52 protein-coding genes (2 of these 52 running past the window's edge) are annotated in these 56137 nt (G+C 68.9%); 19 read left to right on the top strand and 33 right to left on the bottom strand.

What is annotated here, in order from left to right; translation table 11 throughout:
• From ACEXHE_RS11655 to ACEXHE_RS11620, 8 genes are all read right to left on the bottom strand, one after another.
• Window positions 1–307 carry the start of a thymidine phosphorylase gene (locus tag ACEXHE_RS11655; RefSeq protein ID WP_277245703.1) on the bottom strand. It extends 1025 nt beyond the left edge of the window, so the window shows 307 of its 1332 coding nt (coding positions 1–307); it begins with the start codon at window positions 305–307; its stop codon lies off the left edge, out of view.
• A gap of 35 nt (window positions 308–342) precedes the next feature.
• A complete protein-coding gene (locus ACEXHE_RS11650; protein WP_356968565.1) occupies window positions 343–771 on the bottom strand; it encodes a cytidine deaminase in 429 nt (142 codons plus the stop codon).
• A gap of 79 nt (window positions 772–850) precedes the next feature.
• The gene (locus ACEXHE_RS11645; protein ID WP_091697174.1) at window positions 851–2164 is read right to left on the bottom strand and encodes an ABC transporter permease; all 1314 of its coding nucleotides are present in this window, start codon (window positions 2162–2164) and stop codon (window positions 851–853) included.
• Window positions 2161–3669, bottom strand: a complete 1509-nt coding sequence (locus ACEXHE_RS11640; RefSeq protein ID WP_374785900.1) for an ABC transporter permease — start codon at window positions 3667–3669, stop codon at window positions 2161–2163. The genes ACEXHE_RS11645 and ACEXHE_RS11640 overlap by 4 nt, the downstream gene beginning before the upstream one ends.
• Window positions 3666–5210, bottom strand: coding sequence for an ABC transporter ATP-binding protein (locus ACEXHE_RS11635; protein ID WP_091697178.1), 1545 nt, complete (start codon window positions 5208–5210; stop codon window positions 3666–3668). The genes ACEXHE_RS11640 and ACEXHE_RS11635 overlap by 4 nt, the downstream gene beginning before the upstream one ends.
• Before the next feature lie 174 nt (window positions 5211–5384).
• The gene (locus tag ACEXHE_RS11630) at window positions 5385–6506 is read right to left on the bottom strand and encodes a BMP family protein (RefSeq protein ID WP_374785899.1); all 1122 of its coding nucleotides are present in this window, start codon (window positions 6504–6506) and stop codon (window positions 5385–5387) included.
• A 135-nt stretch (window positions 6507–6641) separates the two neighbouring features.
• Window positions 6642–7901 carry an amidohydrolase gene (locus tag ACEXHE_RS11625; protein ID WP_374785898.1) on the bottom strand — a complete coding sequence of 420 codons (1260 nt, stop codon included), beginning with the start codon at window positions 7899–7901 and terminating at the stop codon, window positions 6642–6644.
• Window positions 7902–7949: 48 nt separating this feature from the next.
• Complete coding sequence (locus ACEXHE_RS11620) at window positions 7950–9092, bottom strand: mannose-1-phosphate guanylyltransferase (RefSeq protein WP_374785897.1); 1143 nt, start codon at window positions 9090–9092, stop codon at window positions 7950–7952.
• Window positions 9093–9301: 209 nt separating this feature from the next.
• Here ACEXHE_RS11620 and sdhC point away from each other — a divergent pair, with 209 nt between their 5' ends.
• From sdhC to ACEXHE_RS11600, 4 genes are all read left to right on the top strand, one after another.
• A complete protein-coding gene (gene sdhC, locus ACEXHE_RS11615) occupies window positions 9302–9709 on the top strand; it encodes a succinate dehydrogenase, cytochrome b556 subunit (protein ID WP_374785896.1) in 408 nt (135 codons plus the stop codon).
• Window positions 9710–9712: 3 nt separating this feature from the next.
• A complete protein-coding gene (locus ACEXHE_RS11610) occupies window positions 9713–10198 on the top strand; it encodes a succinate dehydrogenase hydrophobic membrane anchor subunit (RefSeq protein WP_285178924.1) in 486 nt (161 codons plus the stop codon).
• A 64-nt stretch (window positions 10199–10262) separates the two neighbouring features.
• On the top strand, window positions 10263–12050 hold the full coding sequence (sdhA, locus tag ACEXHE_RS11605) for a succinate dehydrogenase flavoprotein subunit (protein WP_091697196.1): 1788 nt from the start codon (window positions 10263–10265) through the stop codon (window positions 12048–12050).
• Entirely contained in the window at window positions 12050–12838 is a 789-nt protein-coding gene (locus tag ACEXHE_RS11600; RefSeq protein WP_091697198.1) for a succinate dehydrogenase iron-sulfur subunit, read from the top strand. The genes sdhA and ACEXHE_RS11600 overlap by 1 nt, the downstream gene beginning before the upstream one ends.
• A 90-nt stretch (window positions 12839–12928) precedes the next feature.
• Here ACEXHE_RS11600 and ACEXHE_RS11595 read toward each other — a convergent pair whose 3' ends face one another.
• The 6 genes from ACEXHE_RS11595 to ACEXHE_RS11570 all read right to left on the bottom strand — a co-directional run bounded on the left by ACEXHE_RS11595 (window position 12929) and on the right by ACEXHE_RS11570 (window position 18568).
• Entirely contained in the window at window positions 12929–13618 is a 690-nt protein-coding gene (locus tag ACEXHE_RS11595; protein WP_356968224.1) for a hypothetical protein, read from the bottom strand.
• A 56-nt stretch (window positions 13619–13674) separates the two neighbouring features.
• Complete coding sequence (locus ACEXHE_RS11590) at window positions 13675–14958, bottom strand: ABC transporter permease (protein WP_374785895.1); 1284 nt, start codon at window positions 14956–14958, stop codon at window positions 13675–13677.
• Window positions 14955–15737, bottom strand: a complete 783-nt coding sequence (locus tag ACEXHE_RS11585) for an ABC transporter ATP-binding protein (RefSeq protein ID WP_091697202.1) — start codon at window positions 15735–15737, stop codon at window positions 14955–14957. Before ACEXHE_RS11585 ends, ACEXHE_RS11590 begins: the two co-directional genes overlap by 4 nt.
• 142 nt (window positions 15738–15879) lie before the next feature.
• Window positions 15880–16998 (bottom strand): tryptophan--tRNA ligase, encoded by a 1119-nt coding sequence (trpS, locus tag ACEXHE_RS11580; protein ID WP_374785894.1) that lies wholly within the window; start codon window positions 16996–16998, stop codon window positions 15880–15882.
• Between the two features lie 27 nt (window positions 16999–17025).
• Window positions 17026–17871, bottom strand: a complete 846-nt coding sequence (locus ACEXHE_RS11575; RefSeq protein ID WP_277245799.1) for an exodeoxyribonuclease III — start codon at window positions 17869–17871, stop codon at window positions 17026–17028.
• A gap of 82 nt (window positions 17872–17953) precedes the next feature.
• A complete protein-coding gene (locus tag ACEXHE_RS11570; RefSeq protein WP_277245797.1) occupies window positions 17954–18568 on the bottom strand; it encodes a hypothetical protein in 615 nt (204 codons plus the stop codon).
• Window positions 18569–18642: 74 nt separating this feature from the next.
• On the opposite strand from ACEXHE_RS11570, the gene ACEXHE_RS11565 reads away from it, so the two are divergent.
• Window positions 18643–19896 (top strand): MFS transporter, encoded by a 1254-nt coding sequence (locus ACEXHE_RS11565; RefSeq protein WP_374785893.1) that lies wholly within the window; start codon window positions 18643–18645, stop codon window positions 19894–19896.
• Window positions 19896–21422 carry an MFS transporter gene (locus ACEXHE_RS11560; protein ID WP_374785892.1) on the top strand — a complete coding sequence of 509 codons (1527 nt, stop codon included), beginning with the start codon at window positions 19896–19898 and terminating at the stop codon, window positions 21420–21422. The genes ACEXHE_RS11565 and ACEXHE_RS11560 overlap by 1 nt, the downstream gene beginning before the upstream one ends.
• Before the next feature lies 1 nt (window position 21423).
• Here the strand turns inward: ACEXHE_RS11560 and ACEXHE_RS11555 are convergent, their stop codons facing one another.
• Window positions 21424–21999 (bottom strand): LysR substrate-binding domain-containing protein, encoded by a 576-nt coding sequence (locus ACEXHE_RS11555; protein ID WP_374785891.1) that lies wholly within the window; start codon window positions 21997–21999, stop codon window positions 21424–21426.
• On the opposite strand from ACEXHE_RS11555, the gene ACEXHE_RS11550 reads away from it, so the two are divergent.
• Window positions 21998–22750 (top strand): MFS transporter, encoded by a 753-nt coding sequence (locus tag ACEXHE_RS11550; protein WP_260062190.1) that lies wholly within the window; start codon window positions 21998–22000, stop codon window positions 22748–22750. The two genes, ACEXHE_RS11555 and ACEXHE_RS11550, sit on opposite strands and share 2 nt — an antisense overlap.
• A 111-nt stretch (window positions 22751–22861) precedes the next feature.
• Here ACEXHE_RS11550 and ACEXHE_RS11545 read toward each other — a convergent pair whose 3' ends face one another.
• The 8 genes from ACEXHE_RS11545 to glyA all read right to left on the bottom strand — a co-directional run bounded on the left by ACEXHE_RS11545 (window position 22862) and on the right by glyA (window position 29573).
• Window positions 22862–23668, bottom strand: a complete 807-nt coding sequence (locus tag ACEXHE_RS11545; RefSeq protein ID WP_374785890.1) for an ABC transporter permease — start codon at window positions 23666–23668, stop codon at window positions 22862–22864.
• 52 nt (window positions 23669–23720) lie between these two features.
• Window positions 23721–24644, bottom strand: coding sequence for an ABC transporter permease (locus tag ACEXHE_RS11540; protein ID WP_374785889.1), 924 nt, complete (start codon window positions 24642–24644; stop codon window positions 23721–23723).
• Entirely contained in the window at window positions 24637–25638 is a 1002-nt protein-coding gene (locus ACEXHE_RS11535) for an ABC transporter ATP-binding protein (RefSeq protein ID WP_091697217.1), read from the bottom strand. The genes ACEXHE_RS11540 and ACEXHE_RS11535 overlap by 8 nt, the downstream gene beginning before the upstream one ends.
• Before the next feature lie 40 nt (window positions 25639–25678).
• Entirely contained in the window at window positions 25679–25972 is a 294-nt protein-coding gene (locus ACEXHE_RS11530; protein ID WP_260062203.1) for a type II toxin-antitoxin system PemK/MazF family toxin, read from the bottom strand.
• Between the two features lie 28 nt (window positions 25973–26000).
• A complete protein-coding gene (locus tag ACEXHE_RS11525; RefSeq protein ID WP_260062189.1) occupies window positions 26001–26198 on the bottom strand; it encodes a hypothetical protein in 198 nt (65 codons plus the stop codon).
• Window positions 26199–26287: 89 nt separating this feature from the next.
• Window positions 26288–27151, bottom strand: a complete 864-nt coding sequence (locus ACEXHE_RS11520; RefSeq protein ID WP_356968243.1) for an endonuclease/exonuclease/phosphatase family protein — start codon at window positions 27149–27151, stop codon at window positions 26288–26290.
• 185 nt (window positions 27152–27336) lie between these two features.
• Window positions 27337–28308, bottom strand: coding sequence for a bifunctional methylenetetrahydrofolate dehydrogenase/methenyltetrahydrofolate cyclohydrolase (locus ACEXHE_RS11515; RefSeq protein WP_091697502.1), 972 nt, complete (start codon window positions 28306–28308; stop codon window positions 27337–27339).
• A 5-nt stretch (window positions 28309–28313) separates the two neighbouring features.
• Window positions 28314–29573 (bottom strand): serine hydroxymethyltransferase, encoded by a 1260-nt coding sequence (glyA, locus tag ACEXHE_RS11510; RefSeq protein WP_356968571.1) that lies wholly within the window; start codon window positions 29571–29573, stop codon window positions 28314–28316.
• A 294-nt stretch (window positions 29574–29867) separates the two neighbouring features.
• Here glyA and ACEXHE_RS11505 point away from each other — a divergent pair, with 294 nt between their 5' ends.
• On the top strand, window positions 29868–30377 hold the full coding sequence (locus tag ACEXHE_RS11505) for a Fur family transcriptional regulator (protein ID WP_091697219.1): 510 nt from the start codon (window positions 29868–29870) through the stop codon (window positions 30375–30377).
• 54 nt (window positions 30378–30431) lie between these two features.
• The gene (locus tag ACEXHE_RS11500) at window positions 30432–31937 is read left to right on the top strand and encodes a catalase (RefSeq protein WP_374785888.1); all 1506 of its coding nucleotides are present in this window, start codon (window positions 30432–30434) and stop codon (window positions 31935–31937) included.
• Between the two features lie 101 nt (window positions 31938–32038).
• On the opposite strand, the gene ACEXHE_RS11495 is transcribed toward ACEXHE_RS11500, so the two are convergent.
• Both ACEXHE_RS11495 and ACEXHE_RS11490 read right to left on the bottom strand, forming a co-directional pair.
• A complete protein-coding gene (locus ACEXHE_RS11495; RefSeq protein ID WP_091697224.1) occupies window positions 32039–32743 on the bottom strand; it encodes a hypothetical protein in 705 nt (234 codons plus the stop codon).
• A gap of 122 nt (window positions 32744–32865) precedes the next feature.
• Window positions 32866–33588 (bottom strand): TetR/AcrR family transcriptional regulator, encoded by a 723-nt coding sequence (locus ACEXHE_RS11490; RefSeq protein WP_374785887.1) that lies wholly within the window; start codon window positions 33586–33588, stop codon window positions 32866–32868.
• A 184-nt stretch (window positions 33589–33772) separates the two neighbouring features.
• On the opposite strand from ACEXHE_RS11490, the gene purU reads away from it, so the two are divergent.
• Entirely contained in the window at window positions 33773–34663 is an 891-nt protein-coding gene (purU, locus tag ACEXHE_RS11485) for a formyltetrahydrofolate deformylase (protein ID WP_356968248.1), read from the top strand.
• Between the two features lie 79 nt (window positions 34664–34742).
• Entirely contained in the window at window positions 34743–35264 is a 522-nt protein-coding gene (locus ACEXHE_RS11480) for a gamma carbonic anhydrase family protein (protein ID WP_091697229.1), read from the top strand.
• Between the two features lie 79 nt (window positions 35265–35343).
• Here ACEXHE_RS11480 and ACEXHE_RS11475 read toward each other — a convergent pair whose 3' ends face one another.
• From ACEXHE_RS11475 to ACEXHE_RS11460, 4 genes are all read right to left on the bottom strand, one after another.
• Window positions 35344–36624, bottom strand: coding sequence for an ABC transporter ATP-binding protein (locus tag ACEXHE_RS11475; RefSeq protein WP_374785886.1), 1281 nt, complete (start codon window positions 36622–36624; stop codon window positions 35344–35346).
• 20 nt (window positions 36625–36644) lie between these two features.
• Window positions 36645–37496, bottom strand: a complete 852-nt coding sequence (locus ACEXHE_RS11470; protein WP_091697510.1) for a carbohydrate ABC transporter permease — start codon at window positions 37494–37496, stop codon at window positions 36645–36647.
• A 98-nt stretch (window positions 37497–37594) separates the two neighbouring features.
• Window positions 37595–38548 carry a carbohydrate ABC transporter permease gene (locus tag ACEXHE_RS11465; protein ID WP_091697235.1) on the bottom strand — a complete coding sequence of 318 codons (954 nt, stop codon included), beginning with the start codon at window positions 38546–38548 and terminating at the stop codon, window positions 37595–37597.
• A complete protein-coding gene (locus ACEXHE_RS11460) occupies window positions 38545–39861 on the bottom strand; it encodes an extracellular solute-binding protein (RefSeq protein ID WP_374785885.1) in 1317 nt (438 codons plus the stop codon). The genes ACEXHE_RS11465 and ACEXHE_RS11460 overlap by 4 nt, the downstream gene beginning before the upstream one ends.
• A gap of 147 nt (window positions 39862–40008) precedes the next feature.
• On the opposite strand from ACEXHE_RS11460, the gene ACEXHE_RS11455 reads away from it, so the two are divergent.
• Window positions 40009–41562 (top strand): glutamate--cysteine ligase, encoded by a 1554-nt coding sequence (locus ACEXHE_RS11455; RefSeq protein ID WP_374785884.1) that lies wholly within the window; start codon window positions 40009–40011, stop codon window positions 41560–41562.
• A gap of 19 nt (window positions 41563–41581) precedes the next feature.
• On the opposite strand, the gene hrpB is transcribed toward ACEXHE_RS11455, so the two are convergent.
• Complete coding sequence (hrpB, locus tag ACEXHE_RS11450) at window positions 41582–44323, bottom strand: ATP-dependent helicase HrpB (RefSeq protein ID WP_374785883.1); 2742 nt, start codon at window positions 44321–44323, stop codon at window positions 41582–41584.
• A gap of 31 nt (window positions 44324–44354) precedes the next feature.
• Entirely contained in the window at window positions 44355–45272 is a 918-nt protein-coding gene (locus ACEXHE_RS11445; protein ID WP_091697241.1) for an SDR family oxidoreductase, read from the bottom strand.
• Between the two features lie 259 nt (window positions 45273–45531).
• Here ACEXHE_RS11445 and ACEXHE_RS11440 point away from each other — a divergent pair, with 259 nt between their 5' ends.
• The 5 genes from ACEXHE_RS11440 (at window position 45532) to ACEXHE_RS11420 (ending at window position 52408) form a co-directional block, all read left to right on the top strand.
• Entirely contained in the window at window positions 45532–46569 is a 1038-nt protein-coding gene (locus tag ACEXHE_RS11440; protein ID WP_374785882.1) for a D-isomer specific 2-hydroxyacid dehydrogenase family protein, read from the top strand.
• 84 nt (window positions 46570–46653) lie between these two features.
• Window positions 46654–48561 carry a glutaminase A gene (glsA, locus tag ACEXHE_RS11435; RefSeq protein ID WP_374785881.1) on the top strand — a complete coding sequence of 636 codons (1908 nt, stop codon included), beginning with the start codon at window positions 46654–46656 and terminating at the stop codon, window positions 48559–48561.
• Window positions 48562–48575: 14 nt separating this feature from the next.
• The gene (locus ACEXHE_RS11430) at window positions 48576–49844 is read left to right on the top strand and encodes a PucR family transcriptional regulator (RefSeq protein WP_374785880.1); all 1269 of its coding nucleotides are present in this window, start codon (window positions 48576–48578) and stop codon (window positions 49842–49844) included.
• Between the two features lie 79 nt (window positions 49845–49923).
• A complete protein-coding gene (locus tag ACEXHE_RS11425) occupies window positions 49924–51111 on the top strand; it encodes a CaiB/BaiF CoA transferase family protein (RefSeq protein WP_374785879.1) in 1188 nt (395 codons plus the stop codon).
• Window positions 51112–51160: 49 nt separating this feature from the next.
• Window positions 51161–52408, top strand: a complete 1248-nt coding sequence (locus tag ACEXHE_RS11420; protein WP_091697254.1) for an acyl-CoA dehydrogenase family protein — start codon at window positions 51161–51163, stop codon at window positions 52406–52408.
• Between the two features lie 130 nt (window positions 52409–52538).
• On the opposite strand, the gene ACEXHE_RS11415 is transcribed toward ACEXHE_RS11420, so the two are convergent.
• Complete coding sequence (locus ACEXHE_RS11415; protein ID WP_374785878.1) at window positions 52539–54113, bottom strand: TIGR01777 family oxidoreductase; 1575 nt, start codon at window positions 54111–54113, stop codon at window positions 52539–52541.
• Window positions 54114–54261: 148 nt separating this feature from the next.
• Window positions 54262–55032, bottom strand: a complete 771-nt coding sequence (locus ACEXHE_RS11410; protein ID WP_374785877.1) for a fructosamine kinase family protein — start codon at window positions 55030–55032, stop codon at window positions 54262–54264.
• A 46-nt stretch (window positions 55033–55078) separates the two neighbouring features.
• Between ACEXHE_RS11410 and ACEXHE_RS11405 the strand changes: the two genes are divergently transcribed.
• Both ACEXHE_RS11405 and ACEXHE_RS11400 read left to right on the top strand, forming a co-directional pair.
• Entirely contained in the window at window positions 55079–55702 is a 624-nt protein-coding gene (locus ACEXHE_RS11405; RefSeq protein WP_374785876.1) for a methylated-DNA--[protein]-cysteine S-methyltransferase, read from the top strand.
• A gap of 95 nt (window positions 55703–55797) precedes the next feature.
• On the top strand, window positions 55798–56137 hold the 5' portion of the coding sequence (locus ACEXHE_RS11400; protein WP_260062167.1) for a hypothetical protein. It continues 74 nt past the right edge of the window; only the first 340 of its 414 coding nucleotides appear in the window; the start codon lies at window positions 55798–55800; its stop codon lies beyond the right edge, outside the window.

Genomic DNA, 56137 nt, shown 5'->3' with positions numbered 1-56137 from the left:
CACCCACGCCGCCGGTGGAGTGCTTGTCCGCTGTGGGGCGAGTGACGCCGTCGGGAGAGCGCAGCCCGGAGAAGTCCAGGCGCTCACCCGAGGCGATCATCGCCTGGGTCCAACGGGCGATCTCCGTCCGCTCCATCCCGTTGAGCAGGATGGCCATGTTCAGCGCGGCCATCTGCTCATCGGCCACCACCCCGCGCGTGTAGGCGTCCACCACCCAGTCGATCTGCTCCGGACTCAGCTGCTGGCGGTCGCGCTTGGTGCGGATGATCTCGATCGCGTCGAAGGGCTCGTGCGTGGGAGCGCTCATGTGGGGGTGGTGTCCTTTCTCGGGGACAGTCAGGGTCAGGTCTGGGTGCGGCCGCGCTGCTCAGCGGCGGCCATGTCCTCAGGTCCGAAGGCCTGGGGCAGGATCTGGTCCATGGTCTTCACGCCCTGGGTGCTCATCAGCTTCATGCCGGGGGCATGGAACTCGTAGAGCAGCTGGCGGCAGCGGCCGCAGGGCATCAGGATCTCCCCGCGTCCGTCCACGCAGTAGAACGCCACCAGGCGCCCTCCCCCGGTGCGGTGCAGCTCGGAGACCAACGAGCACTCGGCGCACAGGGTCAGCCCCAGGGAGGCGTTCTCGATGTTGCAGCCGGCCACGATCCGCCCGTCCTCCACCAGGGCCGCCGCCCCCACCGGGAAGCCGGAGTACGGGACGTAGGCGCGGGTCATGGCCGCCCGAGCGGCGGACTCCAGGCGGCCCCAGTCGATGCTGGACTCGCTGCGCACCAGGGGGATGGAGGCGGTGAACAGCTCGTCCTCGAAGCCCTCGGAGACGTCGTCGGTGAAATCGGGGTCTGAGCTCACGTCACTCCTTGGTGTACGGCGTACCGGCGGCGGCCGGCCCGCGGGAGCGGCCCACCAGTCCGGCCACCGCGAAGACGGTCACCAGGTAGGGCAGCATCGCCATGAACTGGCTGGGCACCGGAGTGCCCAGGATCGCCAGCACGTACTGCAGGTTGGTGGCGAAGCCGAAGAGCAGGGCGGCGAAGAACGCGCCGATCGGGTTCCAGCGTCCGAAGATCACGGCCGCCAGCGCGATGAAGCCCTGACCGGCAGTCATCTCCTTGGAGAAGGACGAGGAGCTGACCAGGGTGAAGAACGCTCCGCCCATGCCGGCGATCGCACCGGCCAGCAGCACGTTGATGTACCGGGTGCGCAGCACCTTGATGCCCACGGTGTCTGCGGCCTTGGGGTGCTCGCCCACGGCGCGCACACGCAGTCCCCACTTGGTGTGGAACAGGCCGATGTAGAGCGCGGCGACGATCAGGTACATGCCGTAGCCCAGCACGGTCTGGTCAAACAGGATCGGGCCGATGATCGGGATGTCCGCCAGCACCGGGATGCGGATGCTGGTGAAGTGCGAGGGCGAGTTCAGCGTGGAGCTGTTCGGTGCCAGCACGGTGGAGAACAGGAAGCTGGTCAGTCCGGCCACCAGCACGTTGAGCACCACGCCGACGATCACCTGGTTGACCAGGTACTTGATGGAGAACACCGCCAGCAGCACGGAGACCAGCACCCCGGCGACGACGGCCGCCAGCAGGCCTGCCCACGGCGAGTCGGTGATGGAGGAGACCACGGCTGCGGTGAAGGCACCGGCCAGCAGCTGGCCTTCGATGGCGATGTTGACCACGCCTGCGCGCTCGGAGAGCACACCGGCCATGGAGCCGAAGATCAGCGGCACGGCCAGCACGAAGGACCCGGCGATCAGCCCGGTCAGGAACACCGAGGTGTTCTGGGCGGAGCCGACCACCCAGACCAGGAACCCGGCCACGAGCAGCAGAGCGAACAGGGCGGCCTGCCAGCCGGCCACGTTGCGTCCCCGCGACACCGAGACGAAGGCCCAGACGGTCAGCGCGGCCATCAGCAGGGTGATCACCCAGCCCACGGGGACGGTGGGGGCCACCAGGTCCGGGATGTGGACGGCGTCGTTGGGGGTGGAGATGCGGAAGGTCGCGCTCTTGCCGGAGGCGTTGAGCGTGAACAGCAGCAGGGAGACCAGAGTGAAGACCGCGAAGACGATCGGCGTGTTCCAGTGGCGGACCACGTCCTGCTCGGGCGTCTGCGCCTGGGGGCGCGGAGTCTCTGACCTGGAGTCAGTGGCGGTGACGGTGTGGCTCACAGCTGCTCCCCTTCCCCGGCGGCCCGGCGACGGACGTCCTCGTCCTGGTGGACCTCCTCTGCCGTGGGGTGTGACCCCAGGGGCGGTCCGCTGTCCGGCGGTGTGGATGACACATCAGCCTCGTCGGCGGTGGCCTCCTCCTCCGCATCAGCCAGACCGGCTCCGTCACCCGTGGCACCGGCAGGTGCATGGGTGGTGCCGTCAGCGGTGGCGGTGGTGGAGGCGGCCACACCGGCGGCCAGCGGCTGGGTCACCGGGTCGGCCGAGGTGCGGGCCTTGAGGGCTCGGGGCTGGGGCAGACGGAAGATGGTGCGGACCAGCGGAGGTGCGGCGATGAACAGCACGATGAAGGACTGGACCACGAGCACGATGTCGATCGGCACACCGGTCTCGACCTGCATGGTCACGCCACCGGCACGCAGCGCACCGAAGAGCAGGCCGGCGAAGAAGACACCGATCGGGTTGGACCGGCCCAGCAGGGCCACGGTGATGGCATCGAAGCCGAAGGATCCGGCCACATCGGTGTTGAGCACCTTCTCGGTGCCGGAAACCTGGGCCATGCCGGCCAGGCCGGCCAGACCACCGGAGATCGCCATGGCGGTGATGTACATGGACCGCACGGAGATGCCGGCGGTGCGGGCGGCCGTGGGATTGGCACCCACGGCGCGCAGCCGGAAGCCGATGGTGGACCGGCTCAACAGCCACCAGGCGAAGACGGTCGCCAGGATGGCCACCACGAACCCCCAGTTCAGCCGGAAGCTGTCACCGATCAGCGGCGGGAACAGGGCTGTCGGCTCGAGGGCGTCCGAGACCGGGTTCGTGGAGCCTTCGGCCTGCAGGACCGGAGTGTAGAGCAGGTAGGTGACCAGGTTGATGGCCACGTAGTTGAGCATGATCGTCAGGATCACCTCATGGGCACCGGTCCAGGCCTTGAGCGCTCCGACCACCGAACCCCACAGGGCACCGCCGAGGATGCCCATGATCAGCACCAGCAGCAGGTGGATCCCGGCGGGCAGCTGCAGGTGGACGCCGAACCAGGTGGCGAACATGGCCCCGAAGATCATCTGGCCCTGGCCACCGATGTTGAACAGGCCCGCCCGGAAGGAGATGGCGATGCCCAGCGAGATGATGATCAGCGGGGTGGCCACCGTCAGGGTCTCGGTGAGCGGGTGGAACATCCCGGTGACACTCGAGGCCTCGTAGTTGAAGATGGAGCCACGGAACAGTGCCGCATAGGCGCTGGTCACAGCAGTCCAGGCGGCGGCCAAGGCGTCCATGGGGCGACTGAAGAAGTAGGCCGCGGCGTCCAGGAAGTCCTGGTTGGTGAAGATGATCAGCAGGGCACTGATGATCAGCGAGAGCAGGATGGCCAGCACGGTCACCATGCCGTTGCCGGACATGATCTCGCGCATCACAGAGCCGGAGGACCCGGCTCCCGAGGTGGTCTGGGCCGATGAGCGGCTGGCACCGCGCTCAGGTCGTTCGGTGGTGGCAGTGGAGCTCATGCCCGGGTTCCCTCCTGGGTCACGGTGTGCTGGTCGTGCTGGACCTCATGCTGGATGCCGGCCATCATCAGGCCCAGCTCGTCACGTGAGGTGTCACCGGGGACGATGCCCATGATCTTGCCGTGGTACATCACAGCGATCCGGTCGGCGAGCTCCAGGACCTCGTCCAGCTCGGTGGAGACGATCAGCACCGGGGTGCCTGCGTCACGCTCCTGGACGATCCGGTCGTGCAGGAACTCGATGGAGCCCACGTCCACGCCGCGGGTCGGCTGAGAGGCGATGAAGAGGCTGAGGCCGTCCACCAGCTCTCGGGCCATGACCACCTTCTGCTGGTTGCCGCCGGAGAGGGTGCTCACGGGAACGTCCACGCCCTGGGTGCGGACGTCGAAGGTCTCCACTCGCTGCGCGGCGAACTCGCGGATCGCGGAGGGGCTCAGCTGGACGGCGTTGCCGGCCGGAGCCTGGTCGAAGCGGTTCAGCACCATGTTCTCGGCCACGGAGAACGAGCCGACCAGACCGTCGGTGGACCGGTCCTCGGGGACGTAGCCGACCCCGGCGCGGATGATCTGGCGGGTGGTGCGGCCGAGCAGCTCCTGACCGTCCAGCCGGATGGAGCCGGAGGCCTTGTGCAGCCCCATGATGGCCTCGGTCAGCTCGGTCTGGCCGTTGCCCTGGACACCGGCCACCGCCAGGATCTCGCCCTGGCGGATGCCGAAGGAGACATGGTCCACGATCCGCTGGCCGGTGGGGCTCAGCACGGTGAGGTCACGGACCACGAAGGTCTCCTCGCCGACCTTCGGTGCGGACTTCTGGCGATTCAGGACCACATCGCGGCCGACCATCAGGGCGGCCAGCTCGGACTGCTCCGCAGAGGGGTCGGCGGTGCCGACCAGTCTGCCGCGTCGAAGCACGCTGATGCGGGTGGAGATGGCCTTGACCTCACGCAGCTTGTGGGAGATGAAGACGATGGCGGTGCCGTTGTCCCGCAGCTGACGGATGATCTCCAGCAGCTCGTCGGTCTCCTGAGGAGTGAGCACGGCGGTGGGCTCGTCCAGGATCAGCACCTTGGCATCGCGCACCAGCGCCTTGATGATCTCCACGCGCTGCTGGACGCCCACGGGCAGGTCCTCGACGATCGCATCGGGGTCCACATGGAAGCCGTAGCGATCGGAGATCTCCCGGATCTTGCGCCTGGTGCTCTCCAGGTCCAGGATGCCGGCGGCGCGGGTGTGCTCGTCTCCCAGGGCGACGTTCTCTGCCACGGTGAACACCGGGATGAGCATGAAGTGCTGGTGCACCATGCCGATGCCGGCCGCCATGGCCTCGCCCGGTCCGGAGAAGGCCACGGGCTGATCATCGACCAGGATCTGTCCCTCGGTCGGCTCGTAGAGGCCGAACAACACGTTCATCAGCGTGGACTTGCCGGCACCGTTCTCACCGAGCAGCGAGTGGACCTCGCCGGACTCGACGACCAGGTCGATCGAGTCGTTCGCCGTGAACTCACCGAATCTCTTGGTGATGCCGCGTAGTTCGAGTTTCACCGTGGGGCAGCCGTTCTGGTCTTCCGGACCGTTGCGGGGATCGTGGGTGGTCCGGCGTCGAGGCGGCGGGACAGCTGGTGCCGTCCCGCCGCCTCGAGCCGGGTGGAGATGCCGCCGGGCACCTCGGTCAAGGTCGGACGCCGGAGCCTGAGGGACCCCGGCGTCAGGACCCTATCAGTGCTCCGGGGAGTACTCCGAGTCGACCTTGATGGAGCCGTCGATGATGCCGGCCTTGATGGCCTCCAGCTCGGACTTCATCTCCTCGGACACCTCGCCGTCGAAGTCGTGGAACGGAGCCAGGTCCACGCCGCCGTTCTCCAGGGTGCCCACGTAGGGCTCGGAGGAGAACTCGCCCTCGAGGTCGTTGGCGATGACCTCCTGGACGGCGTCGCCCATCTTCTTGACCACGGAGGTCAGGATGACCTCGCCCTGCTCGGTGGTCTCGTAGCCGTCGGAGTCCACCCAGATCACCTTGGCCGAGGCGCCACCGTTGTTGGCCTCCACCACGGCGTCCAGAGTGCCCAGGCCCACGGGGCCGGCCACCGGCATGATGATGTCGGCGCCCTCGTTGATGAAGTTGGTGGTGTTGGTCTTGCCAGCGGCCTGGTTCTCGAAGTCACCCGTGAAGGACCCGGTCTTGGCCTCGCGGTCCCAGCCCAGGACCTGGACGTCCGCACCCTTCTCCTGGTTGTAGTGCTCCACGCCCGCGGCGAAGCCGTCCATGAAGATGGTCACGGTGGGGATCTCGGCTCCGCCGTAGGTGGCGACCTTGCCGGACTCCGAGGTGCCGGCGGCCAGGTAGCCGGCCAGGAAGGCGGCCTCAGCCGTGTCATAGATGATGCGCTGGACGTTCTCGGTGAAGTCCGTGTCGGTGACGTCCACACCGATGAAGTGGATGTCCGTCTGCTCCTGGGCGATCGGCTTGATGGTGTTGCCCAGCAGGAAGCCCACACCGATGATCGAGTCGCAGCCGGACTGGACCATCTGGTTCACGTTGGGAGTGAACTCCGAGGGGGAGTTGGACTCGGCCTGGGCCATCTCGATGCCCAGCTCGTCCTTGGCGGCGGTGACGCCCTCGTAGGAGGACTGGTTGAAGGAACGGTCGTCGAAGCCGCCCTGGTCGGAGACGATGCAGGCCTTGTAGTCGCTGTTGTCCTCAGCAGGACCGGAGCCGGCGCCGTTGCCGGACTCCTCGGGAGCAGCACCGCAGCCGGCGAGCAGCAGGCCGGAGACGCCCAGCAGGGCCGCCGGGACGCCGACGGAACGGGAGAGACGGGAGGAGGATGCAGAGCGCATGATGATCCTTTTGGTGCGAGGGATGTGGCAGCAGTGCGTGTTGCAGACTGTTACCCCTGAGTTTACCCAACGTTGTGCGGATCACGCCGACGCTCCCCTGGCCCCGTGATTCCGGGCCGGATGGGCCGTGCTCCGCTACTGGACCCCGGCCATCGCTCGCAGTGCCGCGGCCGTGAAGATGCGCATTCCCACGCCGATCGCCCGCTCGTCCGGGGCGAAGTCGCCCATGTGCAGGTCATAGACCGGGCCACCCGGAGTGCGGGTGCCCAGTCGGAGCATGGAGCCGGGGACCTGCTGCGTCATCCAAGCGAAGTCCTCGCCGCCCATCGACTGAGGCGTGAGCTGGATGGCCCGGGAGCCCAGCTCGGCACGGGCGGAGTCCTCGATCAGGTCGGTCTCGGCCTCGGTGTTGACCACGGGAGGCACCCCGCGCACGTGCTCCAGGCTGACCTTGACCCCATACGGTGCCGCCACCTGCTGGACCACCTCGTCCAGCAGCTCACCTGCAGACTGCCAGGCCTCGGCGTCCAGGCAGCGCAGGGTGCCCGCGAGGTAGCCGGTGGACGGGATGGCGTTCGGGGCCGCGCCGGCGGTGATCTGGCCCCACACCACGGAGACCGCCGAGCGGACGTCGATCCGGCGGTTCAGCACCGCCGGGACATTGACGGCGATCTGGGACAGGGCATAGACCATGTCCTCGGTCAGGTGCGGACGGGAGGTGTGGCCGCCGCGTCCGGTCAGCGTGATCTTCACGGTGTCCGAGGCCGAGGTGATGGCACCGATGCGCGTGCCGATGGTGCCGACGTCGAAACGCGGTTCGCAGTGCGCGGCCAGGATCCGGGGCAGGCCCTCCAGCACACCCTGGCGGATGACGGAGAGGGATCCGCCGGGCAGGCGCTCCTCTGCGGGCTGGAAGATGACCCGGACGCGGCCGGTGAGGGGGACGTCGTCGTAGGCGCCGTTGACCTGACCGGCCTGGCCGGTCACCAGGCGGTGGACCGCGATGGCGGTGCCGGCCATGACCGTGGTGTGCACGTCATGTCCGCAGGCGTGGGCCACGCCCTCGGTGGCGGAGGCGTAGTCCAGACCGGTGCGCTCGGGCAGGGGCAGGGCGTCGATGTCCGCCCGCAGACCCAGCACCAGCGGTCCCTCGCCGATGTCCACGTAGGCACCGGTGTCCTGCAGCTTGACCGGGCTCAGTCCGTGGTCGGTGAGCAGCTCGAGGATCCGCTGGGTGGTGCGGTGCTCCTCATAGGAGAGCTCCGGATGCTGGTGCAGATCCCGGCGGAAGGCCACCAGATCCGACTCCAGTGACTTCACCAGGGGCGTCACTCGAGGCAGCCCGGGGTCATCGGCCACGGGCTGTCCGGCGGTGCGGGGCAGGCTCTCGGTCATCGTCTGGATGCTACCGCTCCGTAGGTGCGGATCACTCAGTGCTACGACTCAGAGGACGTCGTTGCGGCCGCGGGCCTTGAGGGCCTCCACGGCCTGCTTGACGGACTGGGCGTGCTCGGTGGTGGTCACCAGCAGGGCGTCAGGGGTGTCCACCACGACGACGTCCTCCACGCCGATCAGCGCGATCACCCGTTGGGTGTCGGTCACCACCACACCGGTGGCCTTGTCCGCATAGACACGGGGGGTGTCGCCGATGACGGTGATGCCGGAGGCGTCCTTGGCCGGATTGAGGCGGGCGATGGCGGCGAAGTCTCCGACGTCGTCCCAGGTGAAGACGCCGGGGATGACGGCGACGTCGCCTGCATCAGCCGCCGGTTCGGCCACCGCATAGTCGATGGCGGTCTTCTTCAGGGTGGGCCAGATCCGTTGCATGGTCTCCTGCTGGGCATCGGTGCCCCAGGCGCGGGCGATCTCGGTCAGCCCGGCATGCAACTCCGGCTCGCTGGCCTTGAGGTGACGCAGCATCAGCTCCACCGGGGCCACGAACATCCCGGCGTTCCAGAGGTACTCACCCGACTCCACGTACTCCTGGGCCACCTGCTCGGCCGGCTTCTCCACGAAGGCCGCGACGTCGCGCGCGTTCGGGGCGCCGTCCACGTCCAGGGGCTCACCCTGACGGATGTAGCCGAACCCGGTGGAGGCGTAGGTGGGCTTGATGCCGATCGTGACGATCCGACCGGAGGCCGCGGTGGCCACCGCCTCCCGCACGGCCTGCTGGAAGACGTCCACGGGGCCGATCACCTGGTCGGCCGCGAAGGATCCCATGATGGCTTCGGGGTCGCGCTCATGGAGGATGGCCGCGGCCAGCCCGATCGCTGCGGCCGAGTCCTTGGGCTCCGGCTCGAGCACCAGGTCTGAGGTGTCCAGGTCCGGCAGCTGGCCGCAGACAGCCTCCTGGTGCGCCTGGCCGGTCACCACCATGATCGGCCGCGAGGAGAGATCGTCCAGGCGGTCATAGGTGGCACGGATCAGCGTCTGGCCGGAACCGGTCAGGTCATGGAGGAACTTGGGCGCGGCGGCGCGAGAGAGCGGCCAGAGTCGAGTCCCCACTCCCCCGGCCGGAATCACCGCCACGAAGCGCTCCAGTCCTGGTCCGGACACGGCTGTGGTTGAAGTGGTCTGGTCGGTCACAGGGGTCAGCATAGGCCAGCCGCCCTCCCGGACCAGGGAGGAAGGACCGGCGTCCGGCATGGGGGTGAGCGAATACACACTGGCCGCGAGTGAGGCGCAGAGGCTGAATCGGGACTACTCTGTCATGAAGGAATGCACTCGCACCGGCGTTCTCCTCAGTGCGCGCTCCCCGCGTCACAGCGCCCTTGCAAACCTTGGGAGGTTTAACAGTGTCAACTGCGACGACAGCGCAGGCCCCGGCGAAGTCCGGCCGAGGGACCCTCTATCGCGGCAATGAGGGCATGTGGTCCTGGGTGGGCCACCGCATCACCGGTGTGGTGATTTTCTTCTTCCTGCTGGTCCACGTGTTGGACACAGCACTGGTGAGGGTCTCGCCGGAGGCCTACGACGCCGTGATCGGCACCTATCAGAACCCGGTGATGGCCGTGGGCGAGGTCGGCCTCGTCGCCGCCATCGTCTACCACGCCTTCAACGGTCTGCGCATCATCCTGGTGGACTTCTGGAAGGGCGGCACCAAGTACCACAAGCAGATGCTGTGGGCCGTGCTGATCCTGTGGGTCGTGACCATCGCCGCCTTCTCCATCCGTCACCTGTCCCTCGCCTTCGGAGGTCACTGATCCATGAGTGTCACCACTGAACCCACCATCGCGGCCCCCCGCACCGGCCGGATCGATCCCAAGTACCTCCGCTCGAAGGGCTCCAGCGGCAGCTTCGAGATGCTGACCTGGCTGTTCATGCGCCTGTCCGGCGTCCTGCTGGTCGTGCTGATCTTCGTGCACCTGTTCTCCAACCTGATGGTCGGGGACGGCATCAACGGCATCGACTTCGGCTTCGTGGCCGGCAAGTGGGCCGATCCGTTCTGGCAGTTCTGGGACCTGGCCCTGCTCTGGCTGGCCATGCTGCACGGCACCAACGGCGTGCGCACCATCATCAACGACTACGCCGAACGGGACGGTGTCCGGTTCTGGCTGAAGATGATCCTCTACGTGGCCACCGTCGTGATCATCGTCCTGGGCACCCTGGTGATCTTCACCTTCGAGCCCTGCCTGGTGGACGGCGCCGGCAACCTCCTCGAGGCCTCCCCCGCCTTCTGCGAGACCCGCTGAGCCCCGGGCCCACACGGCCTTCCAGACTGACTTCAGACGTTCTCATAGCTAAGGAACACCACGAATGCAGGTACACAAGTACGACGTCGTGATCGTCGGCGCCGGTGGCGCCGGGATGCGCGCCGCCATCGAGTCCGGCCAGCGCGCGCGCACCGCCGTCCTCACCAAGATCTACCCCACCCGCTCCCACACCGGTGCGGCTCAGGGCGGCATGTGCGCCGCTCTGGCCAACGTCGAGGAGGACAACTGGGAGTGGCACACCTTCGACACCGTCAAGGGCGGTGACTACCTGGTGGACCAGGACGCCGCCGAGGTGATGGCCAAGGAGGCCATCGACGCGGTGCTGGACCTGGAGAAGATGGGTCTGCCCTTCAACCGCACCCCCGAGGGCAAGATCGACCAGCGTCGCTTCGGCGGCCACACCCGTGACCACGGCAAGGCCCCGGTCCGCCGCGCCTGCTACGCCGCAGACCGCACCGGTCACATGATCCTGCAGACCCTCTATCAGAACTGCGTCAAGCACAACGTCGAGTTCTACAACGAGTTCTACGTGCTGGACCTGCTGATGGTGGACGAGGAGGCGACCCGCGAGGACGGGACCCCCTACACCCAGAAGCGCGTGGCCGGCGTCGTGTCCTACGAGCTGGCCACCGGCGAGCTGCACATCTTCCAGGCCAAGTCCGTGGTCTTCGCCACCGGCGGCGCCGGCAAGGTGTACAAGACCACCTCCAACGCCCACACCCTCACCGGTGACGGCATGGCCATCGCCTACCGTGCGGGCCTGCCCCTGGAGGACATGGAGTTCGTCCAGTTCCACCCCACCGGCCTGGCCGGTCTGGGCATCCTGCTCTCCGAGGCCGCTCGCGGCGAGGGCGGCATCCTGCGCAACGCGGACGGTGAGCGCTTCATGGAGCGCTACGCCCCGACGATCAAGGACCTGGCCCCGCGTGACATCGTGGCCCGCTCCATGGCCGAGGAGGTCCGTCAGGGCCGTGGCGCCGGTCCGAACAAGGACTACGTGCTGCTGGACCTGACCCACCTGGAGCCCTCGCACATCGACGAGAAGCTGCCGGACATCACCGAGTTCGCCCGCACCTACCTGGGTGTGGAGCCGTACACCGAGCCGGTGCCGGTCTTCCCCACCTGCCACTACTTCATGGGCGGCATCCCCACCAACATCAAGGCCGAGGTCCTGCAGGACAACGACACCGTGGTGCCGGGCCTGTACGCCGCCGGCGAGGTGGCCTGCGTGTCCGTGCACGGCTCGAACCGTCTGGGCACCAACTCCCTGCTGGACATCAACGTCTTCGGCCGTCGCGCCGGCATCTACGCCGCCGAGTATGCGCAGACCGCTGATTTCGTGGAGCTGCCCGAGGGTGGGGAGCTGCCCACGGTCGAGCACATCGAGAACCTGCGCTCTGCCACCGGCGCCGAGAAGGTCGGCGAGCTGCGCTCGCGCCTGCAGGAGGTCATGGACGCCGACATGCAGGTGTTCCGTGACGAGGACTCGATCCGCCGCGCACTGGCCGAGATCGAGGACCTGCGTCACCGCTACGAGCAGGTCTCCGTGCAGGACAAGGGCCAGCGGTTCAACCTGGACCTGCTGGAAGGACTTGAGCTGGGCTACCTGCTGGACATCGCCGAGGCGATGACTCTGGCCGCCCTGGGCCGCAAGGAGTCCCGCGGTGGTCACTACCGCGAGGACTACCCGGACCGCGACGACGAGAACTTCATGGCCCACACCATGATCTACCGTGACGAGAACGCCGAGATGGAGGGCGTGAAGGGCATCCGGTTCGAGACCAAGCCCGTGGTCGTCACCCGATACCAGCCGATGGAGCGTAAGTACTGATGAGCACTGTCACCGAGGCCGCTGAGCCAGCATCCAAGGTCGACCTGGGCACCCAGGGCGGCGGATCCGGAGAGATCCAGAGCTTCGACGTCACCCTCAAGGTCCGCCGCTACCTGCCGGAGACCTCTGAGGAGTCCTACTGGGACGAGTGGACCGTCACCATGTACGGCACCGACCGTGTGCTGGACGCACTGCACAAGGTCAAGTGGGAGATCGACGGCACCCTGTCGTTCCGCCGCTCCTGCGCCCACGGCATCTGCGGCTCCGATGCCATGCGCATCAACGGGCGCAACCGCCTGGCCTGCAAGACCCTGCTGAAGGACCTGGACCTGTCCAAGCCCATCCTGGTGGAGCCCATCAAGGGCCTGCCGGTGGAGAAGGACCTGATCGTGGACATGGACCCGTTCTTCCAGTCCTACCGAGAGATCATGCCGTTCCTGATCAACAAGGGCCCCGAGCCCACCAAGGAGCGCCTGCAGTCCCAGGAGGACCGGGCCCGCTACGACGACACCACCAAGTGCATCCTGTGCGCCGCGTGCACCTCGTCCTGCCCGGTGTTCTGGACCGACGGCCAGTACTTCGGACCGGCAGCGATCGTCAACGCCCACCGGTTCATCTTCGACTCGCGTGACGACGCCGGAGACCTGCGCCTGGAGGTCCTCAACGACAAGGAGGGCGTGTGGCGTTGCCGCACCACCTTCAACTGCTCCGAGGCCTGCCCCCGTGGCATCCAGGTCACCAAGGCCATCGCCGAGGTCAAGCAGGCGGTCCTGAACCGCACCTTCTGATCTCCCGCTGAGGCCAGACAGACCAGAAGCCCCGCACCGAACGGTGCGGGGCTTCTGTGTTCTCAGATGCAGGCGCTCAGGCCCTCGGTGTCAGTACCGGGGCTTCTCTGACTGAGCACGGGTGTAGGCGGCCACGTCCTTGTTGAAGGCGGTGATCAGCCAGACGATGTTCACCACGATGAACAGCGCGCTCAGCACGATCGCCAGGATCAGCCCCGGTCCCTCGTAGACGCTGAGTCCGCTGAAGCCGAAGGCGGAGAAGGCGATGCCCAGGATGGCCAGGACGATGCCCAGGATGCGAGCCCAGTTCTTGCCCTTGCGCAGCGGCAGGTAGACCAGCAGGTACAGGCCGATGCCCAGCACCAGGACGACCAGGGTGGTCCCCAGCGTCATGGCGCTCGATGCCGCCAAAGCGGTGTCCAGCTCGGCCTCGGACATGGCCAGGCCGCCGGCCTCGAGCTGGTTCCGGACCTGCTCGCGCACGGCGTCCTCGTTGGGCGGGAAGATCAGGCTCACCAGGGAGGAGAGCACCCACAGGACCAGCGATCCCAGGGTGAGCTTGAGCAGCAGGTCCATCTTGGCCGGCCGCTCCACCGGTGCACCGTACTGGCCCTGCTGGGCGTAGGGCGTGGTGCCGTAGCGGCTGCCCTGCTCGGGTGCCTGTCCGGGCTGGCCGGGTGCGGGGTACTGCATCTGACCGGGCTGGCCGTACTGCTGGCCGGCGTTCGGCTGGTTCGGATCCTGCCCGGGGGCTGGGTTCGGAGGAAGGTTCTGACTCATCTGGGAGTCCTCTCTGTCAGGGGGTGATGTACAGATCTGTCAGCACGGGGCCGGACTCACTCGTGGCGCAGGGCCTCGATGGGGTCCTTCCGTGCGGCTCGTGCTGCCGGCAGGGTGCCGGCCAGGAATGCGATGCCCAGGATCAGCAGGGTGATCCAGAGCAGGGCGAGCGGGTCCACGGAGAACAGGGTCAGCCCGGCGACTCCGCTCAGCGGCCCCTCGGTCAGCAGGGTGTTGCCAACCAGTCCGGCGACCACACCCAGGCCGACGCCGATCACCGAGCCCATCAGCCCGATCATCACCGCCTCCATGGAGAACAGGCCGAAGACCTTGCCGTTGGACAAGCCCAGGGCCTTCATCAGTCCGATCTCCCGGGTGCGCTCCTGGACGGACATCAGCAGGGTGTTGACGATGCCGAAGCTGGCCGCCAGCAGGGCGATCAGTCCGAAGCCGTTGAGCACCCAGGTGACGGTGTCGATGATGCCGCGGAGCATCCCGAGCTGGTCCTCCATGGTCAGGCCCATCATGTCGTTCTCCACCAGGGCGTTCTTCACGTCCATCTCGTGGGCGGCCATGTCCTCCACGGTGGCCACGGCCTGGACGTAGGTGTTCTGACGGTCCTCAGGCAGCCCGGTGTTCTGCGCGGCGGCGATCTCCTCGTTCAACGCGGTGGAGGGCAGAATGCTGCTGCCCACGCCGGAGGGCAGCGGCGCGGAGATGCCGACGATCTCGGCCTCCACGGTGTGCCGCTCCCCCACCACATCGGACACGGCCAGGGTCACGGTCTGGCCCACGGCGTCCTCGGCAGTCTCAGCACCCAGCGACTCCAGCCAGGAGTTCGGCACGGTCAGCTCCAGGGCCTCGGGCTCCGGCGCCCGTCCGGCGTCCAGCTCCAGGGAGGGCGCGTCGATGGGGAAGCCCACGGAGGGCACCTGCCACTGACGTCCGTCCTCGCCCTGGAGGTAGTCCACACTGGTGAACACGATCGGCTCCACGGCCGTCACATGGTCCAGGCCCTGGATGGTCTCGATGTCCCGGTCGGTGAGCATGGTCTGCCCGAACTCACCGGTGGCGCCGTCCTTCTCCGGGTCGAACTCGGTGGGACCGTCACCGGTGGGCATCTGCGCGGTGGGGTCGGCGGCGGCCATGACGTACATCTGGCTGTCATCGCCATAGCCGTCCACGATGGTGGAGACGTACTTGTTCACGCCGGATCCCAGACCGGAGGTCAGGGTCAGGGCGAAGGCGCCGATCACGATCGCGATCACGGTGAGCACGGTGCGCATCTTGGAGCGCAGGGTGTTGGTCAGGGCCGTCCCGACGACGTCCAGAGACTTCATGACTGACCTCCCGTTCCGCTGAGCACGCCTCGGTCCTCGGAGACGATCAACCCGTCCTGCATATGCAGGCGACGCTGGCACTTGGCCGCCAGGTCGTCGTCGTGGGTGACGACCACCAGGGTGATGCCGTGGTCACGGTGCAGGCCGAAGAGGATGTCCTCCACCACCTCGGAGGTGGCGGTGTCCAGGTTGCCGGTGGGCTCATCGGCGAAGATGACCTCGGGCCGGTTCACCAGGGCGCGGGCGATGCACACGCGTTGCTTCTGGCCGCCGGAGAGGTCGGTGGCCTTGTTCTTGGCCTTGTCCGCCATCTCCAGCTGCTCCAGGACCTCCATGCCGCGCTGGTTGCGCTCGGAGCGTCCCACGCCGGCGATCTTCAGCGGCAGGGTGACGTTCTCCAGCACGGTCTGGTGGGGGTTGAGGAAGAACTGCTGGAAGACGAAGCCGAAGGTGGCGTTGCGCAGCCCGGAGACGTCCTTGATCTTCAGCTGGGAGACCGGACGGCCGTGCATGGCCACCACCCCGGCGGTGGGCTGGTCCAGCAGGGCCAGCAGGTGCATCAGGGTGGACTTGCCGGACCCGGACTTGCCGATGATCGCCAGGGACTCGCCCTGCTCGATCTGGAAGGTGATCCCCTTGAGCGCGTCGAACCGGGACTCGCCGCGGCCGTAGACCTTGACCAGGTTCTCGGTCTCGAGGACGGGTTCGACCCGGTGCCGGCCGTGAGCGCCCGAGGGCTCGGGCGGTGGACTGTTCGGTGCCGAGGGCACGGAGGACATCAGTTCCCTTTCGTGGAGCGCTGCTGGATCTCCGGCGCTCCGGGAGGGACGTCTGCGGTCTCCCCCCGGTGGCCGGACTGACTCCAGTCTGTCAGCCCGGCGCCACCAGGGCCTCCGCCACACGGGGGAGATTCCGGCGTGTCTAGCCCACCGGAGGGAGGAAACCGACCTTGCGGTACACCTCGGAGAGCACGGGAGCGGCCACCTCGCGGGCCTTGATGGCGCCGTGAGCGAGCAGCCGGTCCAGCTCGGCCGGATCGTCCAGCAGCTCCAGGGCCCGGGTGCGGATCGGTTCCAGCCGCTCCACCACGGCCTCGGCCAGATCGACCTTGAGATGCCCGTACATCTTCCCGACGTAGGCCTCCTCCAGCTCCGGGATCGACCGGCCGGTGACGGCGGCGAAGATGGAGAGCAGGTTGGACACCCCGGGCTTGGTCTCCCGGTCGAAGCGGACCTCCGTGCCGTCGTCCGTCACAGCGGACTTGATCCGCTTGGCGGTCTTCTTGGGCTCGTCCAGGATGTTGATCAGCCCGTTCGGGGAGACCGCGGACTTGGACATCTTGGCGGTGGGGTCCTGCAGGTCATAGATCCGGGCGCCGTTCTCCGGGTAGAAGCCGGTGGGCACCACGAAGGTCTCCCCGTATTTGGAGTTGAAGCGCTGGGCCAGGTCCCGGGTGAGCTCCACGTGCTGGCGCTGGTCATCTCCCACGGGCACGCCGTGCGGCTGGTAGAGCAGGATGTCTGCGGCCATCAGCATGGGGTAGGCCAGCAGACCCACGCCTGCGGAGTCGGCACCCTGCTTGGCGGCCTTGTCCTTGAACTGGGTCATTCGCTGAGCCTCACCCATCCCGGTCATGCAGGTCAGCACCCAGGCCAGCTGGGTGTGCTCGGGAACCTGGGACTGCACGAACAGCGTGGAGCGCTCCGGGTCGATCCCGCCGGCGATGAACTGGGCGGCGGCCACCCGGGTGCGCTGGATCATCGCGGCCGGGTCCTGCGGCACCGTGATGGCGTGCAGGTCGGGGATGAAGTAGTAGGCGTCGAAGTCGTCCTGGACCTGGACCCAGTTGACCAGCGCACCCAGGTAGTTGCCCAGGTGCAGGGAGTCCGCCGAGGGCTGCATGCCGGAGAGGACACGGTGGCGGGTGCCCGCCCCGGGCAGGTGGGCGGTCTTGGCGGTGTCCGTGGCCAGCACGTCGGCCGGGCTGACCCGGCGGGCGCTCTGCTCGGCGGCGGTGGTGGCGGTGGGCTCAGCGGTCATCTCGGTGGGGTCCTTCGGAAGGTCGTGTCAGAACTGGTAGTCGACCACGAGCGGTGCGTGGTCGGAGAAGCGGGTGTCCCAGCTGGGAGCGCGGTCCACCACGGCCTGGGTGGCCTTGGCGGCCAGCTCGGGGGTGGCCATCTGGTAGTCGATGCGCCAGCCGGTGTCCTTGTCATAGGCCTGCCCGCGCCAGGACCACCAGGTGTAAGGCCCGTCCACGTCTCCGGCCAGTTCCCGGGCCACGTCCTTCCAGCCGATCTCCTCGCCGAAGAAGCGGTCGAAGTAGGCACGCTCCTCCGGCAGGAAGCCGGCCTTCTTGACGTTGCCCTTCCAGTTCTTGATGTCCCGCTCGGTGTGTCCCACGTTCAGGTCACCGGTCACCAGGGCGTAGTCCTTCTCCTGGCGCAGCTGCTGCAGCCGCAGGATCATCTGGTCCAGGAACCGGTACTTGTCCACCTGCTTGGGGGTGTCCACCTCGCCGGAGTGCACGTAGGCCGAGACCACGGTCAGGGTCTTGCCGTCCGGGGTGGGCAGGTCCACCTCGACCCAACGGCCGGCATCGTCGAAGTACTCGTCCCCGATCCCGCTGCGCCGCTCCCCGTGTTCGGCGAGGGTGGCCACCGCCACGCCGGCACGGCCCTTGGCTGCGGCCACGGCGTCATGCACGTGCCAGTCCTGCCCGGTGATGTCCTCGAGCATGGTCTCCAGGATGTCGCTGGGAGCACGGACCTCCTGCAGGGTCAGCACGTCCACGCCGCGTCCGGCGAACCAGGCCGGCATGCCCTTGCGGTGCGCGGCCCGGATCCCGTTGACGTTCACCGTGGCCACACGCAGCGCGCCCGGCTCCTTGGGAGCGTGGGCGTTGGCATGCACGACGGCGGCCGGGGCCTGATCGGTGGGGGCGGCGGTCACTGGGGTGGAGGGCTTCGTGGTCACGCTCTCCAGGGTAGTTCAGTCAGTTGATGACCTCGCCCTGGATGGGTCCTTCATCCTGTGCGGCGCGGGAGCCGCGGGAGCGCTGGGAGGAGGCGGCGCCGTCGGGACGGGAGGCGGAGTCATGCTGCGAGCTGTCCTGGGAGGCCTTGATCATGTCCCGGGCGTTGCCCGCGGTGATCTCGATGGTCTCCAGTGCCCGGCCGACCATGTCCTGGTCCGCGGCGGCACCCTGGGCCAGCTCCTCCTGGATCACGCGGGTCTGGACCTGGACGATCTTGAAGGAGTGGTCCAGCTTGGTGTCCCGCATGGGGTCCACGGCCGGGGCGGACTGGCCCTGGACCTCGGTGCGCGGGGCCATCGAGGCGGTCATGTTCTTGACCTGCTTGGACACCGACTGGGCGCCACGGCGCACGCCGAGCACCACGGCCACGGCCAGCAGCAGCCAGCCGCCGGAGATGATCACCAGCAGCCAGCCGATGACGTCGTTCTGGTTCGCGGCGAAGAGCAGGGCCACGATCAGCACCAGGACCATGACGCCGAAGGTGATCCCACCGCCCTTCATCGTCCAGTTCAGCCCCTGACGGGACGAGGACGGGGAGGACTGTGCTGAGGATCCGCTTTCCACTGACTGCATGGCACCGATTATCCCGCATCGGCACGGACTGACCTATTCGGGGAGCGGTCCCCTGCCGTGCCTATCCTGTCTGCATGCCCGAATCACCTGCGCCGCTGTGGACGCGCGGGTATGTGCTGGCCTGCCTGGCCAATGTCCTGATGTTCTTCAACGTCCACCTGCTCCTGTCCACGGTGGCCGGATACGTGGTGGCGCGCTTCACCGTGGGAGACGCCGTGGGCGGCGCCGCTGCGGCGGTGTTCATCATCGGCACCGTGGTCGCCAGACTCCTCGCCGGCCCGCTGATCGAACGATTCGGTCCGCGCGTGCTGCTGCTGATCGCCTTCGCGACCTTCGTGGTGGCGCCGCTGCTCTACTGGGCCTCGGGTGCGGTGTGGATGCTGCTGGTGGTGCGCACCCTGCACGGACTGACCTTCGGCGTGGGCTCCACCGTGATCGCCGGGGCCGCCGTGTCCCGGATTCCGCGCACCCGCATGGCCGAGGGCACCACGCACTACTCCTCGTCCACGCTGATCGGCGTGGCCGCCGGGCCGGTGGTGGGTCTGGCACTGGCCGGGTCCGACGCCGGCTTCGGTCCGATCGGCGTGACCGCGTCCGTCGTCTCAGCGGCAGGACTGGCCGTGGCCGTCCTCCTGCCTCCGGTGAGCCGCCTGCGGCAGGCGACCGAGCCGTCGTCGGGAGGGCCCGTGGGACCTGGCTCGTCTCAGGAGGTCCACCGCCCAGGCTGGGCCCGGTTCGTGGAGCCCGGGGCCCTGCCCAGCGCCGTGATGGGCACGCTCTACTCGATCGGCTACGCCGCGATCGTCACCTTCCTGGCCCAGCTGGCCGCCGAACGAGGGTTCGGAGCGGCGGCGAGCGCCTTCTTCCTGGTCTACGCCGGTGCCGTGCTGATCACGCGGCTCTTCACCGGACGACTGATGGACCGGACTGGGCCGAACGTGGTGATGGTCCCGGGATTCGTGCTCTTCGCCGTGGCCCTGGCCCTGCTCTCCGTGGCGCAGTCCTGGCCGGTGCTGCTGGCTTCGGCGGTCCTGGTGGCTCTGGGATACGGTCAGCTGCAGTCAGCGGGACAGACCATCTCAGTGATCCAGGTGCCCCCGGCCCGCGCGGGGATGGGGGCGGCCACCTACTTCCTGGGGATCGACGTCGGCATGGGGCTGGGGCCTATCCTGGCGGGGGTGCTCGCGCAGTGGTTGGGCGTGGGCCCGATGTACCTGCTGCTGGCTGCATTCATGGTCATGTTGCTGCCCGTGTACTGGCTGGTGCAGGGGCGGCAGCTGCGCCGACCCGACACCCCTGCGCCCCCTGAGACGAATCCGGAGAAATGATGACCCCGCCACGTACCCCCACCGGGCAGCCCACCAGGCCGCCCATGCCGGAGGGCTGGCTGCGGATCATGACCGTTCTGCTGGTCCCCCTGTTCCTGTCCCTGATGAGTGTGAGCACCGTCAATGTGGCCCTGCCCGCCATCGAGGAGGGACTGGATGCCAGCTCAGCGGACCTGCAGTGGGTGCTGGCCGGCTACACCCTGGCCTTCGGCGTGGTCCTGGTGGCCGCGGGGCGAGCGGGTGACCTGTGGGGACGCAAGACGTTCTTCATCGCCGGCATCCTGGTCTTCACCCTGGGCGCCCTGGCCTCCGGCCTGGCGGTCTCCCCCCTGATGCTGAATCTGGCCCGGCTGCTGACCGGCATCGGCTCCGGGCTGCTCAACCCCCAGATCATCGGGATCATCCAGACCGTCTTCCACGGACCGGCGCGTGGCCGGGCCTACGGCATGTTCGGCACGGTGATCGGCCTCGGCGTGGCCGTGGGACCGCTGATGGGCGGTGTGGTGATCCAGACGTTCGGCCCCGAGTGGGGCTGGCGGTGGACGTTCCTGATCAATGTGCCGATCGGGCTGCTCGCCGCGTTCATGGCCTGGCGCTGGCTGCGCAGACCGGTCCGCGACCAGTCCGCCGAGGTGACACCGCGATCACTGACCGCGCTGGATCCGATGGGAGCCCTGCTGCTGGCTGCCGGCGTCGTCTGCCTGATGCTCCCCTTCATGGTGCCGGGGACCTGGTATCTGATGGGGGCCGCCGTCGTGATCCTGGCCCTGTGGTGGTGGTGGGAGTCCCGCCTGGCAGGCAGCGCGGACCCCGCGCACCAGCCGATGGTGGACCCTCGCCTGTTCCGCATCCCCTCCTTCACCTTCGGCACCCTGGAAGCCGGGGCATTCCTGGCGACCATGCCCGGCGTGTGGGCCGTGCAGGCGATCTTCACCCAGCAGGGACTGGGCCTGTCTCCCCTGGCCGCAGGTCTGACCACGCTGCCCTCCGCCGTGCTGGTGGCCGTGCTCTCGCCGATCGTGGGGTCCAAGGTGCACCGCCACGGGCCGGTGTTCGTGGTGGTCGGCGCCGGATTCTCCTTGGTCTCGCTGGTCTTGGCGGCGGTGAGCTTCCACCAGATCTCCGCCGGCGCGTGGCCGTATTGGACGCTGGCGGCCTCGCTCGGCCTGCTGGGCGTGGTCCAGGCGTTCCTGTTGACCAGCACCCAGGTGATCACCATGCATGACGTCCCGGCGCAGTCAGCCGGCGCGGCGGGTGGAATCTCCCAGACCGCCCAGCGTGTGCTCACCGCGGTCGGCCTGGCCGCGGTCACCGGTGCGTACTTCGCCGCCCTCTCCCCCGAGGCGGTTCCCGGCATGACCCCGCCCGTCCCCGAGGACACCGCTGTGGTCCACGGGCAGGCCGCCGGGGTGGCGATGGTGGTGGTGGGAGCGTTCTGGGGCGTGATGGCGGTGCTGGCCGTGATCGACCTGCTGCGCCGACGCCGTGGCGGTTCGCTCTCGCTCGCCGGGCCCGGGGCCCACTGACTCAGCCGGGCCAGAGGTCCTGACGGGCCACCCGGTCCACCACCGCTGCCAGCGCCGTGGCGGCGGTGGACGGACGCAGCTGCGGATTGCGGACCATGATCACCCCCAGGGGTGCTACGTCCTCCCCCAACGACTTCACCGCGAGCGGCTCTCCGCCGTAGGAGAGGTCCCCTGCGGGGCGTTGGGCCAGGATGGCGTACCCCAGTCCCTTGGCCACCAGGGACCGGGTGACCTCGAAGTCCGAGGTCCGGAAGGCCACGTGGGGCTGCAGCCCGGCGTCGCGGAAGATCCGCGCGGTGTTCTCCCGGCTGGGCGAGATGTCCAGGACGATCATCGGCTCCTCGATCACCTCGGCGAGCCGGACCTGTTCTTGGTCGGCCAGCCGATGGTCGGCCGGCAGGACCAGCAGAGGGCGTGCCGCATTCAGACTGGTCACCCGCAGCCCCGGAGGCAGCGCGAGATCATAGGTGACGGCCAGGTCCAGGCGGCCCTGGAGCACCTGCGCGCAGATCTCGTCCTGCGAGCCGGCCACGAAGTCCAGGTCCACGCGCGGGTGGGCCTCGTGGAAGGCCGCCATGATCTCCACCAGGAGGGTGGGCGCCAAGAAGGAGCAGCAGTCCGCACCCACCAAGGTCCTGTTCCGCCGCCACTGGCTGCTGGTGCTCCTGGCCGCCCTGGTGTTCGTGGGCAACAACGCCAACGGCTACATGATCACCGGCGGCTTCGTCCTGTCCTACACCACCGACCCGACCCAGCTGAACATGCCCCGCACCGACGTGCTGCTGGCTGTGTCCATGGCCGCCGTGGTCTGGATGATCTTCACGGTGGTGGCCGGCGCCCTCTCGGACCGAATCGGCCGTCCCCGGACCTACCAGATCGGCTACATCTGGCTGCTGGCCATGGGCCTGCCGCTGTTCTGGATGATCAACACCGGCTCGCTGGGCCTGATCTACCTCTCCCTGGCCATCTTCGCCGTGGGCCTGGGACTGACCTACGGCCCGCAGGCGGCCATGTACTCCGAGGTCTTCCCGGCCGATGTGCGCTTCTCCGGCGTCTCGATCGCCTACGCCCTGGGTGCCATCCTGGGCGGGGCGTTCTCCCCGATGATCGCCCAGGCCCTGCTGCAGGCCACCGGAGGGACCACGGCCATCTCGCTGTACCTGATGGGCATGTCCGTGGTGGCGTTCATCGCGGTCAGCCTGTTCCGGGACCGCCGCGGCATGGACCTGTCCATCAACAACCAGGCCGAGCAGGAGGTGGGGACCACGGTCTTCGACCACCGCGACGTCCCGGCCGCCTACGACACCACCCCGGCCGGACGGCGCTGACGCTCCGCTGATCAGCCGCCCTGCCGGGCACCGCAGAACGGGTCGTCTCCCCCACCGGGAGGCGACCCGTTCTGCGTGTGTGGACCGGACGTCGTCGGGACCCGGGAACGCTCAGCGCAGGAAGAGCGACTTGAGCCGGATCGAGGCGAAGACCATGCCGCCGATCACCATGACCACGAAGTACAGCACGTGCACCAGGGTCCCGGCGGTGAAGACGCCCACCGAGAGCTGACGCAGCAGCTCCACACCGTGCCAGAGCGGCAGGGCCTGGATGACCCACTGGATCTGCTCCGGGTAGACGCTCAGTGGGAAGAACGTGGCCGAGAACAGGAACATGGGCATCAGCACCACCATGATCCAGTCCATCTGCTGGAACTTGGTCATGTAGCTGGTGATCGCCATGCCCACGGAGGCGAAGGCGAACGAGATCAGGACCGCGGCGGGCAGCATCAGCAGCGCCCACGGGCTGGTCAGGTGCCCCATGACCGCCATGATCGCCAGGAACCCGGTGGAGTACACGGCGCCGCGGAACAGGGCCATGCCGATCTCCCCCAGGGCCACGTCCAGGGGACCCATGGAGGTGTTGAGCATGATCCGGTAGATCTTGGAGTGGCGCATCTTGAAGAACACGTTCCAGGTGGAGTCGTAGATGGCACCGTTCATGGCCGAGACCGCCAACAGCGCCGGAGCGATGAACGCCGGGTAGGACATCGGCCCGGCCGGTCCTTCCACGGCGCCGATCATCGCGCCCAGCCCGATCCCCATGGAGAGCAGGTAGAGCACCGGTTCGACGAACCCGGAGGCGAAGACCGCCCAGTTGTTGGTCTTCAGCGCCAGGAAGCCGCGCTCCAGCACGGCCCGGATGTTGCCCGCGTACATCCCGGCGAACGGACCGCTGCGCACGGTGATCTGCGGCATCGGCGGGATCGGCTCGGAGATCCGGCCCTGCGGCCGAGTGGCGGGCTCCGGCTCAGTCCCTTCCCGACGACGGCCGGCGCCTCGGGTGCGCTTCCAGCCTGCGCGGGGGGGTCACCACGCGAGCGTCCCGGTCCGGGGTGCCCTGGATCCAGCCCAGGCGGAGCGTGAACTGGCGCCAGACCAGCCACCAACCCAGCACCGCCAATGCCACCAGATACAGCACCCGCAGGACGGTCAGGGTCCAGGGCTCCTGCATGCCATAGCTGGCGATGCGGCCCAATTGGGCGGCGTGCCACTGCGGCGAGATCCAGCCGATCCACTGCAGGGCCACCGGCAGGTTGGTCAGCGGGTAGAACGTGCCGGAGAACAGGAACAGCGGCATGATGATGAACCGCTGGACCAGGGCGAACTGGCCCTTGTCCTGGGTGATGGAGCTGGCGTAGGCCATCAGCGGCAGCCCGACCGCCAGCCCGCCCAGCACCGCGGAGATGATCTGCAGCCACGCCCAGGGACTCGGTGCCACCCCGAAGAGCAGCATGACGGCGTAGAACAGCACCGACTGGGCCAGGAACCGCAGGGCCACGGCCGCCACTTGGCCGGCGGCGATCTGCCAGGGCTGCATGGGTCCGGCCTGCGGTCCGAAGTAGACCCGCTGCCACTTGAAGCCGCCCATCACCGGGTAGGTGAACTCGGTGGCGGCGGTCATCAGCGCGGACGAGGCCAGCAGCGCCGGGGCCAGGAACACGATGTAGGAGACGCCGTCCACGGTGGACTGGCCGCCGTCGATCACCGCCGCCAGACCCAGGCCCATGGCCAACAGATAGATCAGCGGCTCGCCGATGGCCGAGACCACGATCACCGAGCCGTACCGGCGCATCTGCAGCAGGAAGTGTTCGGCGTAGTACCACCAGCCCCACGTCCGGGCGCGGGCCGCCGAGGCGTCGGGCGTCAAGGGGACCAGCAGGCGCTCAGTCAATGAGGGACCTGCCCGTCAGCGTGAGGAAGACGTCCTCCAGGGAGGAGCGGCGCACCAGGGAGGTGATGGGATGGTGACCCAGGGCGGAGACCGCGGTGAGCACGTCCTCGCCGCTCGGGGTGTAGAGCAGGACACGGTCCGGCAGCGGCTCCACGCGGTCCACCAGGGAGGCAGGCAGCCGCTCGGATCCGCGCAGCGCCTCCAGTTCGGCGGCCACCTGGGCGTTGCGCTCGGTGCCGAAGCGCAGTTCGACCACCTCGCGGGAGGAGTGCTCACGGATCAGCTGCGCCGGGGAGCCCTCGGCCATGATCTGGCCCTGGTCCACCACGATCAGCCGGTCGCAGAGCTGCTCGGCCTCATCCATGTAGTGCGTGGTCAGGATCAGCGTGGTGCCCTGTTCCTTGAGCCGGAACAGCCGGTCCCAGAGGATGTGGCGGGCCTGCGGGTCCAGGCCGGTGGTGGGCTCGTCCAGCAGCAGCACCTGGGGCTCGTTGACCAGGGACCGGGCGATCACCAGTCGGCGCTTCATGCCCCCGGAGAGGCCCTCCACCTGGGCGTCGGCCTTCTCGGTGAGCTGGGCGAACTCCAGCAGCTGCTGGGCTTTGGGGCGCAGATAGGACCGGGGCAGGCCGAAGTAGCGGCCGTAGACCATGAGGTTGTCCCGGACGGTGAGCTCCTCGTCCAGGTTGTCCTGCTGAGGCACCACACCCAGGCGCGCCCGGACCTCTGGCCCGTGGGTCTCCGGGTCCAGCCCCATGATCCGCAGCTCGCCGGCAGTGCGCTGGGAGACCCCACCGATCATTCGCATGGTGGTGGACTTGCCGGCGCCGTTGGGTCCCAGCAGCCCGAAGGCCTCGCCGGGCGGGACCTCGAAGTCGATGCCGCGCACCGCCTCGAAATCGCCGTAGCGCTTCGTCAGCCCGCGCGCGGAGATGACCGGGGTCTGGCCAGCCGGCCGAGCTGTGGATGAGAGGTGGACTGAAGGAGTGTGCACCGGAACAGCGTAACCGCCGTCACAGACGGGATAGAACGACCTACACGTCCAGCAGCAGCGCTAAGGTCTCTCGAATGGCGCTCAGCGCCACGGGCCCGCTGTTTCCGTCACATGTCAGGATTCGACGGGTCGCCACAGATCGGACATGTTGGCATTGGGCTGCGGACCGCTCGACCAGGCGATTCTCGGGATCGGGCTCGAGGATGACCTCCGTGCCGCTCGCACGAACGGTACGCGTCAGCGGAACGACCTGTACCACGTTTGGGCCGCCACGGAGCACAGCCCCGGCAGTCACCACCACCGCTGGTCGCCGAAGGCCAGCCTCGCTGCCCATCGGTTCCCCGAGGTCCACCTCGACGATGTCACCCGGATGGAGCATCAAGCCACGCCGTTTCGTCGTCTCTCAGCTCGGCGGCAAGATCGCGCCCCATCTCCTCCTGCCGGAGAGCTCGGATCGCTCGACGCACCGTCTGGTCGATCGTCTCGTGGCGATCGTCCGCCAGCCGGGTGACCTGCTGATGCGTGTCCCGACTGATGCGAATCGTGGTCGTGGTGCTCATACAGCCCAGACTAGGACGTGTAGACAGAAACGTCTACAGCACGCGGGGGTGCCACGAACCACGACGGCCGGCCCCTTTGCAGGGACCGCTCAACCTCCGGGGTGCGTGTGGCCCGGGTGAGGCAACACCACTTCGGCGAACACCGGCAGATGGTCCGAAGCCTGAGTGTCCACCACCTCAGCGAACACCGGTGTGATGTCCGGCGAGGTGAGGATGTAGTCGATGCGTCGATCAGGGTCCTCCGGGTCGATGGTGTAGCCCGGCCCCTCTCCGACCACGGGCCAGACATCGCCCAACAGCGAAGTGAACAGCCCGTATTCGGGGCTGGAGGGCTCGGCGTTCAGATCACCAACCAGGATCGCCGATCCGCCGGCGTCTCGGAGGGCCTCGTTGACCACTTCAGCCTGCTCGGCACGCCCGCTGGCCGAGTTGTGCGTCAGATGGGTGTTGTAGAACGTGAGGTCGACACCTCGCACCTTCAGGTCGGCCTGGGCCAGACCGCGCTGCTCCCCACCGGGGTGGTTCGGCAGCACCGTGTTGGTGCAGTCGGTCAGTCGGTACTCGGAGAGGATCGCCGTGCCATACTGACGCCGTTCGGTGCGCCCCTCAGCAGGCTCGTTGTCCAGATTGGCCGAGTAGCAGACGTGCATGTCTAATCGGTCGGCGAGCCAGGCGGCCTGGTCCTCGAACCCCGACCGCTCACCCCAGTGCCGATCGACCTCCTGTAGACCGATCACTTCGGCTCCGCCGTCCTCCAGCACGGAGGCGATCCGTTCCAGGTCCAGAACGCCGTCCGACCCGGCACCGTGATGGATGTTGTAGGTCGCCACGGTCAGGGTCCGATCAGCGGCCGGTGGCAGATCTCCGGGTGCGGCCGCAGCAGGCAGGACCGCACCGACTGCCAGAGAGGTTATCGCAGCCAGGGACAGCGTGGTGGTGAGGACTCGGGACATCACAGGTGCCCTTCCGATCGATGAGGTTCCAGGTGGTGCCTCCATCACACCCAGTGAAGATGAACGCCGACGGCCTCTGACGGTGAAGACTGGCTGACGGATCGGAGACCAGAAGTCCCCACGAACCACGACGGCCGGCCCCCTGTCCGGGACCGGCCGCCGTTCAGTGGGGTCAGACGCGCGGTTCAGACGCGGTCGTGCGCGGCCCAGTCCTCGGCCTGGCGCTCGGCGGCCTCCACCACGTTGGCCACCAGCATCACGCGGGTCATCGGGCCCACGCCGCCGGGGTTCGGGGCCATCCAGGAGGCCACCTCGGCCACGGCCGGGTCCACATCGCCCACGATCCGGGACTTCCCGTCCTCGCCGGTCACCCGGGAGACGCCCACGTCCAGCACGATCACGCCGGGCTTGACGTGCTCCTTGGTCACCATGTGTGCCACACCAGCAGCCGCGATCACGACGTCGGCCCGGGCCAGTTCCGCGTTCAGGTCGGCGGTTCCGGTGTGGGCCAGGGTGACGGTGGCGTTGACGTCCTTGCGGGTCAGCACCAGTCCGGCGGGACGGCCGATGGTCACGCCGCGGCCGATCACCAGCACGTGCTTGCCGGAGAGATCGATGCCGTAGTGGCGCAGCAGCTCCACGCAGCCCTTGGGCGTGCACGGCAGCGGCGAGTCCAGATCCCCGGACACCGAGGAGACCAGGCGCCCCAGGTTCATGGGATGCAGTCCGTCGGCGTCCTTGGCCGGGTCGATCGCCTCCAGCACGCGCTGGGTGTCGATGTGCTTCGGCAGCGGCAGCTGGACGATGTACCCGGTGCAGGCAGGATCGTTGTTCAGCTCGTCCAGGACGGCCAGCAGCTCCTGTTCGGAGACGCTGTCCGGCAGCTCGCGCTGGATGGAGGCGATGCCCACCTCCGCACAGTCCCGGTGCTTGCCGGCCACATAGGACTTCGAGCCGGGGTCCTCCCCCACCAGGACGGTGCCCAGGCCGGGCACGATCCCCTGCTCGGCCAGCACGCTCACGCGCTGGGCCAGATCCTTCTTGATGGCCGCGGCCGTGGCTTTGCCGTCCAGGCGGCGGGCACCGGAGCCGGCCTCCTGCTGGGAGGTGCCGGCCGTCGTCGTGCTGGCTGTGCTGGTGCCGTGCTGGTCCGCCATGGGGGTCACCACTGCTCCAGGCCGCCGTAGAGCGGGAAGTCCGCGGCGAGCTTCTTCACCCGTGCCTGCAGGGCTTCCACGTCCGGGGAGGGCTTCAGGGCGGAGGCGATGATCTCGGCGACCTCGCGGAACTCGGTCTCGCCGAAGCCGCGCGTGGCCAGGGCCGGGGTGCCGATGCGCAGGCCGGAGGTGGTCATGGGCGGGCGGGGATCCCACGGCACAGAGTTGCGGTTCACGGTGATGCCCACCTCGTGCAGCAGGTCCTCGGCCTGGCGGCCGTCCAGCTGGGAGTCGCGCAGGTCCACCAGGACCAGGTGCACATCGGTGCCGCCGGTCAGCACGGAGACGCCATGTTCGGCGACGTCCGCGGCGGTCAGGCGCTCGGCCAGCAGCTGGGCGCCCTGGATGGTGCGCTGCTGACGCTCGGCGAACTCCTGGCCCGCGGCGATCTTGAAGGCCACAGCCTTGCCGGCGATGGCGTGCATCAGCGGTCCACCCTGCTGACCCGGGAAGACAGCGGAGTCGATCTTCTTCTTGTACTCCTCGGTGGTGAGGATGAAGCCCGAGCGCGGACCGGAGAGGGTCTTGTGCACAGTGGAGGAGACCACGTCCGCATGCGGGACCGGGTTGGGGTGCAGGCCAGCGGCGACGAGCCCGGCGAAGTGCGCCATGTCCACCCACAGCTTGGCCCCGACCTCGTCGGCGATCTCGCGGAAGGCGGCGAAGTCCAGCTGGCGCGGGTAGGCGGACCAGCCGGCCACGATCACGGCGGGCTTCTCGGCGAGGGCCTGCTCACGGACCTTGTCCATGTCCACGCGGTAGGTGTCCGGGTCCACCTCATAGGCGGCGATCCGGTAGTTCTTGCCGGAGAAGTTCAGCTTCATGCCGTGGGTGAGGTGTCCGCCGTGGGCCAGGGACAGGCCCATCAGGGTGTCACCGTGGTTCATCAGCGCCTGCATCACGGCCACGTTGGCCTGGGCGCCGGCGTGCGGCTGGACATTGGCGTGCTCGGCGCCGAAGAGGTCCTTGGCGCGCTGGATGGCCAGGTTCTCGGCCACGTCCACGAACTCGCAGCCGCCGTAGTAGCGGCGCCCCGGGTAGCCCTCCGCATACTTGTTGGTCAGCACCGAGCCCTGGGTCTGCAGGATGGCCCGCGGGACGAAGTTCTCCGAGGCGATCATCTCCAGGGTGTCGCGCTGGCGACCGAGCTCGTCGGACAGGGCCGCGGCGATCTCCGGGTCCACCTCCGAGAGCGGCTGGGACATGAGGGCGGACGTGGGGTTCTGCTGGGTCACGAAGTGCTCCTGGGTCGGGGTCGAAGGACGTGGCTCGTGTGCATCTGCCGGCGTCCGGACCCAGGCGGTCGGTCCAGTCGCCCCACCGTGGTCCACCCACGGTCGGCCGCTCCCCGGTGGTGGCCCACCCTCGCCAGTCGCGACCAGGTCTCATCCTAGCCGCGTGGCCTGCGCGGGTCTGCTGTGGGGTGTTCACGGACTGTTCACCGCGCACCGACGCTGCTTTGTTTTGAGTCACTCAAAACTGTGGCATAGTGAGGATCGATGACACCGATCACATCCGACCCCGCTTCGACGCCTGCACCCCTGGTGTGGGCCACTCGGCTGCGCGCGGCCGGACTGCGGGTGACCAAGCAGCGCCTGGCGGTGCTGGAGGCCCTGCACACTGCACCGCACACCACGGCCGAGGACGTGCTCGCGCAGGTCCGTGGTCAGCTGCCGGAGATCACCGTGCAGTCGGTCTACACCGTGCTGAACTCGCTGACCTCGGCCGGGCTGCTGCGGCGCCTGGACCTGTCCGGCCAGCCGGCACGCTATGAGACCCAGCCCGGCGGCGTCTCGGACAACCACCACCACGCGGTCTGCACCGAGTGCGGCCGGATCGAGGACGTGGCCTGCGCCGTGGGGCACACCCCGTGCCTGACCCCCGCCGACGACCACGGCATGACCATCCAGGTCGCCGATGTCATCTACCAGGGCATCTGCGCCGACTGTGCCTCCGGCACCTCGTCGGCCCAGACCCCCACCGACTCCGGGACGGCCGTTCGCGGCTGACCCGGCACCACACCCCATCCACCACCGAGCAGTTCCCCATCGAAGGAGAATGAGATGACGGAGAAGAAGACTCCTCACGCCACCGGTTCGACCACGCAGGCCGGCATCCCGGCCGTCAGCGACCGCAACTCGCTGACCGTGGGCGCCGATGGCCCCATCGTGCTGCACGACCATCACCTGGTCGAGACCCTGGCACACTTCAACCGGATGAACGTCCCCGAGCGTCGTCCGCACGCCAAGGGCGCCGGCGCCTTCGGCACGCTGGAGGTCACCGAGGACGTCTCGCAGTGGACCAAGGCTGACTTCCTGCAGAAGGGCAAGACCACCGACCTGCTGCTGCGCTTCTCCACCGTGGCTGGCGAGCTGGGCTCCCCCGACACCTGGCGCGACGTGCGCGGCTTCGCCCTGAAGTTCTATACCGAAGAGGGCAACTTCGACCTGGTCGGCAACAACACCCCGGTGTTCTTCGTGCGCGACCCCATGAAGTTCCCGCACTTCATCCGCTCGCAGAAGCGCCTGCCGGACTCCGGCCTGCGCGACGGCACCATGCAGTGGGACTTCTGGACCCAGAACCCTGAGTCCGCCCACCAGGTCACCTACCTGATGGGTGAGCGCGGCCTGCCCAAGTCCTGGCGGACCATGAACGGCTACGGCTCGCACACCTACTCCCTGGTCAACGCCGAGGGCGAGCGCTTCTGGGTCAAGTGGCACTTCATCTCCCAGCAGGGCGTGGAGAACCTCTCCAACGAAGAGGCCGAGCGCCTGGCCGGTGCTGATGCCGAGTACCACCGCCGCGACCTGCGTGACGCCATCGAGCGTGGCGACTTCCCGAAGTGGGATCTGTACTTCCAGATCATGCCGTACGAGGACGCCAAGACCTACCGCTTCAACCCCTTCGACCTGACCAAGATCTGGTCCAAGAAGGACTACCCGCGGCACAAGGTCGGCACCATGACCCTGAACCGCAATCCGGAGAACTTCTTCGCTCAGATCGAGCAGGCTGCCTTCTCCCCGGCCAACATGGTTCCGGGCACCGGCAACTCCCCGGACAAGATGCTGCTGGGCCGCAACTTCGCCTACGCGGATGCCCAGCGCTACCGCATTGGCACCAACTTCCAGCAGCTGCCGGTCAACAAGCCGATCAACGAGGTGCACACCTACAACTTCGAGGGCAACATGTGGTACGAGCACTCTGGTGCCCGCACCGTGTACGCCCCGAACTCCTTCGGTGACTCCTGGTCGGACGAGACCGGCCCGGTCGACAACGGCTGGGAGGCCGACGGCGCCCTGACCCGTGAGGCCTACACCCTGCGTGCTGAGGACGATGACTTCACTCAGCCCGGCACCCTGGTGCGCGAGGTCTTCACCGACGCCCAGCGCGACCAGTTCGTCGAGACCGTCGCGGGCGCCCTGGACGGCGTTCAGGAGCCGGTGCTGTCCAACGCCTTCCAGTACTGGAAGAACGTGGACGCCACCATCGGTCAGCGCATCGAGGACGCGGTGAAGGCCAACGCCGACGGCGCGACCACCCCGGGCATGGGCGTGGACCGCGACCAGTGACCTGAGAGGCACCGCCCCCGGTGCCTGACACACAGTGACCCCATCCCCTCGCGTCGAGGGGATGGGGTCACTGCGTTGGAGAGGGGTGAGAGAGGCGGGTCTCAGCCCCGCGGCGGACGGGTGCCGTCCCCGTACCGGTCCCACTCCGGATCCAGCTCCGGGTCCACCACCTGCTCGCCGTCGTACCGCTCATCCTGGTGGCTGCCCACAGGCCGATCCGCGGAGGCCGCCACCGACTCGCTCGGCTCAGCAGAGGGGTCCGCCGCCATCCGGCGCTCCACCAGCGCATGCTCCTCAGCGGTCTCATCGGGAACCGGGCGGAACGAATCCGTGCCGGCGCCCTCGTGCGCGGGGGCATGGCCGTCGTCGGGCCGGTCCTGGGCCTCCTGGGTGCCGACTCCTGCCGCAGCGCCGGTCAGGGTCTGCTTCGGGTCCGTGCCGTCCTTGCGGCGGCCGTCCCGGTCCGTCTCCACCTCCGGGTCCAGCCGGTCGGCAGTGCGCAGCTGCTCGTCCAGGGACCGCCCGGACTCCCTGGCGGCGCGCTCCCGCTGCTCAGCCTCCTCGCGCAGGCGCCGGGCGTCCGCCTCTGCGGCTTCAGCCTCGAGTCGCGCGGATTCTGCCTGTTCGGCCTCAGCGGCGAGGCGGTCATGCTGGCGCGCGGCGTCACGGCGCAGATGGTCGGCGGAGGCGCGGTCGGCCTCACGCTGCTGCCGACGTCGGCGGGAGACCACCGCGGCGATGATCGCGATCACCACGATCAGCACCACCAGGCCGATGACCAGCCAGAGGATCTGTTCCTGGGTCATGAGGGGTGTCCTTTGCTCTCAGGCCTCCGACGCGGCGCCGGAGACGTCATGATGAGAACACTGTGCCACAGGGCACCCTCCACGTCTCGTGCCACTCAGCCGCCGAGCAGGATCCCCGACGGTCAGCTGCTGGCCTCGAGCTCCGGCTGCGGCACCGGCCAGGTGTTGCCCTGCATCAGCAGCCGGGTGGCCAACGTGACCAGTCGTTCCAGCTGCTGCATGCTCTCCGGGCCGGTGTCCCCCTCGCAGGTGGCCGCCCACCGCAGGTAGGCCGTGCCCCAGGCCGCCACCAGGGACGAGGCCAGGAAGATCCGCTGCTCCTCCTGCCCCTGGGGGTCTGCCTCCACGTCTCCGTCCAGCCCTGGACGCTCCAGTTCGGCCAGCATGTGCTGGACCGACTTCACCGCCCGGTCCCAGGTCAGCTGCGCGTACCGGGGATTGGAGGACGTCTGGCGCATGCGCTCCCAGGACAGGGCACTGCGGGCCACATTCCGGAACGTCTCGGTGCTGCGCAGGTCCCGGGAGGCGATCTCGTGCGCCTGCAGGTACGTCATGCCCTGATGGATCAGGGGCACCATGCGCTCATGGAGCTGCTCCATCAGATCCGAGGTGTAGCTGTAGCACGCCTCCTCCACCGAGCCGAAGTGGTTGAAGAAGGTCCGCCGGGAGACCCCTGCGGCGGTGGCGGCGTCCTCGGCGGTGAAGTTGCCGAAGCCGCGCTCCTCCAGCAGATCGATCACGGCAGCCGAGATCGCGGCCCGGGTGGCGGCCTTCTGGGCCGTGCGTCCGGTCGACCTCTGGGAGGCGGAGTCGCGCAGGGGCGACGACGAGTTCTGTGGATCCATGGGTGCTGGTTCCTCTTGCTGTGGGGTGGAGTGTGGGGTGTGTGCGCCGAATCACAGCCGGTTTGACGCCCGTACATCGTATCTCTCCTGCCTGGGCAAGCACTGATGGAACACAGCGGACCCCGAGCCCCCATGGGTGCACACTGGAGGGAGACCCCTGTCCTCCGACCTCTGGAAGGCCGCCATGTCCTCCCCGTCCTCTCCCACCACTGCCGCCACGGACCAGGGCATGGTCCTGACCCTGTCCTGCCCCAACCAGAAGGGGATCGTCCACGCGGTCACCGGCGCCCTGCTGGAGGTGGAGGCGGACATCACCGAGTCCCAGCAGTTCGACTCACCGGACACCGGCACCTTCTTCATGCGGGTGGAGTTCCACGGTCCGGCCACGCGGGACCAGGTGCAGAGCGTGCTGGACCCCGTGCGTGAGAGATTCGGCATGGAGCTGGGCCTCTGGGAGGCCACCCGGCGCACCCGCACCCTGGTGATGTGCTCCAAGGACGGCCGCACCCTGAACGACCTGCTCTTCCAGCAGCGTGCCGGGACCCTGCCGATCGAGATCCCGGTGATCGTCTCCAACCATCTGGAGCTGCAGTCCATGGCCTCCTTCTACGGGGTCCCGTTCGTGCACATCCCGGTGGTGAAGGACTCGACCATCAACTCCAAGGAGCAGGCGGAACAACGGCTGATGGACCTGGTGCGGCAGTACGAGATCGAGCTGGTGGTGCTGGCCCGCTACATGCAGGTCCTCTCCGATGACCTCTGCCGCTCGCTCGAGGGCCGGGCCATCAACATCCACCACTCCTTCCTGCCCTCCTTCAAGGGCGCCCGCCCGTACCACCAGGCCCACGACCGCGGGGTGAAGCTGATCGGGGCCACCGCGCACTACGTCACCGCCGACCTGGACGAGGGTCCGATCATCGAGCAGGAGGTCCAGCGCGTCACCCACGCCCAGACCACCCAGGACCTGGTCAATCGCGGCAGGGAGGTGGAGGGGGCCACGCTGTGCCGGGCGGTGCGCTGGCACGCCCAGCACCGGGTCCTGCTGGACGGTCACCGCACCGTGGTCTTCAACTGACCTGAGGAGCACACCGCATCACCGGCAGTTCCCGACGACGGCACTTACCCCGCGCGTCCGCCCCGCCTACAGTGGGGCTATGGCACACCTGATCACGATCGACGGCGCCACCCCGGTGGCTGCCGAGTCCGCTTTCCTGGCCCCCACGGCCACCCTGTCCGGAGACGTCGCCCTGGGCGAGCAGTCCTCCGCGTTCTACGGCGTCTCCGCGCGCGGTGACAGCGCTCCCATCCGCGTGGGCGACCGCACGAACCTGCAGGACAACGTGGTGCTGCACGCCGATGCCGGCTTCCCCTGCACCCTGGGCGATGACGTCACCGTGGGCCACTCCGCCGTGGTGCACGGAGCCACCGTGGAGGACGGCTGCCTGATCGGCATGTCCGCCACCGTGATGAACGGGGCCGTGGTGGGGGCGAACTCCATGGTGGCCGCGGGGGCCCTGGTCCTGGAGGGCACCGTGATCCCGCCCGGCTCCCTGGTGGCCGGTGTGCCCGCCAAGGTGCGCCGGGAACTGACCGAACAGGAGCTGGAGGGACTGAAGACCAGTGCGGCCACCTATGTCCGGCTGGCCGAGAAGCACCGCTCCGCCCTGGCCGACTGACCGCGCACCTCACGCCGACGCCACGATGCCCCCGGGTGGACCCCGGGGGCATCGAGCTGTCTGGTTCTCCGACGGGCTGTCAGACGCGCTGGGCGCCCTTCTGATCGTCCTTCTCCTGGGCCAGGCCGATCTCCCGTTCCCGCTCCTCGGCGGCCAGACGGGTCAGCTCGGCACCGGCCTCGGCGTCACGGGTCAGGTTCTCCCCGGACTCCGGATCGAAGATGTGGATCCGGGAGGTGTCCACCCACAGCTCGGTGGGCTGGCCCGGGCGGACCCGGGACTCGGCCGAGAGGGTGGTGACCACCTGGGGCCGCAGCTCATCGGCGTCCATGTCTGCGGCCAGTCCGGCCAGCAGGTCCCGGACCTTCTCGTCCGGCTCGAACTCGATGTACCCGTACTGCTCGTGGCCCAGCCACTCCAGGTGGGAGAGCTCGGCGGTGAAGACCGAGCCCCGGGAGAGCTTATGCTCATCCACCAGCGTGGCGTCCTCGAAGTACTCCGGACGCAGTCCCAGCAGGACCAGCTCCTTGCCCTGCGCCACCTCGGCCTTCTCCGGCGGGACGGGGATGTCCCCGATCGGGGAGGACAGCACCGCGCCGTTCGCTCCCTCCTTCAGGGTGGCCGGCAAGAAGTTCATGGACGGGGAGCCGATGAATCCGGCCACGAACAGGTTGATCGGCTGCTCGTAGAGCTCACGCGGGCTGGCCACCTGCTGCAGCTCGCCCTTCTTCAGCACGGCCACCCGGTCGCCCAGGGTCATCGCCTCGGTCTGATCATGGGTGACGTACACGCTGGTCACGCCGAGTCGGCGCTGCAGCTGGGCGATCTCCGCGCGCATCTGTCCGCGCAGCTTGGCGTCCAGGTTGGACAGCGGCTCATCGAACAGGAAGGCGTCCGCCTCCCGCACGATCGCCCGTCCCATGGCCACGCGCTGGCGCTGCCCACCGGAGAGGTTGGCCGGCTTGCGGTCCAGGTGCTCCTGCAGCTCCAGCAGCTTGGCCGCCTGCTGTACCTTGGCGTCGATCTCCTGCTCCGAGCCCTTGCCCTTGGCCAGCCGCAGCGGGAACGCGATGTTCTCGTACACGGTCAGGTGCGGGTAGAGCGCATAGTTCTGGAACACCATGGCCAGGTTGCGGTCCTTGGGAGCCGCCTCGTTCATGCGCTGGCCGTCGATCTGCAGCTCGCCGGAGGTGATGTCCTCCAGGCCCACGATCATGCGCAGCAGTGTGGACTTGCCGCAGCCGGAGGGTCCCACCAGGATCACGAACTCGCCGTCGGCGATGTCCAGGGAGACGTCGTTGACGGCGGGGAAGCCGTCGTCGTACTTCTTGACGATGTTGTTCAGGGTGATGGAGGCCATCGGTATGTCCTTTCCGGGCCTCAGCCCTTGACCGCGCCCGAGGTCAGGCCGGCGACGATCTGCTTCTGGAACAGCATGACCAGCAGCACCACCGGGATGGTGACGATGATGGCCGCTGCGGAGATGGCGCCCGTGGGCGACTCGAACTGGGATGCGCCGGTGAAGAACGCCAGCGCCGCCGGCACCGGTCTGGCCGCCTCGGTGGAGGTCAGCGAGATGCCGTAGACGAAGTCGTTCCAGGCGATGAAGAACGCGATGATCGCGGTGGTGAACACTCCGGGCAACGCCAGCGGGACAATCACCTTGCGGAACGCCTGCAGCGGGGTGGCCCCGTCCACCTGGGCCGCCTGCTCCAGCTCCCACGGGATCTGCTGGAAGAACGCCGCCAGGGTCCAGATGGAGATCGGCAGGGTCAATGACAGGTACGGGATGATCAGGCCGGGCCAGGTGTCATACAGCCCGATGGTGCGCCACATGTTGAACAGCGGGGTCACCAGGGAGATCACCGGGAACATGGAGACCATCAATGAGACGGTCAGCACCAGCTTCTTGCCCGGGAAGTCCAGGCGGGCGATGGCGTAGGCACACAGAGTGGCCAGCACCACGGCGATGGCGGTGGCGATCACCGAGATGCCCACCGAGTTCCACAGGGCCGTCAGGAACAGCTCCCGGGAGTCCCCGACCAGGATCTCCTCGTAGTTGATGGTGGACCACTGGCTGGGCAGGAACTGCCCGTTGGAGAGATCCCCCGGGGTCTTGAAGCTGGTGGCCAGGATGGAGGCCACCGGGAACAGGCACCACACCAGCACGACGAGGGTGATGACCCACCATCCGATGGTGGTGCGCCGCTTCGCCTTGGCCTGGGCCGCCATGCCGGCGCGCTCCTGCTCCGTCAGCTGATCTGCACCTGCACGCCCACCGGTGCGGCCGTCGTCGGGCCCTCCGGTGGTGCGCTGCTGAACGCTCGAGCTCATTTCGCGCCTCCTTGTCCACGGGCCAGGTCGACCTTGAAGATCTTCACCGCGGCGAAGGCGATCAGGCCCACGCACAGGAACAGGATCACCGAGACCGCCGAGCCCAGCCCGATCTCCAGCCGGCCGATCGAGGTGCGGTACGCCAGCAGCGAGAGCACCTCGGTGCCGTACGCACCGTTGGTCATGATGAACACCGAGTCGAAGATGCGGAACGCGTCCAGGGCTCGGAACAGGGTGGCCACCATGATGGCGGCCTTCATGTTCGGCAGGATCACCCGGGTCAGGCGCTGCCACCAGGTGGCACCGTCCACGGACGCGGCCTCGGACAGGTCATCCGGGACCTGGGCCAGACCGGCCAGCAGCAGCAGGGAGATGAACGGGGTGGTCTTCCAGATCTCCGAGAGCATGATCACGATCAGTGCCGTGGGGCTCTGGGCGAACCAGTTCAGGTCCGAGTCGATGCCCGGCAGCCAGGCGAACCAGTTGTTGATGTAGCCGGAGTCGATGCTGAACATGTAGTACCAGGCGTAGGCCGAGACCACCGTGATGATGCCGTACGGCACCAGGATGGCCGTGCGGACCAGGCCGCGCGTGGACTTGATCGCCTTGTGCATGATCAGCGCCAGGATGAAGCCCAGGACCAGCTCCACGGCGACGGTGACGACCGTGACCAGCGCGGTGACGCCCAGGGCGCTCCAGAACACCTGGTCCGTCAGGATGGTGCCGTAGTTGCCCAGGCCGATGAACTCGCGTTCGGACGGGGCGGTCAGGCGGTAGCTGAACAGCGAGTCCCAGACGGCCTGGACCACCGGGTAGAAGATGACCGCGACCATGATGAAGAACGCCGGGCCGGCCAGCAGCCAGCCCAACCGGGCCTGGGCCTTGGTCCGCTCGGACTTCACCGGACGGTCGGCACGCCGACTGCGTGTGGCGGGGGCGGTGGTGCTCACAGCAGAGCCTCCCCTCGAAGGACTTCAGTGATGAACTGTCCGGTCTGCGCCGGAGTGGTGTTCGGGTCCACGCCGCTGGGCGGAGTGAACCGCTGCTGGATGGCCGTGGAGACCTCGTTGTAGTACGGGGTCTGCGGCCGGGGCTTGGCCAGGTCCAGGGACTCCCGGATCACCGGGGCCATGGGGAAGTCCTCCTCCACCTGCGGGTCCGCGTAGGCCTCCTCATGGGCCGGCGGGTTGCCGTTCGTCACGAAGTACTCGGCCTGATGCTCCGGGGTGGTGATGCACTGGATGGCGTCGAACGCCAGCTCGTGGTGCTCGGAGCTGGCACCCACTCCCAGGTTGATCCCGCCCAGCGGCGGTGCAGCCGGATCGTCGGCGTTCATCCGCGGGTACGTGGTCCAGCCGATGTCCTCGATGAGCGACTCCGGCAGGGCCCCCTCCTCGACGGAGGCGTTGGTGGCCGGCCAGACGAAGGGCCAGTTCACCATGAACGAGCCCTTGTCCCCCTGGAAGAGCAGCATGGCCTCGTTCTCGGCCTGGGTGGGCAGACCCGGTCCGCCCAGACGCTCCTTGCCGATGGTGCCGATCACCTCGGCGGCGGCCCGGCCGGCGTCCGTGTCCAGACCGAGCTTGACCTCGTCCGCCGGGGCCTCCGGGTTCTCCAGGATCTGGCCACCCGCGGACTCGATCAGGGCGTTGAGCCACACGGTGATCGACTCAGCGCGGGCACCCTGGACGCCCAGCTCCTTGTCCTGGGCGCGGGCCACCTCGATGATCTGCTCCCAGGTCACCGGGCTGTCCATGTTCAGTCCGGCCTCCTCCACCACGGACTTGCGGTACCAGAGCAGCTGGGTGTTGGCCCAGAACGGGACGGTGACGAGAGTGTCCTTCCACGTTGCCCCAGCCAGCGCGCCCTCCAAGGTGCCCTCCGAAGCCTGCTGCTGGACGTCGTCGGGAACCGGGGCCAGGAATCCTGGCTCAGCCAGCTCCGGAATGAACGGCGGATCCAGGGACATGATGTCCATGGAGGTGTCGCCCGCGGCGAGGCGGCGGGTGAGCTGCTCGCGCTGGGCGCTGGCCTCATTGGGCAGCAGCGAGGTCTCGATCCGGTAGGCCCCACCCGCCTCCCGTGTGCAGGCCTCGGCGATGGCGGCCTGACCGCCGTCGTCCGGGTTGGTGTACCAGGTCAGCACGGGGGTGTCCTCGGCGGGCGCGCAGCCGGCCAGGGCCAGTGCTCCCACGGTCAGGACGACACCCGCGGCGCGGCGAGTGTGCCTGCGGCGACCTCTCCTGTGATGCGGTTCTCTCATCGATGCGGTCCCTCTGCTCCAGTGCGTTCGGGGTGGGCGGTGACGACGGACTGCAGTGGCCTCCGTCACAGCCTTCACCCGTGAGCCTATGCCCGTGATGACGGTTTTCCCAAGGAGACGGCGTGGTGCGCGGCTAGGCTGAACGGCATGGGAGCAGAGGTCGAGTCCGCCACATACACCCGGTCCGAGCGCACGCGGTACCGCGAACGCCTGGAGTCGTCCCTGGACGAGCTCAAGGCGTACCTGGCCGACGGGGAGCTCTCCGACACCGGCCGGATCGGCCTGGAGCTGGAGCTGAACCTGGTGGGGGATGACCAGCTGGCGGCACCGGTCAACGAACAGGTGCTGGCCGCGATCGATGACCCCGCCTTCCAGACCGAGCTGGGCCGGTTCACCATCGAGCTCAACCACCCCGCTCTGACCATCCGCGGCACCGGTCTGACCGAACTCGAGGCCTCCCTGCGAGCCCAGCTGGAGCGCGCCGAGGAGCGGGCCGTGCGCGCGGGGGCGAGCATCCTGCCGGTGGGGATCCTGCCCACCCTGCGCGGTGAGGACCTCTCCGGGGAGGGCTGGATCAGCGAGGGCAACCGCTACGCCGCCCTGAACACCGCCGTGCTGGAATCCCGCGGCGAGGAGATCCTGATCGACATCGACGGGCCCGAGCATCTGGCGTATTACGCACAGGACATCGCCGCCGAGTCCGCCTGCACCTCGATGCAGCTGCACCTGGAGGTCACCCGGGAGCGGTTCGGCCCCGTGTGGAACGCCTCCCAGGCCATGGCCGGACCGCAGCTGGCGCTGGCCGCGAACTCACCGCTGTTCCTGGGCTCGCTGCTGTGGGACGAGTCCCGGATCGCCGTGTTCCAGCAGGCGATCGACACCCGCTCCCCCGAGTTGGCCCGGCAGGGCGTGCGTCCGCGGGTGTGGTTCGGGGAGCGCTGGGTGGACGGGATCGAGGACCTCTTCGAGGAGAACGTGGCCTTCTTCCCGTCACTGCTCCCCGAGGCCTTCGATGTCCCCCGTCAGACCGCCGCGGGCGCACCCACTCTGCCCGAACTGATGCTGCACAACGGCACCGTGTACCGCTGGAACCGTCCGATCTTCGACCCCGGCAAGGACGCCGAGTCCACGCCCTCCGGTGAGTCCGCCGCCCGGCCGGCCAACATCCGCGTGGAGAACCGGATCCTGCCCGCCGGACCGACCTTCACCGACATGATCGCCAACGCCGCGTTCTACTTCGGGCTGGTGCGCCACCTGGTGGACGGCGACGAGCGCCCGTGGGAGCGGATGGCCTTCTCCACCGCACAGGAGTCCTTCTATGCCTGCGCCCAGGACGGACTGCGCGCGGAGGTCTACTGGCCCGGCTTCGGCCAGATCCCCGTGACCGAGCTGCTGGACCGGCACCTGCTGCCCAGCGCACGGCGTGGCCTGGAGATGCTGGAGGTGGATCCGGCGGTGATCGACCGGTACATGGACGTGCTCACCGGGCGCACCCGCAACGGCCAGACCGGTGCCGTGTGGATGAGCCGGACCCTGCGGGCGTTGGAGGACGGCGGGATGCCGCGCGTCGAGGCACTGGCCGAACTGGTCGCCCGCTACCGCCGCAACGCCGCCACCCACGAGCCGGTGCACACCTGGCCGGTGGAGGGTGTGAACTCCGGGTCCGTGCACCACGGCGGGGCGCTGCTGCCGCGCGGCTGAGCCCGGGTGCGGGCCCCGGTCAGCGGGGCGAGCGGTTCTTCGTGCGGGCGGTGGCCGGGGCGGTCCACGGGTCCTCTGGCCAGGGGTGCTTGGGGTAGCGCCCCCGCATCTCGGCGCGGACCTGTGTGTACGGACCGGACCAGAACGAGGCCAGGTCGGCGGTGACCGCCAGTGGCCGTCCGGCCGGGGAGAGCAGATGGAACACCACCGGTTCACGGCCGTCCACCAGTGCGGGTGTGTCTGCGAGGCCGAAGCACTCCTGCAGTTTGATCGCCACCACGGGCGGCTCGCCGTCCTGATACTCGATCCGCGCGTCCCGTCCGCTGGGCACCGCCAGCCGTTCCGGAACGAGTTCGTCCAGGCGCACGGCCTCCGGCCAGGGCAGCAGTCTGCGCAGGGCTCCGGCCAGGTCCAGCTTCTGGGGTGAGCGCCCGGCGGCGACGGCGCTGATCTCCGGCGCGAGCCACTCCTCCGCACGGTCTGCCAGTGCCTGGTGGGAGACATCCGGCCAGGGTGCGCCGAGATGGCGGTGCAGCAGGTCCAGCCGGCGCCGCAGCTGCTCGGCGGGAGCGGCCTCTCCCCCGGAACCGGGCCCGGGCCAGCCGACCACGCTCAGTCCGTGCTCCTGCAGCGCGTTCCGGACGGCGCCCTCTGCTGCAGCGCGACTCGGCTTGACCGGCTGTTCTGCGAGGGTGATCGCCCCCAAGGTCCGGGTGCGACGGCCGATCACCCTGCCGTCCTGCCACTGTGCCGTGGTCCGGTCCTGCAGCAGGGTCCCGGAGCGTCCGGCCAGCTGCACAGCCAGGTCCTGATCCACCGGAGCCGCCGCGCGGATCACCGCTCCAGTGCCCGCCGCGGACCTGCCTTCTGAGCGTTGGACCTCCGCGATGGCCAGCCACTCCTCCCCCGCCAGCGCGCTGCTCGGCGGCAGCGCCGCCCGGGTGCCGGACGCCAGAAGGTAGATGCCCCGGGTGTCGGTCTGGCGGGCCAGCCGTTCCGGAAAGGCCAGCCCGACGACGGCCCCCACCTGGGCGTGCTCCGTCACCCGCCGCTGGGCTCCAGCCCGCCCATCACCGGCCACCTCAGGCACAAAGTGACCAGACCTGGTCACTTTGGTAGGGGTCTGGTCACTTTGCGCTTGGGGGGTGAGGCGGTGGAGGCGGGTCGCCTCGTGCTGCCAACGGTTCAGGGCCCCGCGGCCGGATCCGGTGGGGTCGGTGCCCCGGCGCAGCGACTCCAGCGTGGCCGCGAGGTCGGCTCCGTCCGGGCGGATGTCCGAGGCGACCAGGGCCACCACCTCGGCGGCGGTGCGACCGTCCACCAGTGCCGCTCCCTCCAGCAGGGCGCGGGCCAGTCGCGGTTCGGCCGGGATGGCTGCCAGGCGACGACCGAGGGCGGTGGGACGCAGCTCCTCGTCCAGCGCCCCGAGGTCGGTGAGGGTGCGGTGCGCGTCGGCGAGCGTCTCGGCCGGCAGCGGGTCCGGCAGCACGAGTCCTTCCCCACCGGGAGCACCCCAGCAGGCCAGGGTCAGGGCAGCCCCGGTCAGATCCGCCACCGCAGCGGCGGGACGGGGATGCGCGGGGGCGGTCCCGAAGGTGGTGCGGCTGTAGCAGCGGATCACAGTGCCCGGCCCGAGTCGACCTGCACGCCCGGCGCGCTGCTCAGCGGAGGACTGCGCGCAGCTGACCGTCACCAGTCCGGTCATGCCCCGCACGGTGTCCCGGCGCGGTTCCCGGGACAGCCCGGCGTCCACCACCAGGCGCACCCCGGGCACGGTCAGCGAGGACTCCGCGAGCGCGGTGGAGACGATCACCCGGGGCGGCTCCCCCGGGGCTCGGCCACCCACGGCACGGTCCTGCACTGCTGCCGGCAGCTGGCCGTGCAGGGGCAGGATCTCGGCGGAGGGGTGGATCCGCTCCAGCCGTCCCACCGTCTGGTCCACGTCTCGGGCCGTGGGGACGAACACCAGCGCGTCGATCCCCGGGTCTGCTGCGAGTGCATCCTGGTGGGCGGAGGCCGCTTCCCGGGACAGATGATCCAGGTAGTCATGGGTCATGCCCCGTTCGTCCAGCCGAGGACCCGACGGCGGGCGGTACTGCATGTCCACCGGGTGCAGGGCGGAGGGACAGTCCACCACCTCGACCGGTCCACTGTGGCCGATCCCCTCCCCCAGCCGTTCGGCGAACCGGGCGGCGTCCAGGGTGGCGGACATGGCCACCAGCACCAGATCCTCGCGCAGCTGGTGGACCTCACCGAGCATCCCGAAGAGCAGATCCGACTCCAGATCCCGCTCATGGACCTCGTCCAGGATGACCGCGCCCACACCGGTCAGCTCGGGGTCAGCCAGCAGCCGGTTCACCAGCACTCCGGGCGTGAGGAACTCGACCAGGGTGCCCTTCCCGGTGCGCCGCTCCCCGCGCACCGAGTAGCCCACCTGATCTCCCAGGGCGCCACCGTGCAGGTGGGCCAGCCGGGAGGCCGCGGCCCTGGCGGCGACGCGGCGCGGCTGGGTGACGATGACCCGAGACGGTGAGGGCGCCGTCGTCGGGCCCTGCCTGTCTGCGATCTGGTGGAGCAGGTTGGCCATTGCCGGCGGAACCAGGGTGGTCTTGCCGGTCCCGGGCGGTGCCTGGACCACGGCGGCGCGGTGCTCGGCGAGGCTGCGCTGCAGCTGCGGGAGGGAGTCGGCGAACACGAGTCCGGCGCCGATGCTCCCCAGATCGAAGTGACCGGGGAGCACGGCGCCGGAGGTGGAGGTCATCCCTCCATTGTGGTCCAGTGCGGCTGGGCCCTTACGGCGTGGGGTCGCCGCCGTTGGCGTTCAGGGTCTCGCCGATCACGAAGCTGGACTCCGGGGAGGCCAGGAACACGTATGCCGGGGCCATCTCCACGGGCTGGCCGGCGCGGCCGATGGGGGCGTCGTGCCCGAACTTCGGCAGCTTCTCCTTGGGCTGGCCGCTGGAGACCTGCAGCACCGTCCACACCGGGCCGGGGGCCACCGCATTGACCCGGATGCCCTTCTCGGCGACCTGCTGGGCCAGTCCCTTGGTGAAGTTGTTGATGGCGGCCTTGGTGGAGGCGTAGTCCAGCAGGGTCGGCGAGGGGCTGTACGCCTGGATGGAGGTGGTGTTGATGATGGTGCTGCCCGGACCCATGTGGCGCAGGGCCGCGCGCGAGAGGGTGAACATCGAGAGGATGTTGATCTGGAAGGTGGCGGCGACCTGCTCGTCGGTCAGCTCTTCCAGCGACTCGCTGACCACCTGTTTGCCGGCGTTGTTGACCAGGATGGTCAGGCCGCCCAGCTGCTGCGCGGCGTCATCCACCACGGAGGTGCGGTAGTCCGCGTCCATCAGGTCACCGGGCAGGGCCACGGCCTTCTGACCGGCCTCTTCGATGGCCTTCACCACGCGCTGCGCGTCCTCCTCCTCGGCAGGCAGGTAGGCGATGGCCACGTCAGCACCTTCACGCGCGAAGGCCACGGCGACGGCGGCCCCGATGCCAGAGTCCCCACCGGTCACCAGTGCCTTGGCCCCCTGGAGTCGGCCGGTGCCGACGTAGGAATCCAGGCCGATGTCCGGAACGGGGTCGGTCTTCACGTCCAGCCCAGGCTCGGACTGGTGCTGCTCCGGCGGGGAGACCTTGGGATGGCGGGTGGCCGGGTTGTCCGGGGAGAGCTGGCCGTCAGGGGTGTTCTGCTCATGCTGGGTCATGGTCAGAACACTAGGACCGCGAGCGGGGGGTCCGGCAAGAGGTGTGCGCTCAGGGCTGAGCGGGTGCGACGGCGGACGCGTCCTGCAAGTTCCGCGGTCAGCAGCTCCTGGTGCGCGGGCTGGCGACGAGGGATTCGTGACCGCCGAACAGAGGGATGCCCCATGCCAACGTGTGGCTGAGATTCCGTGGTCGAGTCGACGAGTGACCTGTGACTGTCAGCCACACGATGAGACGAGGTGGTGTGGAAGCATGTGGGGCATGAGCTCGATCCCGGACCAGCAGACCGCACAGACCACCACCGAGCCCGGAACTGCCGGCACTGGCACCCCGGACCGGGTGCTGATCCTCCCGGCGGAGCAGGACCTGACGGGAACTCCGTATGAGCGCGCCCGGACCCGACCGGAGGAGGCCGCGGCCGCCGTCGGGGGCCAGGTGGTGACCAACTCCTCCGGTGAGCCGAACGGGGACGGAACCGCCACCGCCCTGGTGCTGGTCAAGCCCATCCCTGTGGACGCGGTGAGCGCGGCGCTGGTGGCCAATCCGCACATCAGCTGGGTGCAGTTCCCGTTCGCCGGGATCGAGAACTACATCCCGCTGGTGCGCAGCCGGCCGGACATCGTGTGGACCTCGGCCAAGGGGACCTATGCCCCGCCGGTGGCCGAGCACGCGCTGCTGCTGACCCTGGCGCTGCTGCGGCACCTGCCCGAGCGGATCCGGGCCACGTCCTGGAGCACGGCCGCCGGACGCAGCCTGGACGGGACGCACGCCGTGGTGGTGGGCGGCGGCGGGATCGCGCAGGAGTACATCCGGCTGCTCAAGACCTGGGACACCACGGTGACCGCCGTGCGTCGGCGCGCGGAAGACGTGCCCGGTGCGGACCGGACGGTCACCACCGAACAGCTGGACGAGGTGCTGCCCGGTGCCCAGGTGGTGATGATCGCCGCGGCAGCCACGAACCAGACCCGCGGACTGATCGGCGCCGAACAGCTGGAGCTGATGGACGCGGATGCCGTGCTGGTGAACATCGCGCGCGGGACTCTGGTGGACACCGACGCCGTGGTGCGGGCCCTGGCCGAGGGGAAGATCCTGGGCTACGGAACCGACGTCACCGACCCCGAGCCGCTGCCGGACGGCCACCCGCTGTGGGACGAGCCCCGGTGCATCATCACCCCGCACACCGCCGACACCCCGGAGATGTGCATTCCCCTGCTGAACGCCCGCATCGAACGGAACCTGCAGGCCCGGGCCGAGGGACGCGAGCTCGAGGGACTGGTGGATGTTGTGGGCGGGTACTGACGGGCCAGAGACTGTGAGCGGCTGCCCCGGCGACTGTGCTGGGTCCGACCGCCAGATTCCGCAGATCACCGTAGGCTGGGATGCATGGAGTTCCCTGTGCAGATCTATCTCGACCGACTGGCCCGTGACATGCGAGAGGTCGAGGGCGGGACCCCGTATCAGGGGATCCCAGCCACCGCCGAGATGGACCCTGCCCTGTACGGCGTCTCCCTGACCACGGTGGACGGCCACAGCTACTCCGCCGGGGACTCCGACCACCTCTTCTCACTGCAGTCCATCTCCAAGGCCCTGACCTACGGCATGGCTCTGGATGACCTGGGCACCGAGGACGTGCTGGCCAAGATCGACGTGGAGCCATCCGGCGACCCGTTCAACGAGATCTCCCTGCAGTCAGGCACCGGCCGGCCGGACAACCCCATGATCAATGCCGGCGCCATCGCCACCACCTCCCTGATCAAGGGCCGCGGCGGACGTGACCGGATGGGCCGGATCCTGATGACCTTCTCAGCCGCTGCCGGGCGCGAACTGAAGGTCTCCGAGCAGGTCTTCCGCTCCGAGGACCGCACCGGACACCGCAACAGGGCCATGGCCTGGCTGCTGCGCTCCTTCGACATCATCGAGTCCGACCCGGAGCCGATCGTCCAGGACTACTTCCGCCAGTGCTCGGTGATGGTCACCGCCGAGGATCTGTCCATGATGGCCGCCACCCTGGCCAACCAGGGCGTGAACCCGGTCTCCGGCGAACGCGTGTTCACCCCGCACACCGTGCGGTGGATGCTCTCCGTCATGTCCACCTGCGGCATGTACGACGACGCCGGCACCTGGGCGATCGAGGTCGGCCTCCCGGCCAAGTCAGGTGTGGGCGGCGGAGTGCTGGTGGTGGTGCCCGGACAGCTGGGCATCGGCGTCTTCTCCCCGCCCCTGGACGAGCACGGCACCTCCGTGCGGGGCGCCCAGACCGTGCGTCAGCTGGCCGACGACCTGGGCCTGCATTACAGCGATGCCCCACCGGTGGGCCGGTCCACCATCCGCTCGGACTACCGCCTGGCCGACACCCCCTCCGGAGTGCCGCGCACCCCGGAGGCCACCCAGGCCCTGGAGACCCACGGGCAGATGTGCCGGATCCTGGAGCTCGGCGGGGACATGGGGTTCGCCGAGACCGAGACGCTGGCCCGCGTGTTGGTCGAGGCTGACGAGGCCGACCCGTCCACCGAGATGGTGATGCTGGACCTGCGCAAGGTGGACGACTTCGGCCGTGCCGCCGTGGCCATCTTCGCCCGCCTGATCCGCGAGCTGCTCAGCTCCGGCACGGACGTGATCCTGGTGGATGAGGAGGACGCCCTGACCCAGCGCGTACTGGAGCGGGCGGCGAGCTCCGGTGAGGGCGCCCTGCCGGACCCACTCTCACCGGAGGAGGACCGCCGGGCCGCACTGCGTGACGCCGAGTCCACCACTGCCGAGTTCCAGCTCTTCCTCACCCGCGCCCAGGCCGTGGAATGGGCCGAGCACCGCATCCTGGCCCGGCACTCCCCGGATCTACTCCCCGCCCAGGAGCAGCAGCCGCTGACCTCCTCGGTCATGCAGATGATGTCCCCGGCCGACGCCGAGCAGCTCTCCGCCTTCCTGGAGCCGCGCACCTACAAGCCCGGCCAGGTCATCCGCCGAGCCGGCCAGCCCTTCGGCGGGATCTACTTCATCACCTCCGGTCAGGTGGAGCTGACCGGGCAGGGTTCGGGCAAGCGCCGCTACCGCCAGGTCTTCCTCTCCCCCGGCATGACCTTCGGGGAGATCGCCCTGGGCCAGGCCGGCCGGCAGCTCTCCACCGTGCGCGCCGTGGGTGAGGTGACCACCCAGGTGCTGACCGCCCAGCTGATCTCCGCCCTGGAGGAGACCGACCCGCAGCTGGCCATCAAGCTCTGGTCGGCGCTGGCCCGTGACGCGTACACCATGGTGGAGCAGGCGTTCCGGGAGACCGGCGCGCGGGACAGCTGACCGGCGGCCCACCGGTGAGCACTGACGCCACGGCGCCGTCCGCGCTGCCGACGATCCTCTCCCGTTTCGACGCCCGCGCCGAACAGGTGGGACACCGCCTGGCGGAGGTCTACCAGGGCGAGGTGCTGGAGTACCGGTCATTGGCCGAAGCCGCCGTGGACCAGGACGTGGCCCCGCTGATGGTGCACAAGGTGCGTCAGATGCTCGAGTCCCTGGCCCGCGGGGTCCCTCCCACCGAGGAGGACCTGCAGCTCAACGCCGACGCCGCCGCGCGCCGCTTCCACCAGGGGGTTCCGCTCCCCGCTGTCCTGCGGGCCTACCGTCTGCGCGGCCGCACGGTCTGGTCCGAGCTGCAGGACTGCGCCGATCGGGAGGACCCCGCCCACCTGTCCGCTCTGCTGCAGCTGGCCGGGGCGCTGATGGAGTACATGGACCTGATGTCCTCGGCGGTCACCCAGGCGTACCTGGAGGAGCAGTCCGGTCTGCGTCGCAGCCGCTCTGTGCTGCCGCGCGAGGTGCTCGAGTCCCTGCTGAGCGGACGGATGTCCCGGCAGGCCAAGGACCGGGTCTTGGACGCCCTGGAGTACCAGGACCTCGACGTCGGCGGCTCGGCTCAGCATGCGGTGGTCACCTTCCGCAGGCGTCCGGCTCAGGCCGAGCCCGCTGGGCCCGGGGCGGCACTGGACGTCACCCGGGAGCATCTGCTCACTGACCTTCCTGGAACATCCCGACGACGGCGCGGCCTGGTGGGCCTGCGCGAGGACGAGGTGGTGTGGATCGTCGAGTGCGTCGCGGACAGCGGGGAGCTGCGACCGGCCATTACCGCCGCCCTGGCTGAGTTGCCGGGCTTCGTGGCGGGGCTGGGCTCGCACGGGAGCGGACTGGAGCACGTGGCGGTCAGCCACCGGCAGGCCCATGCGGCCGCGGGGATCGCCCTGTCCTCCCCGGACGCCGGGCCACTGCTGACCCACCGGGACGTGCTGCTGGATCTGGTGATCTCCCAGGGCACCGATGCCGCCGGGCTGGTGGAGTCCACCATCGGTCCGCTGGCGAACTACGACCGCGAGCACGGCACGGACCTGGTGGGCACGCTGAAGGCCTACTTGGACCACCGCTTCCACGCCGCCGGAGCCGCCACGGACCTGCAGGTCCGGCCCAACACGGTCTTCTACCGGCTGGAGCGGATCGGGCAGATCAGCGGTCATGACCCGATGACCCCGGACGGCCTGCTCATGCTCTCCCTGGGGATCAAGGCGCTGCGACTGCGCGGTCCCTCCGATTGACGATTCGTCAACGCCCAACCCCCAGGTCTGATCTTTCGCCCGTTCTGCCCAGACACCGGCCCCTCTAGGCTGAGGTTCCATGACCCCTGATGCCCAGAGCACCCCGGACAGCCGTGCCTCGCTGGACCCTCTCCCGCTGGACGGGATCGTGGTGGCCGACTTCTCCCGCGTGCTGGCAGGACCGCTGGCGACCATGACCCTGGCCGACCTCGGAGCCCGCGTGATCAAGGTCGAACGCCCGGAGACCGGAGATGACACTCGGTCCTGGTCGCCGCCGCAGTCCCCCACCGGTGCCACCTACTTCGAGTCGGTGAACCGCAACAAGGAGTCCGTCTGCCTGAACCTGACCGATGCGCAGGACCGTGAGCTGGCCCTGAAGCTGGCCGAGCGCGCTGACGTCCTGGTGGAGAACTTCAAGCCTGGCGGGCTGGCTGCTCTGGGCCTGGGCTACGAGGAGCTCTCCGCCCGTAACCCGGGTCTCATCTACGCCTCGATCTCCGGGTTCGGAGACGCCGGCGGAGCGGATCTGCCCGGGTACGACTTCATCGTCCAGGCCGCCGGTGGCCTGATGAGCATCACCGGCCCGGAGGAATCCCCGTACAAGGCCGGAGTGGCCCTGGTGGACGTGCTCACCGCCAAGGACACCACCATCTCCATCCTCGCCGCCCTGCGTCACCGCCAGAGCACCGGCCGTGGCACTCACCTGAAGCTCAACCTGCTCTCCTCCCTGCAGGGCGCCCTGGCCAACCAGGGCCAGGCCTGGCTCGGTGCCGGGAAGCTGCCGGCCCGCATGGGCAACGAGCACCCCTCGATCGTCCCGTACCAGCTGTTGGAGTGCGCCGACGGACCGCTGGCCGTGGCGATCGGCAACGACGGCCAGTTCCACCGCTTCGCCCAGGAGCTCGGCGTCCCTGAACTGGCCGAGGACGAACGCTTCTCCACCAACCCCCAGCGCGTGGCCCACCGCGAGGAGCTCATCCCACTGCTGGAACAGGCCCTGTCCGCCCGGCCCGCTGAACAGTGGCGTGATGCCCTGCTGGCCGCCCAGCTGCCGTGCGGGCTGGTCGCCGGGATCGACGGCGGTGTGGAGCTGGCCGAAGACCTCGGCCTGGAGCCGACCGTCGAGGTCACCGACCGTTCCGGCGCCACCGTGGGCCGCCAGTTCCGCCACCCAGCCCAATGGGAACCGGCACTGGCCCACCCGCGGTTGGCGCCGCCGTCGTTGGGTGAAGACACCGACGCCGTGGTGCGCTGGCTGACCGACTGAACCCCATACCTCCCCTGAACCTCCCTGCCCCTGACCGAAAGGACCCACCATGACCTCCCCCACCTCCACTCCTCGTTCTCAGGACTCCGATTCGTTCCTGGGGGCGGTGGATCTGACTGGCCTGGATGGGCTGTTCTCTGCTGAGGAGAAGCAGACGGCGTTGAAGGTGCGGGGGCTGGTGGATGAGCTGATCCGTCCGAACATCGCCCGCTGGTACGAGGAGGCGGTCTTCCCCACCGAGATCATCCCGGAGCTGGGCAAACTGGGCGTGCTGGGCATGCACCTGGACGGGTACGGATGCGCCGGACGTTCGGCGGTGGAGTACGGGCTGGCCGCCCAGGAGCTGGAGGCCGGAGACTCCGGTCTGCGCACCTTCGTCTCCGTGCAGGGCTCGTTGGCGATGTCCGCCATCCACAAGCACGGCTCCGAGGAGCAGAAGAACCAGTGGCTGCCGGCCATGGCCGCCGGTGAGGCGATCGGCTGCTTCGGGCTGACCGAGCCCACCGCCGGCTCCGACCCGGCTTCCATGCTCACCACCGCCAGGCAGGAGCCGGGCGGGGATTGGGTGCTCAACGGGTCCAAGCGGTGGATCGGGCTGGCCTCCCTGGCTGATGTGGCCATCATCTGGGCCCAGACCGAAGACCACGGCAACGGGCGTGGGGTCCGCGGGTTCGTGGTGCCCACCGACACCCCCGGGTTCCGGGCCGAGGTGATCAACGCCAAGCTCTCCATGCGCGCCTCCGTGCAGTGCGAGATCCACCTGGAGGATGTCCGCCTGCCGGAGTCTGCGATGCTCCCGGCCGACTCGGCTGTGGGGCTCAAGGGCCCGTTCCAGTGCCTGAACGAGGCCCGGTACGGGATCATCTGGGGCGTGATGGGCGCCGCCCGGGACTCGTTCAACACTGTGTTGGACTACACCCTGGGCCGCACCCAGTTCGGGCACCGGCTCGCCGGGTTCCAGCTGACCCAGGCCAAGCTGGCGGACATGGCCGTGGCCATCAACAAGGGCTACCTGCTGGCCCACCAGATCGGGCGCACCAAGGACGGGGTGCTGCCCGGGACCGTGACCCCGGCGATGATCTCCACCGGCAAGCTGGACAACTGCCGAGTGGCCATCGAGATCTCCCGCGAGGCCCGCGAGATGCTCGGCGGCAACGGGATCACCCTGGAGCACTCACCGCTGCGCCACGCCAACAACCTGGAGTCCGTGCGCACCTACGAAGGCACCGACGAAGTCCACCAGCTCACCATCGGCCGCACCCTCACCGGCATCGGCGCCTTCACCCCCACCGCCTGAGTGCTGACACCGAACCGGCCGGGCCGCATCACGTGTACGACGGATGCGGCCCGGTTCGGCGTGTCCCTGTCTGCATCGTTCACGTGATCAGACCGTGGGTGACTGCACCAGGGGCTCGGCAGATCCCCCTTCACCGCCCCAGCACGTGGCGCAGGGTCGACTCCAGATCCGGCGTGCGGAACAGATAGCCCGAGCCTTCCACCCGGGCGGCGCTGGCCCGCTGGGATGCCTCCACCATCAGTTCGGCACCTTCTGTGCCCAACAGGGCACGCGGGCCGAACCCGGGCACCGGGATCACCGAGGGACGGTGCAGCACCCGTCCGAGCACCCGCGCGAACTCCGAGGCCCGCACCGGCTCCGGTGCCACCGCGTTGACCGGCCCCTCCAGCTCCCCGTCCAGCACCGCATGCGCGAAGATCCCGGCCACGTCATCAATCCCGATCCAGCTGATCCACGGGTCACGTCCGCCGGCCACACCCAGCGGCCCACCCGCACCGGCGACGAACAGCGGGAGCATCTGCTGCAGCATCCCGCCTGCCGGGGACTGTACGATCCCGGTCCGCACCAGCACCGTCCGCACCCCAGCGGTCTGAGCGAGAGCCGTGGCGTCCTCCCAGTCCCGGCACACCTGTGCCAGGAAGTCCTTACCCGCCGGGGCGTCCTCCCCGAGCCACTGGTCGCCGTCCGAGGCGTGCGCCCCGTAGTACCCCACGGCCGAACCGTTCACCAGGGTCCGCTGCCGACCGTCCGCCGCCAGGTCCGCGAGCGCCCGGGCCAGCAGGGCCGTCCCGTCCACGCGGGAGTCCAGGATCGCGCGCTTGCGCTCGGGCGTGTACCTCCCGCCGATGCTCTCCCCGGCCAGATTGACCACGACGTCGGCCCGCGCCAAAGCGTCCGCGTCCAGCGATCCGGTGGCCGGGTCCCAGGCGATCACGTCGTCGCGGTCCTCCGCACCCGCTCCGCCCGGCTCGCCGCGGACCAGGCGCAGCACCGTATGCCCTCCGCCGGCCAGCAGCGCGCACAACTGCGTGCCGATCAGTCCGCTCGCACCCGCCACGGCAACGGTCAGCGTCCTCCCGCCGGTGAGCGGTCCGGCATGCTCCGCATGGAACGCCAGGTCCCCCAGCAGCTGCCGCTCGCGGTAGGCGAAGATCCGCGCCAGTTCGACCTCGAACACCTTCTCCGGCACACGCCCCAGCTTCCCCAGTGGTCCGGGCAGTGCACCGGAGGCCTTCTCCAGCAGTCCCCCGCCGGGCAGCTCGTACTCGATCCGGTCCGTCATGCCCGTGGCCTCAGGCTGCACGTGTCCCGGAGTGCCCGCGCTGACGCCGGCGTCCTCGAACAGGTGCGTGTGGGTCCAGGCGGCCAGCGGCCCGGACTCCATCACGTCCTGAAACATCTCCCCCGGCCCCAGCTCGGTATGCCGGGCACGCCACGGCAGCTCCGGGGCGGCCCAGTCCGGACGGCGGAACGGCAGCTGTCCGGCCAGGAACCCGGTGGCGGAACCGAGACCCAAGCCCAGGGAACCCGGCGCCCCGATCCCCAGCACGGCGGTGGACCCGGGCTCGATCCCGTCGGTGGGCTCCTGCCGCACGGACCCGCTGAACGGCGGGCTCAGCCGGACCAGCGCACCGGGCCGGGTGAACCAGTCGAAGACCTCGGGGCGTGGGTATGGCAGATGGGTGTGACGCTCATAGACGGGCATCTGCCCACTCTTGCACCCTGCCGCCCCGGCGAACAGGCCCCTCCCTTGCCATCATGATCACGCCAACTCGTGTTTGCTCCGGCGAGTCGCACCATCTTCGGCGCAGGTGATCCGGGGCTGGGGGTGCGGCGGGGGCGGGTTGGCCGTCTCAGGCCAGCGCGAGGGTCCTGCGTGCGGCGGCGGTCAGCTCCACGCCGTAGGAGCAGCCATGCCCGGCGGCGTGGACGGCCAGCGGGTGCAGCCGGTGCGCCGGAATTCGCGCACTCCATCCCGACCGCAGCGGATGCACCTGCTGATACCCCTCCAGGATCGACTCCAGATGCGGTGTCCCGAACAGCGCCAGCATGGCCAGGTCCGTCTCCCGGTGTCCGCCGTGCGCCGCCGGGTCGATCAGCACCACCCCGTCCGCGCCCCACATCACGTTCCCGGCCCACAGGTCCCCATGGATCCGCGCCGGCGGCTCGCCGTCGTCCAGCGCGCCGGCCTCCAGCAGGGCACAGGCCTCACGCACGACGACGGCCTCCTCCTCACGCAGGTTCCCCGCCGCCAGTGCCGGGTCCAGGAAGGGCAGCACCCGGTTCGGCGCGTAGAACGCGCCCCAGGTCGCGGCTGTGCCTGCGGGCATCTCCCGACTGCCGATGTAGAGGGGACCGGAGTGTCCGGTGGGCGGGGCACCGAAGGTGACGGAGCCGGCGTCGTGCGTGATGGCCAGAGCACGCCCGAAGGCCAGCGCCTGGTCCCGCGTGGGCCGAGCCTCGTGGATCCGCTCCAGCTCGATCCGGCCCGGAGCCACGTCCACCACGCGCACCGTGCGAGCGCCACCGGAGGACTCCGCCTCAGCCAGCCACCGCAGCCCGGCCGCCTCAGCCTCGAAGAACTGGTCCGGTGCGTGCGTGCGCTCTTTGACAAAGGTGTCCACGCCCCGAGGGTATCCGGCAGGCGTCCGGCGGTGACACCATGGAGGGGTGACTGACACCGCCGCCTCCGCCCCTGTTGACGAGTTCCTGCCCGAGCTGCGCTGGACCACCGCACCCACCCCTGCCGGGCCGGTGGTGATCGTGTACTCCCCCGAGGATGAGACCGTGCGCGCCAGCGGTGTGGCCGTGCCTCAGGACGGGGAGCCGGAGGTGGCGGCGATCGGGCGACTGCTGCAGGACGTGATGGAGCGCCTGGAGGCCACCGACCCGCAGACCGCCGCACGGGAGATGAACCCTGTGCCGGTGGGTCACGGGACCGTGGCCGAGGCGTTGCAGGCCTACGCGGACGGGCAGGTGGACGCTCTGGCCGCGCTGAAGGTGAAGCAGCCCGGCACCGAGTTCCGCCAGCAGGTCTGGCAGGCCATGCGCCTGATCACACCCGGCGCCCCGGTCACCTACGGTGAGCTGGCCCAGCTGGCCGAACGTCCTCAGGCCGTGCGGGCCGCGGGGTCCGCGTGCGCGGAGAACCTGTGCGCCGTCGTCGTGCCCTGCCACCGCGTGGTCCGCTCCGGCGGATCAGCAAACTCGGTCCAGCGCACCGGGAACTACCTGTACGGTGCCGGCACCAAGACCGCCCTGCTGGAGTTCGAGGCCGCCCACGCCGGCAGCTGATCAGCATTCCTCCACAGGTGACCTGAAAACTTTGGGGATCCACACCCTCGATGACAGGTCCGCCGACACGTTCGAGCACTGCATACGGTGACCAGATGGATGTCTACGCCGTGGGTGACTGGATCTGGGTATCTCTGGAGAACCTGTCTTCGGTGGCGCCACTGGGTACGTTCCTGGCGGTCGTCGTTGCCTATTCCTCGTATCGAGGAACCATTCGTCAGAAGACGACTGCCGACAATCGCAGTGCGTGGTGGAATCGGGTCCAGTGGGCTATGGACGCGGCAATGGACGACGACGACCAACGCCGAGCCACCGGAATGGCAGCCATCGAGATGATGCAGGACTCTGAACTGGCCACTCCAGCTGATCAGGCGTTCTTGTCTGTTGTGGCCTACACGGTGGTGGTCGACACGCTGACTGACATCGCCGGCACCC

Source organism: Micrococcus sp. IITD107, from assembly GCF_041927415.1.
Lineage (GTDB): Bacteria > Actinomycetota > Actinomycetes > Actinomycetales > Micrococcaceae > Citricoccus > Citricoccus terreus.
The sequence above is the reverse complement of the archived record's forward strand: the minus strand, read 5'-3'. Positions and strand labels throughout refer to the sequence as shown.

Excerpts from the sequence above, each read along its gene's own strand:
- ACEXHE_RS11640 (WP_374785900.1), bottom strand. The coding sequence starts at position 3,669 with ATGAGCTCCACTGCCACCACCGAACGACCTGAGCGCGGTGCCAGCCGC.
- ACEXHE_RS11630 (WP_374785899.1), bottom strand. The coding sequence starts at position 6,506 with ATGCGCTCTGCATCCTCCTCCCGTCTCTCCCGTTCCGTCGGCGTCCCG.
- ACEXHE_RS11625 (WP_374785898.1), bottom strand. The coding sequence starts at position 7,901 with ATGACCGAGAGCCTGCCCCGCACCGCCGGACAGCCCGTGGCCGATGAC.
- ACEXHE_RS11610 (WP_285178924.1), top strand. The coding sequence starts at position 9,713 with ATGAGTGTCACCACTGAACCCACCATCGCGGCCCCCCGCACCGGCCGG.
- sdhA (WP_091697196.1), top strand. The coding sequence starts at position 10,263 with ATGCAGGTACACAAGTACGACGTCGTGATCGTCGGCGCCGGTGGCGCC.
- ACEXHE_RS11600 (WP_091697198.1), top strand. The coding sequence starts at position 12,050 with ATGAGCACTGTCACCGAGGCCGCTGAGCCAGCATCCAAGGTCGACCTG.
- ACEXHE_RS11595 (WP_356968224.1), bottom strand. The coding sequence starts at position 13,618 with ATGAGTCAGAACCTTCCTCCGAACCCAGCCCCCGGGCAGGATCCGAAC.
- ACEXHE_RS11590 (WP_374785895.1), bottom strand. The coding sequence starts at position 14,958 with ATGAAGTCTCTGGACGTCGTCGGGACGGCCCTGACCAACACCCTGCGC.
- ACEXHE_RS11585 (WP_091697202.1), bottom strand. The coding sequence starts at position 15,737 with ATGTCCTCCGTGCCCTCGGCACCGAACAGTCCACCGCCCGAGCCCTCG.
- trpS (WP_374785894.1), bottom strand. The coding sequence starts at position 16,998 with ATGACCGCTGAGCCCACCGCCACCACCGCCGCCGAGCAGAGCGCCCGC.
- ACEXHE_RS11570 (WP_277245797.1), bottom strand. The coding sequence starts at position 18,568 with ATGCAGTCAGTGGAAAGCGGATCCTCAGCACAGTCCTCCCCGTCCTCG.
- ACEXHE_RS11565 (WP_374785893.1), top strand. The coding sequence starts at position 18,643 with ATGCCCGAATCACCTGCGCCGCTGTGGACGCGCGGGTATGTGCTGGCC.
- ACEXHE_RS11560 (WP_374785892.1), top strand. The coding sequence starts at position 19,896 with ATGACCCCGCCACGTACCCCCACCGGGCAGCCCACCAGGCCGCCCATG.
- ACEXHE_RS11550 (WP_260062190.1), top strand. The coding sequence starts at position 21,998 with ATGATCTCCACCAGGAGGGTGGGCGCCAAGAAGGAGCAGCAGTCCGCA.
- ACEXHE_RS11555 (WP_374785891.1), bottom strand. The coding sequence starts at position 21,999 with ATGGCGGCCTTCCACGAGGCCCACCCGCGCGTGGACCTGGACTTCGTG.
- ACEXHE_RS11545 (WP_374785890.1), bottom strand. The coding sequence starts at position 23,668 with ATGCCGCAGATCACCGTGCGCAGCGGTCCGTTCGCCGGGATGTACGCG.
- ACEXHE_RS11530 (WP_260062203.1), bottom strand. The coding sequence starts at position 25,972 with ATGGGCAGCGAGGCTGGCCTTCGGCGACCAGCGGTGGTGGTGACTGCC.
- ACEXHE_RS11525 (WP_260062189.1), bottom strand. The coding sequence starts at position 26,198 with ATGAGCACCACGACCACGATTCGCATCAGTCGGGACACGCATCAGCAG.
- ACEXHE_RS11520 (WP_356968243.1), bottom strand. The coding sequence starts at position 27,151 with ATGTCCCGAGTCCTCACCACCACGCTGTCCCTGGCTGCGATAACCTCT.
- ACEXHE_RS11515 (WP_091697502.1), bottom strand. The coding sequence starts at position 28,308 with ATGGCGGACCAGCACGGCACCAGCACAGCCAGCACGACGACGGCCGGC.
- glyA (WP_356968571.1), bottom strand. The coding sequence starts at position 29,573 with ATGTCCCAGCCGCTCTCGGAGGTGGACCCGGAGATCGCCGCGGCCCTG.
- ACEXHE_RS11505 (WP_091697219.1), top strand. The coding sequence starts at position 29,868 with ATGACACCGATCACATCCGACCCCGCTTCGACGCCTGCACCCCTGGTG.
- ACEXHE_RS11500 (WP_374785888.1), top strand. The coding sequence starts at position 30,432 with ATGACGGAGAAGAAGACTCCTCACGCCACCGGTTCGACCACGCAGGCC.
- ACEXHE_RS11495 (WP_091697224.1), bottom strand. The coding sequence starts at position 32,743 with ATGACCCAGGAACAGATCCTCTGGCTGGTCATCGGCCTGGTGGTGCTG.
- ACEXHE_RS11490 (WP_374785887.1), bottom strand. The coding sequence starts at position 33,588 with ATGGATCCACAGAACTCGTCGTCGCCCCTGCGCGACTCCGCCTCCCAG.
- purU (WP_356968248.1), top strand. The coding sequence starts at position 33,773 with ATGTCCTCCCCGTCCTCTCCCACCACTGCCGCCACGGACCAGGGCATG.
- ACEXHE_RS11480 (WP_091697229.1), top strand. The coding sequence starts at position 34,743 with ATGGCACACCTGATCACGATCGACGGCGCCACCCCGGTGGCTGCCGAG.
- ACEXHE_RS11475 (WP_374785886.1), bottom strand. The coding sequence starts at position 36,624 with ATGGCCTCCATCACCCTGAACAACATCGTCAAGAAGTACGACGACGGC.
- ACEXHE_RS11470 (WP_091697510.1), bottom strand. The coding sequence starts at position 37,496 with ATGGCGGCCCAGGCCAAGGCGAAGCGGCGCACCACCATCGGATGGTGG.
- ACEXHE_RS11460 (WP_374785885.1), bottom strand. The coding sequence starts at position 39,861 with ATGAGAGAACCGCATCACAGGAGAGGTCGCCGCAGGCACACTCGCCGC.
- ACEXHE_RS11455 (WP_374785884.1), top strand. The coding sequence starts at position 40,009 with ATGGGAGCAGAGGTCGAGTCCGCCACATACACCCGGTCCGAGCGCACG.
- hrpB (WP_374785883.1), bottom strand. The coding sequence starts at position 44,323 with ATGACCTCCACCTCCGGCGCCGTGCTCCCCGGTCACTTCGATCTGGGG.
- ACEXHE_RS11445 (WP_091697241.1), bottom strand. The coding sequence starts at position 45,272 with ATGACCCAGCATGAGCAGAACACCCCTGACGGCCAGCTCTCCCCGGAC.
- ACEXHE_RS11440 (WP_374785882.1), top strand. The coding sequence starts at position 45,532 with ATGAGCTCGATCCCGGACCAGCAGACCGCACAGACCACCACCGAGCCC.
- glsA (WP_374785881.1), top strand. The coding sequence starts at position 46,654 with ATGGAGTTCCCTGTGCAGATCTATCTCGACCGACTGGCCCGTGACATG.
- ACEXHE_RS11425 (WP_374785879.1), top strand. The coding sequence starts at position 49,924 with ATGACCCCTGATGCCCAGAGCACCCCGGACAGCCGTGCCTCGCTGGAC.
- ACEXHE_RS11420 (WP_091697254.1), top strand. The coding sequence starts at position 51,161 with ATGACCTCCCCCACCTCCACTCCTCGTTCTCAGGACTCCGATTCGTTC.
- ACEXHE_RS11415 (WP_374785878.1), bottom strand. The coding sequence starts at position 54,113 with ATGCCCGTCTATGAGCGTCACACCCATCTGCCATACCCACGCCCCGAG.